The organism is Bacillus sp. UNC437CL72CviS29, assembly GCF_000482345.1.
GTDB lineage: Bacteria > Bacillota > Bacilli > Bacillales > Bacillaceae_G > Bacillus_A > Bacillus_A arachidis.
The window spans coordinates 346,029-403,699 of the sequence record NZ_AXVB01000004.1 but is presented as its reverse complement, the minus strand read 5'-3'; the positions used below and the strand labels follow the sequence as shown (position 1 = coordinate 403,699).

Here is a 57,671-nt window from a genome sequence, read left to right as displayed (position 1 = left end):
TAGCAAGAATTGATGCACTGTTTCAGCCAACTGTGAAGATGTTAGTTGGTCTTAGCTATTTAATTGGTCTTGTATATGGAGCGTTTTTAGTTTTCCAATCAAAGGTGACGCTTGGGGAACTTGTTTCCTTTAACGTTTACCTTGGGATGATGATTTGGCCAATGTTTGCGATTGGTGAATTAATTAATGTCATGCAGCGGGGGAATGCTTCGCTAGATCGTGTTAATGAAACGTTAGCGTATGAGCCTGACGTGAAGAACGTGAAAAAGCCGATGCGTGTACACGAACCAGAGTATATCGATTTTGATAAAGTTTCCTTTTCGTATCCGGCCTCACCTGAACTTAATTTGAAAAATGTTTCTTTTTCATTAAAACAAGGAGAAACGCTTGGCGTTGTTGGGAAAACAGGGAGTGGTAAAACGACTCTTGTTCGACAACTTCTTCGCCAGTATCCACTTGGAGAAGGGGATATTACAGTGTCAGACATTACGCTTGGTCAAATTTCAACCGAAAGCGTGCGAGGCTGGGTTGGGTATGTACCGCAGGAGCATATTCTATTTTCAAAAACAGCACGCGAAAATATTTTGTTTGGAAACAGGGAAGCAAGTCAGGAGGAACTTGAAAAGGCTATTGAAATCGCGGCATTCAAAAAAGATTTGGAGTTTCTTCCTGAAGGATTAGAGACGCTTGTTGGAGAGAAAGGTGTTTCTTTATCTGGCGGGCAAAAACAACGGATTTCAATAGCGAGAGCTGTTATTCAAAATCCAGAAATTTTAATTTTAGATGATTCATTATCGGCTGTGGATGCCAGAACGGAAGCGGCGATTATTGAAAATATAAGAAGAGAAAGAAGCGGAAAAACAACAATTATAACAACGCACCGCCTGTCAGCTGTGCAGCATGCGGATTGGATTCTTGTTATGGATAATGGTGAAATCATAGAAGAGGGAACGCATGATAGACTCGTTTCTAATGACGGCTGGTATGCGGAGCAGTTTGAAAGACAACAGGGTGAGAATATAGAGGGTGAGGTGAAAATATGAGTGTTTCAAAGCGGTTATTTAAGTACGCCATGAAAGTAAAAGGAACGATTTTTGTGGCACTTGCAATGTTATTTATTTTCGTTATTGCAGAGCTCGCAGGGCCATTTGTGGCAAAGGTAATGATTGATGATCATATTGTCGGCATTGAGAAGCCTTGGTATGAAACGGGGCAAGGTGAGGACGCAGTATTATATAACGGCACTTGGTATAAGCGAAGCGACCGTTTTGAACAAGGGGAACAAAAAGGAAAAGAAGTTCGTATTATACAGGTCGGTTTCACTTATTACTTTGTACCTAACAAAATTGCAGCAGAGGGAACGCGTTCTGTAAAGGGAGATATCGTTACAGTTCAAAGTGGGAAAGCAACGCAAGTGTATAAAGCAAAAATGTTAACAGCTAAAGAGGTATATTCGTTTTATAAACCTGAGATGAAACGATTGCTTTTACTTGGCGGAGGATATTTTGCACTATTATTAGTTGTATCTTTATTTGCATATGGTAAGCAATTTTTCTTACAGAAAGCATCGAATAAAATCATTCAAATTATGCGCGAAGATGTTTTTTCTCATATTCAAACCCTGCCGATCCGTTATTTCGACCATTTACCAGCAGGGAAAATTGTATCGCGTGTAACGAATGATACAGAGGCGATTCGTGAGTTATATGTAACAGTTTTAGCGACATTTGCTTCTAGTTTTATTTATATTATTGGAATCTTTATTGCTTTATTTTTACTTGATATGAAATTAGCGCTTCTATGTTTAATCATCATACCAATTTTAATTGTTTGGGCTGTTGTATATCGAAAATATGCCTCGGTGTACAATCATAAGATGCGCTCTCGGTTATCAGATATTAATGGAACAGTGAATGAATCAATCCAAGGGATGCCTATCATCCAGGCATTTCGTCAAGAACGTACAACAAAGAAAGAATTTGAAGAATTAAATGAAGATTACTTTAAGTATCAAAATAAAATTTTAAATTTAAATGCAGCGACATCCCATAACTTAGTAGGAGTCTTGCGTAATATTGCTTTTACGGCCGTTATTTGGTATTTTGGCGGCGCCTCTTTGAGTGCTGCTGGGGTTGTCTCTTTAGGAGTGCTGTATGCATTTGTCGATTATTTAACAAGGCTCTTCTCACCAATTACAAATATGGTAAATCAGCTCGCGAATTTAGAGCAAGCGCGGGTTGCATCGGAACGTGTATTTGAACTGTTGGATGAAAAGGGAGAAGTACTTCAGGAAGAGCGTATCCCGCGTCTGAATGGAAATGTTCGATTTGATAATGTTTCATTTTCTTATAACGGAAAAGATGAGGTGTTAAAAAATATTTCTTTCGAGGCGAAAAAAGGAGAGACGATTGCTCTTGTTGGTCATACTGGGTCTGGGAAAAGTTCCATTATGAATGTACTTTTTCAATTTTATGAGTTTCAAAAAGGAAAACTTACAATTGATGAGTATGATGTGAAAGATATACCAAAGCAGGCACTTCGCGAGCATATGGGGATTGTGCTGCAAGATCCATTTTTATTTAGTGGTACGGTAGCTTCGAATGTAAGTTTAGAGCATCCAAAGATTTCAAATGATCGAGTTATAAAAGCACTGCACGATGTAGGAGCAGAGCGATTTGCTAACAATATAGAAGAAGAAATTACGGAAAAAGGAAGTACGCTTTCAACTGGAGAGCGTCAACTTATATCCTTCGCACGTGCGCTAGCATTTGATCCTGCCATCTTAGTGTTAGATGAAGCGACTTCAAGTATTGATACAGAGACAGAGGCGATGATTCAGGGCGCGCTAGAGGTTGTAAAGAAAGGAAGAACAACCTTTATCATTGCACATCGCCTTTCAACCATTAAGAGCGCGGATCAAATTATTGTACTCGACCGGGGAACGATTCTCGAAAAGGGTTCTCACGATGAATTAATGCAGAAAAAAGGTCGTTATTATGAAATGTACAAAACACAAATGGAAGGAAGTCAAAGTGCGTAACTTTCACGAAATGTTCAGAAAACTTTAAAGCAATGTTTACAAATGCTTCCGTATCTTTCCTTATCCATGTGATATGTTGGAGGAAAGGGGGAGATAGGGATGGAAGAATTATCAGTTACATTTAACATTGCTTTCTTTTTGCTATTGTGCGGAATGATTGGGTATTGTGTATTAGATTCTTAAAAGAGCTTGCTAATGTAGCAAGCTCTTTTAAAGGTGTTGAGAAACAGGGGCACCTGCCCTCTGTGCGCCGATATCGTTTTAAGGTATTGGCGAAATTGACGAGGCGTATTTTTTGTGCTCAGAAGAAGGGAAACGTAAAGTGGATTTAAGTTGGTTTCAAATTCTGGACAACAAACATAGGACTAATGATTGTGCGATGTGCCGTTAAAGGATAGGGTCGTGGAATACGCATCAGGCTAATTATGCAATGGGAGATGGGGATTATTTAAATGATACGTGCTTATAGGGAAGAAGATAAGGTCAGTATATTACATCTAATACAGAGTATGGAGATAGAAGAAGAGGTAGGTTCTTTAGAGGATATTGTCCTAAATTCTACCCAATTTCTCTTATATGAACAAAATGGAATTGAAGGGTTCTCATACTCATCTGTCTATACAAATAGTGCTGGAGAGTCTATTGCTCAAATCAGTGTTTATGTAGAACCAGATTCCTGTTTAAAAGGTATTGGTTCTACATTATATAAAGCGATGGAAGAGGTGATTTCTGAAACAAAACCGGATTTTGTATGTACTTATATGAGAGTCGAATCAGAAAACCCTACTGGTTTTGCTAAGAAAATGGGGTTTGAAAAATGGTGGGGTTCACTTGAATCGGTATACAAGGGAGGGGCCTTTCCTAAAACAGAAATTAAGTTTATTAAATATGAAGATCGATTTTTTGATCAGTTTGTAAAAATGGTGCAGGCATGTTATTACGAGCTGCATGAAAAGAATGATATTAAACCTTACCTCGCTCCGGAAGACAGTGTAAAAACATACAAATTAAACAATAAAAATAATGTATATTTGGTGTTAGAAGGTGAGCAAATTGTTGCATCGGTTACGACTGGGGAAGGGATATTAGATAATTTAATGGTTGCGCCAAGTCACCAAGGAAAGGGATATGGACGTAAGGCTTTACAATTCGGTATGAACGAGATGTTAGAAACAGGGTACAAAGAAATTCGAATATGTTTTTTAGAGGGAAATGAAAGTGCTGAGAGGTTGTACAACTCTTTAGGCTTTAAACCGCTTCACAATACACAGGTTTATCGAAAGTTCTTATAAATGAAACACTCATTATTCCACAGGGACTTTAATGGAGAAAGGGAACTCAAATCATAGGAGTTCCCTTTCTTTATCTCAAAAAGCAACAACATTGATTTTTCGTGCGGCATGAGGCGAAAACAGCCCTGTCCGCATCTATGCATGGTTGGCCGCTCTCTTTCATTTAAAAAGAAAGTTTTTTTGTTTTACCTTTTCCTATATAAATGCTATATTTAAAAACGTTACTTATTTTTTGTATGTATTGATTTTATATCATGTTGTTTGATTATGAAAAAAAAGGATACACTAATCACGAACATTTTCATTGAAAAATTGTTCAAGATTGCATACAATCAATATAGTTTTTAAATTCCTATCTGAATACTTGGAGGACTAATATCATGAAGAAATTATTTTCAGTGCTTGCAGTAGCTACACTAGCGATCGGAATTGTAGCGGGCTGTGGCAAAGAAGAGAAAAAAGATACAGGTAGTCAAGATGCATTACAAAAAATTAAACAAAGTGGTGAACTTGTAATTGGTACAGAAGGTACATATCCACCATTTACATTCCATGATTCAAGCAATAAATTAACTGGATTTGACGTTGAGTTAGCAGAAGAAATTGCAAAACGTCTAGGCGTGAAACCAGTATTTAAAGAAACACAATGGGACAGCTTACTTGCTGGACTAGATGCAAAACGTTTCGATATGGTTGCAAACGAGGTCGGAATTCGTGAAGATCGTCAAAAGAAATATGATTTCTCTAAACCATATATTTCTTCTTCAGCAGCACTTGTCGTTCGAAAAGATAAAGATAAGCCAGCATCATTTACAGATATTAAAGGTTTGAAAGCAGCGCAGTCTTTAACAAGTAACTATGCGGACATTGCAAAGAAAAATGGCGCAGAAATCCAAGGTGTAGAAGGATTTAGCCAAGCAGTAGAATTACTTAACTCAGGACGTGTTGATTTCACAATCAATGACAAATTATCAGTATTAAATTATTTACAAACGAAAAAAGATGCAAACATTAAAATTGCAGATACAGAAAAAGAAGCATCACAAAGTGGGTTTTTATTCCGTAAAGGTAGCGATAAATTAGTACAAGAAGTAGATAAAGCGTTAGAAGATATGAAAAAAGATGGTACGTATGACAAAATAACGAAAAAATGGTTCGGTGAAAATGTATCTAAGTAGTGTAATCGTTACAGATCGATTATCTACATGGATAGATATCATGCAAGCATCCTTCAAGCCTATGCTGGAGGGTGCTCTTTTCACGACAATTCCATTAACGCTTATCACATTTGTGATCGGTATTATATTGGCGACCTTCACGGCTTTAGCTCGCATTTCAAATAGTCGCATTTTACAATGGATTGCTCGTATCTATGTATCTATTATTCGCGGAACACCACTTCTTGTACAATTATTTATTATTTTCTATGGACTTCCAACTTTACAAATTGAGATTGATCCATATCCAGCAGCTGTTATTGGATTTTCATTAAATGTTGGTGCGTATGCATCTGAAATTATTCGTGCATCTATTTTGTCTATTCCGAAAGGACAATGGGAAGCAGCGTATACAATTGGTATGACATATCCACAAGCGCTAAAACGCATTATTTTACCACAAGCAACACGTGTATCGATTCCGCCACTTTCGAATACGTTTATTAGCTTAGTGAAGGATACTTCATTAGCATCGTTAATTTTAGTAACAGAAATGTTCCGAAAAGCACAGGAAATCGCAGCGATGAACTATGAATTTTTAATTGTTTATTTTGAAGCAGGTCTTATTTATTGGGTGATTTGTTTCTTATTATCTATCGTGCAACAAATATTAGAAAAACGTTCAGAACGTTATACTTTAAAATAATCCTTTTACAAAAGGAGTTTTTGTTTTTATGATTTCAATTCAACATTTACAAAAGAGTTTCGGTGAGAACACTGTACTAAGTCATATCGATTTATCCGTGGAAAAAGGTGAGGTTGTTGTAATTATTGGACCATCTGGATCTGGTAAGACAACATTTTTACGTTGCCTGAATGTATTAGAAACACCAAATGCAGGTATTGTTCGTATTGGTGATAAAGAACTGGATTTCTCTAAAAAAATAACGAAGAATGATATTGTAAATCTTCGTATACAAACAGGTATGGTGTTCCAGCACCACAATCTATTTCCTCACTTAACAGCAATCCAAAATGTTATGGAAGGGCTTGTTACAGTGAAAAAGATGGGGAAAGAAGAAGCGAAGACAAAAGCGACGTATTTCCTTGAAAAAGTTGGACTTGGTGACAAGATGAATCTATATCCATTCCAACTATCAGGCGGACAACAGCAGCGTGTCGGAATTGCTCGTGCGCTTGCGATGGAACCACAAGTTTTATTATTTGATGAACCAACGTCAGCATTAGATCCAGAACTTGTACAAGAGGTCCTAAAAGTAATGAAGGAACTTGCAAATGAAGGAATGACGATGGTAATTGTAACACATGAAATGCGCTTTGCTCATCAGATTGCGAACCGTGTCATTTTTATGGATGGCGGCGTTGTTGTGGAGCAAGGTACACCAGAAGAGGTATTTACAAATCCGAAAGAAGAACGCACGAAGCGATTTTTACAAATGCTTCAGTAAAAAGAAAGGTCTCAGGGCGAATACCCTGAGACCTTTTTGCCATATATATTTATCTTTGGAATCCGCCAAGGCTTTGCTCAGCCATTGCTACTAAACGTTTTGTGATTTCGCCACCAACAGAACCGTTTGCACGAGCTGTAGAATCTGCTCCTAATTGTACACCAAATTCTTGAGCGATTTCGTATTTCATTTGATCGATTGCAGCTGTTGCACCTGGTACTACTAATGGGTTATTTTGGTTTGCCATAGGAATATATCCTCCTTAGAGTATAAAAGTTTTTTTGGTTGGATTAGCTGGAGTTGAACCAGATTATCGCCCGTTTGGCGCTAATCCATCGTTTGAGATGAGTGTAATCATAGTATGGGTGTTACGTAGAAAGATATGCGGTTTAATAAATTGTAAATTTTGTAAATGAATAAACCAACTTTGATTTTTCACCATATACGTCACGGCTGTGGATAACGAGAGGTGGCTAGCACTCTTTTTCTTTATTGGTTTTCTGCTAAGGTCTGGCGTAGGAAGAAGATTTGACAGCTTCTATGCATGGCCGGATGCTCTCTCCCACCTAAAAAGAATGATTTTATTTCGTTTTTTTAATTTGTATTTTTCTAAAAGAAGGTCACACTAATCGTAAATATGAAACCTCTATGATTGGAGGAGTTATCAATGGCAATCTGTCCACTTTGTAATGCGCTAGAGGCTCAAACATATAGTTGTCAAATTTGCATGAATGTACTCCAAGATTATGGGAAAGTTGTAGATTATACAGATGCTTATAGCGCATATATGGATCAAGATTTATTAAGTGCAGTAGACGGGTTAACAGGGGAGAGTTCGGAGCAATATTGTGTTCATGTTTTCTATTGCGGGACATGTGGCACACAAACTGAACTAATGGTAAAACTGATGTAATGAAAAAACTTCCACCTATTATAGGATGGAAGTTTTATCTTCTGGTAATAGCTTTTTTGAATGAGAAGAATGCTGTTCTGTTAAATGTATGGCATACTCATAAAATAACTGTCTCGTCAGTTCATTATATTCTTGTAATTTTTCGGACTGAAATACGGTTCTTCCAGGTTTGGAATTGGCTTCAAATAGCCAAATCTTCTCATCTTTATCCAAACCTAAATCAAAACCAATTTCTCCGATATTTCCTTCTATATGCTGATCCAAAATAGAACTTAATTGTAAGGCTGCATCTGTTAATTTATTCGTAATTCGAATACGCTCCGTTGCATCAGGAAAGATATCTTGGAGTAGCTTTACTTCACCGCCACTATTTATATGAGTTGTTATACTGCCTTTTCCAGCAACTTTGACAACGATAGCACTAACTCTCCAATTACCAAAACGATTTTTATTTGTATGAATTCGAAAATCTATTGGCTGCCCATCTATACGTAATAATACAATTCCTTGTTGAACGATAAACTTTTTTAAATCCTGACCTTGCATAACATGATTGATAAGTGTTTCCAAAGAGTGATATTTTCGTAATTTATTCTGGTTCTTCTCACGATAACGACAATAATAACGGTTTTCTGAAGCAGAATAAAGAATTTGATAAATATCGCGCCCAAAACTACCATGTGCAGGTTTCATATAAATGTGTTTGTATGATGATAAGAAACGCTCTACTTGTTCGAAGTGCTGAAATGTTTCTGTTTGAGGTAAAAAGGAAGCGACTGTTTTTTCATTTATAAGAAGCTGATGTATATTCCATTTATTGAAAAATTCTGAGTTAAACCATGGAATGGCGTATTTTGTTTGTAATTGTTTTTTTGCCCGAACAATAGGTTTGTAAAGCTCTGCTTGCCGATTAGGTAATCGATCATAAATAACGTTTGGAAAAGGAACCTTACACTGTGCCCAGTTCCCCTCTCTGAAAAAGTATCCATCAATTGTTTCTTCATCCCAGTTTATATGTTGTGCACCAAATAAGAAAACAAATGGGTGTAAAGAATGAGGTGTGGTCAGTAACTCTTTGAAACCGATGGAACGGTCGCCAATGGGATGAGAAGCTGATTCCGAAAAACCTGTTGTGAAAATACCGATTAATGGCCCTAATATAAGTGTTTGATTTTGAATGAAAGCATGAACGGTAGTTGAAAACGGGAGATAAAGTTCCTTCGCAATTTGTTCGCCAATTATAATTTCGTGAGCATAAGTATAATGAATTTCAATATTTTCACATGCCGTATGTCGTGTGCCGAAGGAAATAAATGTAAAGAGAGAAGGACTAGAAAATATATAGGGCAATGTTAACGACCTTGGATGATCAGTAGAAATTTGTAATGTGTAAATATGATCTTTCAATATAGTAGTCACTCCTTTTTCAGTTACGGTGTAAATGGATGCAACCGTAATGGGCCGTGGGAAGCTCTTTCGGCCAGTGAATAATCATGTTGTTTTCGAATTAGCATGTATAATTGGAAGTGCTCTATTGAATCCATTATGTAAAAAGAGAAGAGAAAGCGGCTCAATTTTTTTGGTTTCTCTTGTGAAGTTGCGCGGTAATGGCTTCAAAACGGTTTCATCATACATGGTAAACATGTTTCCATACCATTATACTGTTGCCCGTATAACGATATTCTATTTTTGGATGATCAATGTGTTAGTACAAGAGTTGAAAAACGGACAGAAAAACTTTTCTTTTAGGTGGGAGGTAGGATTCCGGCTATGGATATGGATAGAATCGGTCAGAATTTTTTTCGCCAAGCGAAAGCAAGTATATCGCAAAATGAAGTGATGGTTGCGTATTGTTCTTATAACAAGTTGTAGTAAGATATAGATATATATTTGGAGAAATGGAAGGCTGATATTGTCATGAATATGTGGTTAAATATGTTAACAACAACAGGGTTAGGAGCGATAATTGGTGGGTATACGAATCATTTAGCGATTAAAATGTTATTTCGCCCGCATCGCCCTATTTATATTGGAAAGTTTCGAGTACCGTTTACACCAGGATTGATTCCGAAACGTCGTGATGAACTTGCGGTGCAACTAGGAAAAATGGTTGTGGATCATTTGTTAACGCCAGAAGGAATCGGAAAGAAGTTAACAGATGAAAAGTTTCAACAAGAGCTTATTCAGTGGGTACAACTAGAGGTAGATAAAATTTTGGTGAACGAGCAATCATTACGAGAGGTTTTAGAAAAATGGGGCTTAGAGGATGTAGAAGGAAAGGCAGTCCAACAAATTGAAAATATGATTGTGGAAAAAATTGAGGCGTTTTTATCACAATATTATACATATACGTGGGAACAAGCTTTACCTAGTTCTGTTCATGAAAAAGTGGAGCAAATGATTCCGAATGTAGCATCATTTGTTTTAGATAGAGGTAAAAGCTTTTTTGAGAGTGCAGAGGGAAAAGAGCGCCTTGCTAAAATGATTGATGACTTCTTTGCTTCACGAGGTACATTATTAAATTTAGTAGGTATGTTTTTAGGGAATGTAAGTTTAGTGGATCGTCTGCAACCAGAAGTGATTAAGTTTTTAGAACAAGAAGGAACGAAGCAGCTTTTAAGTGATGTACTGCAAAAAGAGTGGGAGAAATTAAAGGGAAGAGAAGTGAAGGAACTGGAATCCTTTATAGAGAAAGAAAGGCTTGTAAAGTCAATTCTATCAACAGTTAAAATAGAAGAAACAGTAAGAGGATTTTTCGATCAATCTGTTCAAAAAGTGTGTGAACCAGTTAGGGAAAAGGTTGTACAAACAATGATTCCAAGTTTAGTGAAAAAAGGTTTAGTGTTTGGAATAAACAATACCGAACAGATTTTGAAAAATTTACGTCTTGCTGAAATCGTACAACAAGAAGTATCTACATTCTCAACAGAGAGATTAGAAGATCTTGTGCTATCGATTACGAAAAGTGAACTGAAGATGATTACATATTTAGGAGCGTTATTAGGAGGGACGATTGGACTGATTCAAGGATTGTTATTGCTGCTTTTCAGCTAATCGGATGCCTCTAATTATAAATAAAGTGAAATTTCTTCACATCTCGTGTATAGTTTGTTATTGTAAAAAGGTGCGTATCACAAGGTACTCAAAGAGCGAGGGAAAATAGACCGAGCTCTCTAAAGGAGGAAAAATACAATGACAAAAAATATTCATGATGTTGCATATGAATTACAAAAAGCAATCGCAGAAAATACAGATTTTCAAGCACTAAAAGAAAGTTATGCAGAAGTACAAGGAGATGCAGCGTCAAAACAACTATTTGATCAATTCCGTACAATGCAAATGGGCTTACAACAAAAAATGATGCAAGGCCAAGAAATCACAGAAGAAGATAACCAAAAAGCACAAGAAGTTGTAGCGCTTATTCAACAAGATCCAAAAATCGTAAAATTAATGGAAGCAGAGCAACGTTTAAATATTGTAATCGGCGACATTAACAAAATTATCATGAAGCCGCTTGAAGAAGTATATACTTCATATCAAGCTTAATTAGAAAGGCGTTTCCTGGGAGGGAAACGTCTTTTTATTTAGATACAAATGGATGACCATTAAAATAAAACCGCCAAGGATAATGAACGGCTTCTTCTGCATAGTCAATATTGATGCGGGGACCAGTCATTATTTCATATTGAGAGGAGAGATGTTGTTCTTCAGGGACTAATTCAATATATAGTTCATCCCCTTGCAGTGATAGCCCTCGTTCCTCTAAAGTAATTCCAAGTGCGCGGCATAGCTTTCCAGGTCCGTTCGTTACATTTTTGTATTGTGCTTTCGTAAGTTCCGTTTTACCATAGCGTGCTATTTTCATTTCTTCTATTCCATCAATAGGCTCTAGTGCCCGGATGAGAACGCCTTGAGGGGTACCAACTGGAGCAGTGATGACATTAAAACAATGGTACATACCATAAATAAGATATACATAGGCATGTCCTGGTGCACCAAACATGACTTCCGTTCGTTCGGTTCGTCTTCCGCCATAGCTATGTGCAGCTTTATCATCTGGCCCTTTATACGCTTCTACTTCTACAATGAACCCGCTTCGTTTGATTCCATCTACTATATGTACAAGTTTCTGACCAAGTAAATTTTTAGCAACTTCTAATGTATCGCCCTCATAAAAAGAAGGAGGTGCTTTCATATGGATATCCCCTTTACTGATGATATACGTATATCATAAACCAAATTTATGACAAGGATTCTAACTCGTTCTAATTAATAAATTTCTTTCATAAATTATGGATAGAGTAAAAGCAGCTAAGAGGAGGAATGCGTCATGATTTATCGCTTGTTGGCTCTTAATATAGATGGAACACTCATGCAGAAAAACGGGAAGATACCAAAAGGAACACGAGAAGCGATTGATTTTGTAAAGCGAAAAGGTGTATATGTTACGCTATTTACAAGTCGGCACTTTCAATCAGCTCATAAAATAGCGAAGTCATTAAAACTAGATTCCATATTAGTTACGCATAGCGGTGCTTTTATTTCTGCTTCATTAGATAAACCGCTCATTCAAAAAAGATTATCAGAGGAAAAAACGTTTAATATCGTGCAAGTACTGGAACATTTTGAATGTAATATCCGTATTTCACATGAACGTTTTTCTATTGGTAACCGTGAACGAAATACACCAAACTTAATTGCGCGCACTGTATTATCGAGTTCGGACCCGTTATTTTATCCTGTTCAATTTGTAGATTCATTAGGGGACGCACTTCGTGATCAACCTGTTGCAGCTCCGAAAATTGATGTTGTCTTTGCCAGTAGAGGAGAAAGAGAACGTGCGCTTAAAACGTTGAAAAAAGCGTTTGAAAATGTCGAGTATGTAGAATCCGATGGGGGAAGGATAGAAATTCTTCCGCTGCATGTATCGAAATTAAGAGGATTGCAATTATTGGGAGAACACCTTGGAATCGAACTGAGTGAAATGGTAGCAATTGGAGATAGTTTGGAAGATTTAGATGTTATCGAGAATGTTGGATTAGGAGTTGCGATGGGAGATGCACCTGTTCCAGTGAAACAAGCAGCAGACTGGATTACGCGTTCTAATAGTGAAAACGGAGTCGAGTATATGATTAAAGAACATTTTCGAAAGCAATTTCCACTTCCATTTCTAAAAAATCACTCGCAGGTTCATAAATGGTGATAAGATGACGAAAGAACGCAGCCTGAAAGCTGCGTTTCTTAGTGTTTGTCTTTCCGGGAAAATGAGGTAAAAGCTTCTGTATTGACCTGAAAACGCCCTTCAAGTAAACTAAAGAGAGTTTACAAATGAAAAGGTGATAAGTGTTGTTAATTTCAATAAAAACGTTACAAGATGATCGTTTTTTACGTCCGCTGCAAAATATTAGCGGCTTATTTTTTGAAGAAAGTACGATAGGATTTGAGAAAGAAGATGCGAATCTTATTGTTGAAATACAGATAGAAGGAAACGTGACAGCTTCAGCACGTTTAACAGACGCTCAAACTGGGGATGTATATGAAGAAACGTTCTCAAAAGATTTATCTTCTTTTACAGAAGAAAAAGAAAGAATGAAGCAGGTAAAGCATGTGGTTTCTTATGTGTATCTTTCTGTTCTGCAGCAGTTAACAGGATTGGAACAGAGTTGGGGCATTTTAACAGGAGTGCGTCCAACAAAGCTTCTTCACAAAATGCTTCAAAACGGTATGTCAAAAGAAGAAGCACATAAGGAACTTCGTGAAAGCTATTTAATCCACGAAGAAAAAATTGAACTTCTGCAGCGCATTGTTGATTGCCAATTAGCAGTTGTTCCAGATTTATATCGTTTGAAAGAAGAAGTAAGTATTTATATCGGTATTCCGTTTTGTCCGACAAAATGTGCATATTGTACATTCCCTGCTTATGCGATTAATGGGCGTCAAGGATCGGTGGATTCTTTCTTAGGCGGTCTGCATTATGAAGTTCGTGAAATCGGTAAGTTTTTAAAAGAAAAAGGTGTTAAGGTTACAACGATTTATTACGGAGGCGGTACACCGACAAGTATTACAGCAGAAGAGATGGATATGCTGTATGAGGAAATGTACCAATCGTTCCCGGATGTGAAAGAAGTACGCGAAGTAACAGTTGAGGCAGGTCGTCCAGATACGATTACGCCAGAAAAACTAGAAGTATTAAATAAATGGAACATTGACCGTATTAGTATTAACCCGCAGTCGTACCATCAAGAAACGTTAAAAGCAATTGGACGTCATCATACGGTAGAAGAAACGATTGAGAAGTATCATCTGGCACGTCAAATGGGAATGAACAATATTAATATGGACTTAATCATTGGTCTTCCTGGTGAAGGGTTAGAAATCTTCAAACATACGTTAGATGAAACAGAAAAGTTGATGCCAGAATCATTAACAGTTCACACATTATCATTTAAACGTGCTTCTGAAATGACGCAAAATAAGCGTAAATATAAAGTGGCAGGTCGCGAAGAAATTACAGCGATGATGCATGAAGCAGAAGAGTGGACAAAGAATCATAACTACGTACCGTATTATTTATACCGCCAAAAGAACATTTTAGGTAACTTAGAAAATGTTGGTTACGCAATGCCGACGCAAGAAAGTATTTATAATATCGTAATTATGGAAGAAGTACAATCCATTATCGGTCTTGGTTGCGGTGCATCAAGTAAATTTGTTCATCCAAAAACGGGGGCGATTACGCATTTCGCAAACCCGAAAGATCCGAAATCATATAATGATGGTTACATTAAATATACAGAAGATAAGCTTGAAATTTTAAAAGAGCTATTCTCATAAAGTGAAACTTTAATCCGTGGGGGCTCATCCTCCACGGATTATTAGTTAAAGCGGGGGAAGCAACTAATTAATAATCGCCTCCTTGTAATGAACAAATTGTGTTATGATTACAAAAAATAGGAGGTTTCAAAATGAGCGAGGACAAAGAAACTCCTGAAAGAGCAAGAGAAAGACTAAGGCAAGAAGAGTTAAAAAGAAATCCAACTGGAAATATGAATGATGCATTTAATAGGGCTGGAACTGGAAACCTTGCTGATTTAGTAGGTAGTTTAGGTTGGAAAGGTATCGGCATCCTAATCCTTGTAATTGTACTAGGTTTTGTCTTAGCATCACTATTCTTTAAATAAGAAGACCTCTTTTTGAGGTCTTTTATTATGCATTTTTCAAGAATTCAGCCGTAGAATTGGATTTTGGACACGCTGAAATAAACATTTGTTCCACTTGTATTTGAAGCTTTCTGAATCAATATAGAGTTATCATGGTATTTGGTTGCCACACCTTGAAATTTTCTCATCTAGGTCTTTAAACGCCAGTGCCTTTTTTCGCCCTATGCCATGTTAAAACAAAAGGAGAAAATGAGTGGATATCACTTTTTGCCTTCATAGCCACGGCTTGGATGCCTGCAAATCAAAATGGGATATGTTTGTAAAACAATGTCGAGAATGATCAGAAAAAGAAGGTAAAAATGTAGAGGAAATGTCTACTTATAGACGAAATGATAGATTTATGAAAGTTAAAAGGGGGCATATTTTGACATGTATATGACGATTGGGAGGATTTTTGAGTTATCTGTAGGGAAATATGCAAATAAAGAAGCGTTAGTGGAACCTGAAAAGAATATCCGCTGGACATATAAAGAGTGGGATGAACAGGTCAATAAAACAGCGCATGCTCTGCTTGCAGAAGGTGTGAAAAAAGGGGATACTGTATCAGTTTATTTATATAACTGCCATGAATTTGTAAACGTTTACCTTGCTTGCGCTAAAATTGGAGCGATTTTCAATCCAATTAATTTCCGTTTAAAAGCAAAAGAAGTAACTTATATTCTCCAAGATGCGTCCTCCAAAGTTGTCGTATTTGAAAAAGCTGTTGAAAAGACAGTTGCTGCCATTGAACGAGATTTCCCAAACAGTTCTTTTTTGTATATAGAAGATGATGTGCCTTCATACGCTGCTTCGTATCATGAAAAGGTAGATGCTGCTTCATCTGAGCCGACGGATATTGTCGTTGAGGAAACAGATTATTGCTCTATGCTCTATACAAGTGGTACAACAGGTCATCCAAAAGGGGTGTTACATCGACATCGTGACATGGCTGAACATAGCATGATTTGCACGTATTTCTTAAAATATAACCGTGATAGTATTGGGCTTGTAGTAGCACCGTTATATCATTGCGGTGAATTAAATGCTGGTATTATACCAAGAATTCAAGTTGGTGGGAAAAATATTATTTTACATCAATTTGATACAAAGACGGTACTACATACAATTGAAAAAGAAAAAATCACGACATTCTTTGCTGCACCAACGATGTGGAATATGATGTTACAAGAGGATTTATCACAATATGAATTGCGTTCGATGAAAATTGGAATATATGGGGGAGCTGCGATGGCGCCAGCGCTCGTAAAAGAATGTAAAGAGCGTCTACATATTGATCTTGTCCAAATTTATGGAATGACAGAGATGGGGCCGGTTATTGCATTCTTAGTAGAAGAAGATCAAATTACGAAAGCCGGTTCAGCTGGAACTCCTTGCTTTAGTCACGAAATTCGAATTGTAAAACCAAGCGAAGAGGGCCCGGCAGAACCGGATGACGTGTTACCACCGTATGAAGTGGGAGAAATTATTTCACGTGGACCAACCATGATGGCAGGATATCATAATCGTGAAGAAGCGAACGCAAAGTCTATGTATAAAGGTTGGTACCATTCGGGCGATCTTGGTTATTTTGATAAAGATGGTTATTTATATGTAGCAGATCGTGTTGACGATATGGTGATAAGTGGTGGGGTAAATATTTATCCGCGTGAAATTGAAGATTTTCTGCATAGTCATCCTAGCGTACTAGATGTTGCTGTACTTGGTGAACCAGATGAACTATGGGGCGAACGTGTTGTTGCGGTAGTGGTGAAAAAAGATGAACATATTACGGAAGCGGATTTAGAAAGTTATTGTAAAGAAAGTGATGAATTAGCTGACTATAAACGTCCGCGTCACTACATATTTGCAGATGAACTGCCTCGTAATGCGAGCGGAAAACTGCAGAAATTTGTACTTAGAGAATCGTTAAAAGGTGCTAAAAAATAATAAAAATGCCTTTCCAATTTGGAAAGGCATTTTTATTATTTACGCGAGAAACCTTCTTCATCAAGGTATTCTGCAGCTTCTGGATAAGAGTTAAATGTACCGTCTAAGTTACTGCCGGCGTACACATTCCACATATCGTCTTCTTGGATAAGAGTAAGAATATGGCCGTCTTCATTGCGCCACTCTTCTTCTTTAGCAGGTGCAGCTTGTGCTACTACTTCTTCTTGTTCTTGAGATAGAAGGTCAATGGATTTTTGGATTAATGAGCGTAGTTCTTCTGCTGAGAACTCACGGATGTTAACCATGCCTTTATCATCTGTTTTATAACCGCTAATGCCGCCTGCGTATACGAATCCGTTACCGTTTGGGTGTAAATGATATACAACGTTCTTTTTGTCTAAGCGACTTTCTTCAAAATGAAAGTTCACACGTTTTAATGATACGTTCTTTCTTTCCAACTCTGGGAAAGATTCGATAATCGATAATTTTTCTTCAAAAGTTAGCATAGTGCCTCCAAATATATAGTAAAAGATTTAATCCGTTCATTATAGCATAGGGGAATTGTTTTCTAAAGCGTTAGCGAGAAGGGGATTTGAAAAATGAAGGCGATTACTTCACGATACTGTCAAGAGTTTATTCTAAAAGGCGCTGACGAATGTGCTTTGTCCACGCTACAATGGAACGTGGACATTATATCGAGGTGATTTTTTTATGATTCAAAGAATAGCGAAAGAGTGTTTAGCAGGTTTTACTGTTGCAATTGTTGCACTGCCGCTTGCGATTGCATTTGGGATTGCTGCAACAGGAACGTCTGAAGGTGCGTTAGTCGGATTATACAGCGCCATTTTTGCTGGGTTATTTGCTGCATTGTTTGGCGGAACAGCCGGGCAAGTAACAGGTCCTACAGGCCCGATTACAGTGATTGCGACAGGAGTGATTGCGACTCACGGATTAGAAGCGAGCTTTATCGCATTTATGATGGCAGGGATATTTCAAATTTTATTTGGTATATGCAAGCTTGGTTCGTATATCCGTTATATTCCATATTCTGTAGTTTCGGGATTTATGAATGGAATTGCACTTCTGATTATTTTAGGAGAAATGAAGCATGTAAAGAATAGCTTTTTACTTGTTTTGCTAACAATTCTCGTTATGCTTGTTGCAGGGAAGTGGATAAAAGCAATTCCATCGAGCTTAATTGCACTAGTTGGGGTTACGGCAACACTGCCGTTATTTTCTCATGTATTACAGGGGCTTACGATTCAATTACCTTTTGTGGGAGCGATACCATTAAACGAGATGATTGAAAAGATTGGAGCCATTCCAGAAGCAATGCCGTCACTTCATTTGACATCTTTTAGTGGAGCGGTTGTACTAGAAATGATTTTACCGGCACTGAGTATTGCGTTATTAGGATCAATTGACTCATTATTAACATCCGTTGTGATGGATAATGTAACAGGCACGCGGCATAAAAGTAATAAAGAGTTGATTGGACAGGGAATAGGTAATATCGTTAGTGGAATGTTTGGCGGATTGGCAGGGGCAGGAGCAACTGTAAGGTCCATTGTGAATATACGAAGTGGTGGGAAAACAGCATTGTCTGCTTGTGTGCATAGCGTAGTTTTATTTATTTTCATTATGGGACTCGGTGCAGTTGTGCAATATATTCCACTTGCAGTATTATCAGGTATTTTAATTTTAACAGGCATCGGCATGTTTGATTGGGATAGTATGAAAAAGATGCATGTAGCGCCAAAAGGTGATGTTATTGTGATGCTGTTCACGATGGTAGTTACAGTGAAGTTTGATTTAATGATTGCTGTTGCGTTTGGTATACTACTTTCCTTCATTTTATATATGGTGCAATGCAAGAAACGAAAAGCTTCTATTATAAAAGGAGAAGGGGAAATGTATATGATTCAGGGGCCGCTTTCCTTCTTATCTGTTGATCGTATTTTCTCTTCGTTACAAGAAGTGAAATCTCATTTGATATTACGTTTAAATGATGTGCACTATATGGATGCTTCAGGAGCGATGGCACTATTGAACTTTGTTGATCACACGGAGAAAATGGGGGCAAGTGTAACGCTTGAGCACCTGCAACCACACGTTGAAAAGACGCTACTCAATTTGGCAAATGATGAACAAAGAGAAAAGCTGAAGATGGTGAAAGTACAGTAGCATTGTAATGATGAAAAATAGCATCCATATGATTGGATGCTATTTTTTGATTTCTTAACCTGCTTTCAAATCAACAATATATCGCTAAAATTGTTGGAACTCAGTAGTATATTTTAGAAAAAGAGATTGTTTTCTTTCATTAATAATAGGGAATTCGTAAATTTTCGAGAATATTAGACAGAAAATTACGAAAAAAGAAGGGTTTTACACCCCTTTTCTTTAATTATATAAATATAATCTTTTAAGTAGGAAAGAGGGATATATAATGGAAGTAAAAAGTAAAGCAGAGTCTGTAGTTGTGAAATATGAAGGACGAGTAGCAACGATTATGATGAATCGTCCAGAGGTATTAAATGCGTTAGATGAACCTACGCTCAAAGAATTATTAGCAAAATTGAAAGAAGTAGCTGAAAGTAACGTTCATATTGTCGTACTATGCGGCAATGGACGTGGTTTTTCTGCGGGTGGAGATATTAAATCTATGCTTTCTAGTAATGATGAAAGTCATTTTGAAAGTATTATGAACACTATTTCAGAAATTGTCGTAACGTTATATACAATGCCAAAACTTGTGATCAGCGCAATTCATGGCCCAACTGCAGGGCTTGGATTGAGTATTGCTTTAACAGCAGATTATGTAGTAGCAGACATTTCATCTATCATTGCGATGAATTTTATTGGAATCGCTTTAATACCAGATGGCGGGGGGCATTTCTTCTTACAAAAACGCCTCGGTGAAAACATGGCAAAACAAATCATTTGGGAGGGTAAAAAGTTATCAGCAACAGAAGCGTTAGAGTGTGGATTAATTGACGAAGTTATCGGAGAAAACTTCCAAGATGCTGTAAAACAAAAGATCAATGAGTGGCTTCAAAAACCAATTAAATCCATGATTCAAACGAAACAAATTCTATGCGAAGTGAATCGTTCAAGCTTAGAACAAACGCTTCAGCTTGAAAAACGTGGACAATATGCAATGAGAAAAACGGCTGATCATAGAGAGGGAATTGCTGCATTTTTAGAAAAGCGTCTGCCTGCGTTTAAAGGGGAATAAAAAAGAGAAAGTGTTAACACAATCCTAAGTGTTAGCACTTTTTTAAATAACGAGGGAAAAAATGAAAAGAAAAGTTATATATATTATCGGTTTATTTATACTAATCTATTTTGCTCTACATAGCACACCAACGCTTGCTGTTCGTACGGCGTTATTTTTTGAAGGGCATCCAAAGGTTGCTATAGGAGGAGAAATTACGAAGGAAAGAAATATAGAAAAAGAGGCACTTCCTACAGCTTATCAAACATTGTATGGGACAGAAAATAACGAACCGGATCATTACTTCTTTCCGCATGTACAAGCTCATGGAACAGGGATTGATATGATTAGTGCGTGTGTGAAAAAGAAATGGTTTTTCTACCAAGCAGAGTTAGGATGCTACTAAATATGGAAAGAAGATATGCTATAGTATAAGTATGATATTTTGGTGGGGGTAGAACTATGTCAACTTATAATAAATTAGTTAGAGATTTCGTTCCAGAAAAGATTTTAATGTCTGGAAAAACATATACTTCAAAAAAATTAACAGGGCAAGCATACATAGAAGCATTAGCGAAAATTGGAACGGAAGAAATTCGTGAATTTGCTTCAATGAAAGAGCGTGAACATGCATTAGATTCACTTGCGGACGCATTAGAAGTCATCCTCTCACTCGCGCGTGCAGAAGGAGCGACATTTGAAGATATTGAACGTATTCGTAAGCAGAAAGAAGAAGAACTCGGTGGATTTGAGAGAGGAATTTATTTGCTGGATGTTTTGGAGGAGTAGTTTGGTAGAGAGTTATACAACATACTAAAATTGACCTTCACATGATTTCTTCAGCAAGCTAGTAGAAAATAAGGATAAGTAGTTAAGATAATTAATAGCTATATATAGATGAAAAGCTCATCCTTTTCTAGAAAGGTTGAGCTTTTTGTTATTTTGCTTTTGCTAGTTTTGTTTTCGTTACAAAAAGGCTAATGATAAAAAGTATTCCTGTTAGTCCCCATCCAATTGTAATCGCAGTAGATGTATGCAGAGTATAAGAAACCTGTAAACAAAGCAAAGATGATAAAAACCAGATTAATGCAATTTCTACATGTTTTTTCGTTAATTTCATTCCAATGAATCCCCTTTAATTATATGGTATGAAAGAATATTTTACCATAATTATGTAATTTAGAAAATGGGATATACAGAAATCTCCATCATTATAAGTAGAGATTTGACAATAATTTCGGTATACTGAATATTAGAAAAAAAGCGAGGGGGAACTACATTGGCACATCACGCAAGAGAAACGATGGAATTAATTAAACAACTTGTTTCTATTCCAAGTCCATCTGGAAACACAGGAAAAATCATTAACTTTATTGAAAACTACGTCAAAGAATGGAATGTAGAAACGAAGCGTAATAATAAAGGTGCACTTATTTTGACGGTAAAAGGAAATAACGATGAGCAACACCGCTTACTAACTGCTCACGTTGATACATTAGGTGCAATGGTAAAAGAAATTAAATCTGATGGTCGTCTTAGCTTATCGATGATCGGAGGATTTCGCTGGAACTCTGTTGAAGGAGAATATTGTGAAATTGAAACAGCGAGCGGAAAAACATATACTGGTACAATTTTGATGCACCAAACATCTGTGCATGTCTATAAAGATGCAGGTGAAGCAAAACGCGATGAAAAAAATATTGAAGTCCGCATTGATGAGCGCGTATCTTCAGAGGAGGAAGTTCGTGAACTAGGAATCGAGGTTGGGGACTTCGTCTCGTTTGACCCACGCGTTCAAATTACAGAGAGCGGCTACATAAAATCACGTCATCTAGACGATAAAGTAAGTGTTGCAATCCTACTAAAATTAATGAAAAGATTACAAGATGAAAATATTACATTGCCATATACAACACATTTCTTAATCTCTAATAATGAAGAAATTGGTTATGGTGGTAACTCTAACATTCCAGAAGAAACAGTTGAATATTTAGCGGTCGATATGGGAGCGCTTGGAGACGGGCAGGCATCAGATGAATATACAGTATCCATCTGTGCAAAAGATTCTAGTGGTCCATACCATTACGGTTTACGTAAACATTTAGTGGAACTTGCAAAAGCAAACAACATCGAATATAAAGTAGATATTTATCCGTATTACGGATCAGATGCATCTGCGGCAATCCGTGCAGGTTTTGATGTGAAACACGCGCTAATTGGAGCAGGAATTGATTCTTCTCATGCATTTGAGCGTACGCATGAGAGTTCAATCGCACATACGGAGGCGCTTGTGTTTGCTTATGTCATGTCGGAGTTGATTGGGGAATAATAAAAAGAGGTTACCCTGGTACCAGGGTAACCTCTTTTTATATGGTGAATGTTGTTGGAATAAGCGTTAAATATTTCTTATCTACAATTTGTAAATAACCTATGAGGCAATCTCCTTACATACTACATGTGGAGTTGCACAGCTATTAAAGAAATTTACCTTCTTAAAATTGAAGCGGCTTGTAATTTTGGGATGAATCTCAGGTGAACTCATGTTACTTAATCGTTCCCATCCCACCAATTTCTACATTTACCTTGACGTTTACATCGGCCTTTGCTAATTCATTATTCCATTTGTTTTGGACTTTTTTCCATTCTGGATATGTGTAAGTTCTTGCATATACCCCAAGCCCAATCGGATCGATTTTGGCAGCTTGTACCTTCTTTATTAATTGTTTGAAATCAGCTTCCAGCTTAGTTTCAATCGCCTTTTTTAATTTTGCTGCGTCCTTTCTTGTATTGAACGAAAAAAGTCGTTCTGTAATACCGATTCTCATTTTTACATCTATATTAAATATAAAATGATTATCATACCTTACCTTTGTCTTTACTTTAATATTTTGGGCACTAAAGCTTATCCAATCTTTATCCTGGTTATCCGACTTTAGTTTAATTGGAATTGTAAATGGAAACTCACCTTTCGTTTCTTGTTGCAAAATGCGTAATATTTTGTTTTCATCGGATTTTAGCGTTAATTTATACCTTCCTTTTTCATCCAACAAAGCTGTACCTGTCACCCATATTCTATTCTTTTTTTTCATCTCAGTAATACTTGCTGTTATCCCTTTGTCTGCTATTTGTTCATGTAATTTTTGAAGCGTTGTTTTTACTGTGATATTTCTTAAATAGGCAGTATCAACTAGTTGTGTTAAATATAAAGGAAGACGCGGCTTATCTTTTGGGTGATAAAAGATGAGGTCCGAAACGGGTCCATCTACAGCAACAACCCTTGTAGTAACTGAATTTTTAGGGTCTCGGTAAAATGGGTCGAGATAATTTTCCCAGTTTTTTCGTTTCATTAGCCGCTTTCCAACTAAAATAACCTGTGTTTTACTTCCCGAGGTTAGCGCCATAACCGTGGCGTCAAATTGCGCTCTAGCATTTCGAATTGTAACAGATTTCACACCAGTAGTTTCTTCTTTTACCTTTGCTTCTTTATGAAAAACAGGACTTGACATGTACACCAATAAATTATTATTACGATCTAAATCGATACCAAGGAGAAGGGTAAGGGAAACATCTTCAACATTTGTTTGATCAAAGCATCCAGTCATCATGAACACCGATAACAAAATACAACATAGTACTTTTCTTTTCAATGTATCCCCCCTAGCGAGACTTCTCATATACCCAGCTATACATCCATAAAATGATAGGTGATATATACGTCAATCCAAATCCAGTATTCGATACTACCTGTTGCCAAGTTTCGGCTTGATTCCAACTAGGATGAGTCCAAAATACGAAGCCGATAATGAGCGATAATAGAACAACGACATGAGAGCTGTGCTCTTGTTTCCCAAGTAATTGGCTCGAACAAAATACAGCGCAGTATATGCAAGGAATCCAGGCTGTGGAAACAACGGTTAAGTAAACAGCTAATAAAATCATGTCAAAACGTTCTAAAAAACGAAATTCAATTACTTTAAGTAAATTTAGTACCGGCTGGTTAAATTGTGTAATGCTATCAGGGCTAAAATAGGCAAAGCAAACAATAGTAACAAATAAATAAAATAACATCGTTAAAGTGTTTGCGATAACGATTCCATGGACTGCATACTGTTTTTTTTGTAAAAAGGGATATAAAAAGAAAGCAATATCAAACCCTAAATAAGCAAAAATAGTGGTCGGTACAGCCGTTAATACAGGTTTCCACCCTTCTTTTAAGAGTGGAAAGAAGGGCAGCCAGCTCCCGTTCTCTTTTAGCGGTATCAAAAAAAACAGCGGAATCCAAAGCATCATATAAAAAATAAGTTCGGAGTACCGTCCTATAATACGAGGGCCGTTGCGTACAACAAGAAAGGTAGGAATCGAAAACAAAAAGATAGTGATATAGTCAGGCGTTTTCGGAAGAAGCCATCCCTTAAGATAAAGCATAGCGTTCACAAGAATGATACCGGAATAAAAGGCAAAATATATCATGTAAATAACAACGAGCGCTTTCCCTACTATTTTTCCAAATAATCGTATAAGAATGTCGTAAAGCGTGTCCTCGGGATACCTTGCAGCTGTTTTCACTATAAAAATACCTGATATTGTGGAGAATACCCAACCGATTAGTATAGCTATCCATCCATCTGTTCCAGCTTTTTCTGCAAGCACTCGTGGGAGAGATAACACTCCAGTGGCCACCTGCATTCCATTGATTAAAAAAATATACTGCATAAGGGTAATGTCATTATAGGTATACTTTTTCATAGTTTCACCTTTTATTATGGTTTTTTCCTTGTCGAATAGATTGAGTGGCTCCCGTACCCTTAGGACGATTTCTCATTGCCCATAGAGGAAAGCGTACAAAAGCATCCTTCATATCTGCAAAGCGAAACGGTGCCAACGGAGTTCCATAAGGAGTTCCTAGCGATTCAAGACTGATAAGATGCGCAATTAATGTCATCCACCCAATGACAAGTCCTACAATTCCAAATAAGGCAGCTGATAGCATCATCGGAAAGCGTAAAAGTCTGACTGCCGCTCCCATGTCGTAATTAGGGATAATAAAAGAAGCGATGGCTGTAACAGCAACAACAATAATCATAATGTTGCTTACAATCCCCGCCTGAACAGCCGCTTGTCCAATAATAATTCCACCTACAATTCCAACCGTCTGGCCGATCGGAGTAGGCAGGCGCAAAGCCCCTTCCCTCATCATTTCCAATGTCATTTCCATAAGCAGCGCTTCCATAACCGGAGAAAATGGTACGCGCGTTCTTGATTCTGCAATAGACAAAAAAAGTTCTACAGGAATGACTTCAAAATTAAAGGAAATAAACGCAACATAACTCGCAGGTAAAAATAGAGCAATCATAAAAGCTAAGAAACGAAGTATACGAATAGACGAGGCAACTAACCAACGTGTCCCGTAATCATCAATTCCTTGAAAAAAAGATATAAAATTTGTCGGAGCAATTAATACACTTGGGGAATGATCCACAACAACCACAAGTCTACCTTGAAGAATATGAGATACAGCCACATCGGGTCTTTCAGTTAATATAAATTGCGGAAACGGTGAGTACGGGTTATCTTCAATAAATTCGATAAGTTCACCAGTATTCTCAACAGCGTCGACCGTAATATCTTGAATCCGTGTTTCTAATTCCTTTAGCACATCGTCAGAAGCTACATCTTTCAAATATAAAATAGAAATCCTCGTTTTGCTTCGTATACCAATTATTATTTCTTTTATCATTAATTCGCGATCAGGAATATATCTTCGAATCATTGCGATATTTTGGCTTCCAGTTTCTACAAATGCTTGATGCGCACCTTTTAGGGCTATTTCGTTATGAGCATCTTCAATATTTCTTTGTGGCCATCCTTTCGTATCCAATTGATGCGCTGTTGTTCGGCCATGGATTAATAAAACACTATCTCCTCCAAAAATAGCATTTTCAATCTGACTCCACGTATTAATAATTTTGATATGCCCTAATGGAATCGGAAGTTCCGTATTCGTATCAAAAACACTATTCATCAAAGGATTTAGAACGTGATTTTGAATCAATTGTTTATCTGTTAATCCAGACAAATGCACTAAAGCTGCTTCTAATCCATCTGCTTTCATTTGAAATCGACGAATCACTAAATCAGGTGCTTGACGAAATACATTTTGAATATCAGCTATGTTTTTCGATAAATCAGCGTCTAAGAGGGAGTCCTCAATATCTTTTTCCCGAAAATGAGTATTGTCTCGTATGGAAAATGACTTAGGATTGCCTCTATATTTTAACCGCTTCAGAAATTTAGCCATGACTCCCTCACTTTCTATGTGCCTTCTATAGTATGTTTAGTATGTATATATTAAGAAAAAATATCCTAATAACTAGAGAGGGGACGCCAGAATTATTACTGCCCGTTAATGCGGGATAAACAAATATACCGATCCTATGCTTATCATCCTTTTTTATAATAATCTTCTATAATTTTTTAGGAATCATACCGCCACCTGTTCCTCACATGACGTGTGTAGCATTTTTGAGTTTAAATATGCCTGTTCGTCTTTTTCTTCAATAACACAAATAGAAAAGCTACTCTCTATCAGCTTCATAAAAACCGATAGAAAGTAGCTTTCATTGTTTCATACATCATGAAAATGCTATAGTCACTTTTCTCGTTCTGGGTATTTGCTTTTCTTAGCTTGATGGCGATGGCGTGCCACCCACATTTTAACGGAAATATCCCTAACTATTTTCTAATGGGTTTGGTTTTGGAGTACAAAACACCAAAAAACAGTGAAAATAGCACAATAAAAAGGAGCTTGTATAATCAAGCTCCTTTTCTTATGAATTTAAATGACATCTTCTTCATAAAGCACCCGTTAGTTTAACAACTCTTTGGACCCCATCTTTTTTATTCAATTTTTAGACGGTCCGTAAGTACAAAGTAAAACAAAGTTTACATCTTTTTATAATTTGTAAAACACACCGTTAAATATCCAAATATAAACCCAGTGATATCATGCACACGTACTGATATCACTGGGTTTTATTATTTTAACATTTTGTATCATTTTTAAAACTCACTAATTATAACTTTGCTCATAAATAATATAAGGACTAAATATCTGAACATTTACAATATTTAGTACAAATAATATCAATTTACTATAATATGCAATTTATGTAAAATCATAATTAAGCTAAACTCTTCTTTAAATTCTTGCCCCTAACAAGGATTTATAGACCATGCTATTTTTAGCTACAAATGCATAAAAAGAAAAAAGCTAAATTCTAGATAGATTTGGCTTTTTTCTTTGGAGTTCATGTAAATAACAACTTGAACCCACTGCTCTTTTTCAAATGTAATTGTATTTTATCATATTTTAAACGTTTTGTTGTTATATTTTTAAAGTTATCAGAAATTTCTAAGTGAGTATTTGGAACAATCTTTAGCCTATGATATCGCCCGTAACAACTTGTATATAATAGAAAGTAAAACTAAGTTCATGACTTTTTATAGTTTGTAAAATTGATCATTAAATTCTTATAGCTAATGTGTACCTAAAGGTGTGTTTTGATTTCGGTATAAACCTAAAATTATTTTCATACATTTTGGCACCATGTTTTCTACTCAAAAACCACCCTACCAAAAGATGTACCTTTTGATACTGTACAAACAAATTAGTAATAAATTTCTCAATATGGGTATTATCACTATTTTTATCTATAATATTCAAAATTAACAGTCAATGTAATATGATAAAAAAGTAATGGTTATCACCCTGTTTTTTCTCCTTATGCCAAAGATAAGACCGAGTTTCTGGTCTTATCTTTTTTATTTATATGTTTTCTTTGGGGATGAATGGGTGAGTGGAATATGTGTAAAATTTGATATACTAAAAGAAAAATTAGGATGATAAGCTTATGCCAACAAAAGAATTTCAAGATACGGTACAACATTTTTCTTCTTTCTTATTAAATAAAGGCCGCAAGCCTTCTACAATAAAACGATATGTTTATGATATTGAAGATTTTGGTCATTGGTTGCAAAACTCTAAAAAACTCCCTACACGTAATATATGGACGACGCTTGGTACAAAGGATTATGAAGCGTATTTCTCTGATTTAAAACAGCAACGACAGTACTCTGATAAAACAATGCATCGTGTCTATGTTGTCTTAAATAGACTATATCAGTATTTACAACTGCCAAGTCCTTTAGAAGAGATGCAATTGAATATTCAACCAAATCGTGCGTTACGTGATGAGGACTTTATCTCAAAAGAGGAAGAAAAAACGTTACAGTATATTTTAACCTCATTGGACGGATTAACGGAGAGACAAAGTGCCGTTCGTCCTATACTTCAGGATCGAAACATTTCTATTGTACATTTCCTTCTGAACTATGGACTATCACTACAAGAGCTTGTGGGATTACAAATGAAGCACGTTCATTTTGAGAATAATACTCTCACAGTTCCAGGAATAACAGGGATAGAAAGAACGATTGTATTAAGTGAAGATGATAAAAGGCGATTATTTAGCTATTATAAAATCATTCCTGAACCTGTTCGTCCCAAATATCATAGTACTGATCCACTATTTGTGGCATTCGATTATACTCGAAATACATTTCGTTGGGTATATGAAAATGATGCACCAAAAGCTTTAACTGAAATTGCTGTTCAAAAGATGATTCGACTTGAAGTTGCTCGAGCAAATTTACGTAAAGGTATTTCAGCGCAACACTTACGGAACACTTTCATCTTAAGACTTATTGAGCATCAAACTTCAGAATACGAAATAATAAAACAGGTAGGTTTTAAGTCTAAACTTTCGTTAAAAAGATATTATGATTACATCAATCAAAAATAACGGGGGAAGACCGTGTGGAAAGAAATAAGAAACAGAAGCTACAGTACATGAGAGTGTACACATTAAGGGATAGAAGTACAAAATCCATTCACGTTGAATCCTAGAGAACGTTTAAAGATGAAATGCGGGTTCTAGGTATAAAGGAATCGGATATTTTTCAAATTCAGTTAATTGAAAAACGAACGTGAATAAATTGAAACGAGTCAATTTTTCTTAGTTAAGAAAGTTGGCTCGTTTTTTGTGCAATTTTTACATAGCAATCGTGCCGAGAATGCAAAATAATTCAAAGAAAATGAAACACTAACTATAGTGCGCCCTTACATTTGCATCAAGTTCAAAAGAAGGGGGACCGCCACATGCCCATCAACTTAAGAACGGAAACAAAATGAACTTTCGTTCAAATAAACTAATAAACTCTTAAAACACTTTTTTTCCTTAAAAATGAGCATGCTAAATAAACCTAGATAGGTATCATTTTTAAAGATTATGCAGCTTTCTTTTGTTTTCTAAGTTCACTATACTCATAGACAACACCCATAATATCAAAGACAGTTTTCTTCTCATATCGATGAGATTTCCGTCCATTCTTCTGTAGGAGGTGGAACAGGCGGATTAAAATCTTTGTTATTTCTTGGGTGTTTTGTTGTATAGCTTGATACAACAGATACAAATGATCTTGAATCATTCCAATCGCTTTATATTCACTTAATTCTCTTTTCTTCTTTTTCAAAAGAAGTTGACGCATTTTAAACATAGTAGAGGAGCATAGGAAAATAGCAATTAGCTTTCCATATAATTGGCACTCTAATCGCTCCTGTTTTACATTACGATAATGGTCTATTTTGAAGAATGATTTCCACGTTTTAAAGATAATCTCTATTTGCCAACGCAAAGTATATAATTCATGTACTTGTTCCATCGGAACCCATTCCCAAGGTGTATTCGTCACGTACACATTTAATCCAGCTACCAATTTACTTTTCTCTGAGTACGTTCTATTTTTAGATTTTTCTTTTTCCGCAATCTTTGCTCGTCGTTTTTGAAGTTGCTCTTCTGTTAATCGATTAAAAATAACACGTGCAAATAGTTGTTGTTTATCACCAATATAAGCATCTTTTAATTCAAATGTTTCTCCAGAATCTAGTTGATTTAAAAGATGTTTCACATCGATTTGTATGTATTCTGATTGTTTTTTAATGGCTCCATTTTTAAAGTATTCTGGGGTTGGATTTTTCACATATACATTCGTATTTAATTTTAAACGAGAAATATAGTATGTACCTCGTTGATCCATTTGATTTAAGTCTTCCAATGAAAAATAACCTAAATCACGAATACATAAATCTCCTGGTCGTAAGGTATCTAAGCACTCTGTACCAAAGGTTTTGTCATTGTTTTTCCCTGGTCCAACTTGAAAGTTAAGAAATTTCCCACTATGTAAATCATATTCTAATTGAATTTTGATTCCGGCTGTTTGGGCACATCCTCCAGAGCCTGGATATATATTCTCTAAGGAATTTGGCACTTGAAATACGGTGGCATCTAGAATACGGATTCGTTGGAAATAAGAAAAGAGATGGTTAGAGATTTGCGTTTGTTCGCATACTTTTTGCTGTAAAAGTAAAGAAAAAATATGTTGGAAAAACAAAACTGCTTTAGCGTTTAAACGTTTATTTAAGCCCTCAGGGCTGAGTAAAGTACCAGTGGCTGCATGAAGCCTACTACATAATCGTACTAATGGATCACTTGCTACTCGTTGACTGATCCAAATACAAATCGTAGCTAAGTCTGAGCCAGAAAACTTACGTTTTCGCTTTATAAATCCGATTTCTCTTGCAAGTTCTTCTAAAAATACAGGTTTAACATATCGTTGTAATTCTTCCGCAAATGGTAGTAGTTCATCTTGAATCGAGAGATTCATAAGAAAACGTCGTCCTTTCTAATTTAGCTTGTTTAAAAAGGATAACGTTTTTTGGTGTTTGAAGGTATGAAAATCTCTTAAGCTGATGGGCATTTATGGTGAGGCCTGATATATGTTTTAATCTTACCGCATCAATGCTTAATGCTTCAGTTATTACAAATAAAAATAATGAAATACTTTTGTAATATTTATGTAAGTCATTTGAAAGGAATATAAAATAATATGAATTTATTGATGCGAATTTTATTTTTACCACTAGAAACTTAAAAATGGAACAGGAGAATGGAAATGACTACAAAAAAGAAAAACATGAAAAAAACCAAAAAAATAGTACAAGCTTTAACACTAGCTACCACTGTTGCTAGTGGATCATTAGTATTTAATTCTTCATCTGCACATGCTGATTCAATTCAAGACATCGGAAAAGGTGCAAAAGTTATAAATAGCATAGACACAACTTATAATGCTAACGAAAACATAAAGAATTCAATAAAAGTTTCATTTATTGATGATCCAAATACTGATAAAAAATATGCTATTATTTCTACAGAAGGAAGTAATATTGGCTCAGGATTTTATCGTACTGGTTCAGATATTTATGGTCGTGTAGAATGGCCATCTGCCTATAAAACAGGATTAGAGATTACAAGTAATGATAGTGCAAAATTTTATAACGTTGCACCTCAAAATGCAATAGAAACAAAAAAAGTATCTTCTACAGTTTCATATAATGTAGGGGGAAGTTTAGATGTTAAAGCAGGGGATCCATCATCAGGTGTAATAAAACCATCAATTGGTGCATCTTGGTCAAATACTGTCACATATGACCAACCAGATTATAAAACATTTTTAGAAAATTCTACGGATAAAAAAGTAGATTGGAAGGTTGAATTTAGTAAGTTTGATAATAGAGGATGGGGATTTTACACTAGAGACTCCTATCATACTATTTATGGTAATGAGCTATTTATGAACTCACGTACTGATCCATTCATTAATGCAAAAGACAATTTTATATCTAATGATGAATTCCCACCTCTGGTAAGATTTGGTTTTCAACCAAGTACATTGGCAGTTGTAACTGCAGACAAAGATGAAACTTCAACTGATTTATCTGTAAAACATGCAAGAGTACAAGATAAATATAATTTATATTCTACCCTTGCAGGTTGGTACGGAACAAATGATAAAGATGTACGCACTAATCAAGCTATAGATAATTACAAAATTGATTGGAAAAATAATAAAATTGTTCATCAGTAAAAGTGAACAATATATTTGTTGATACTGTTGCAAAACCTATAAATATTCAATAATGAGTGTATGAAAAAATTTGCTTTTCTGAAACTAAAAGTTAAACCTAAATCAAAAGTTTATTAGATAAATCAGCAATATAAATGAACTATAGTTTATTTATATTGCTGATTTTTATTTGATGTGTTGTGAAATTTAAGATTGGATGTACTCAAATTTGGAATGTATCACGTGTATTATCTTTTTCTTTTTTGGTAATTCCAATATATCTAAGAGTCATTTATAGCGTACTATGATTGCACATTTCTTACAACATGGCTACGTCTTTTGTTTTCTTATAGAACCAATATCCGAAGGTTTTGCGCATGGTTTGAGTACCAATGGATTCTACACCGGCAAAATCTCCAGCTTTTTGTAATTGGCCATACGCATGGATTTTACTAATGGATTGACCTCCTTTTCGAGAAAGAAATAACCACCTTGTTTAGAAAGAATAACGTTTTTTAGTACTTAAGAGTATTAAAATCTCTTAAGTTGAGGGGCATGTAAGGTGATCCCCGCCTAGATAAATGTATGTCCCGCATTTTCCAATGCTGATTTTGCTTTTTCTACGGAATGCAGTTTAACTAACAAATAATCAGTGTTAAAAGTAGAAATAGCAAAAATGCTTATATTATTATCCGCTAGTGGATTGGCTAAAGAAGATAATATTCCTGTTAATCCAAAATCCAACATACCTTCTACTTTAATGCACTTCCAATCATGCTCAACGTCTTTTAGAACGTTATCAGGAACATTAGATGAAGCACAAACAATCGAAAGTTCTTCATTTGTACGTGTGATAGAAAATAACTCACCTTTGCTCGCCCAAGAAGGTACTTCTTCTGTTTTAGGTAATTTTATAACAGAAAATGTAGTGTCCAATATGGTCAAATTCATAATTCTTCCTCCTCTTAATTAAAGTTTTAAGCTTCATTCATTAATCAATATAAAACAGCAATCACCTTCTGTCCCCATCCAAATGGATTGATTTGAAACCATCCAAATTCTATAATGTGGGCGGTATCCCATCGCTATCAAGCTAAGAAATACAAATACCCTAAAACGAGAAAATTGACATCTTCATGTGAAAATGTACATTTTTTGTTTTGAGGCGTTATAAAATTCTTAAGTTGATGGGCATGGGGGACCGCCAGCATTTCGGAAAAAAACCACGCTAAGAGCATGCAAGATTTTATACAGTTTTTCGGCTAATCCAGTAACAAACGAGAACCTTAAAACCCACGCCAGGATAGGAATGTATAAAAAAATGCATAAATCCATAGAACAAAAAAGGAGGATCCCTTGTAAGATTATCAAGACCTAATTTTAAAAAATATTATTAAATCAATCCCATAACATATTAGACATATATAATATGTTATGGGATGATTAAATTTAATTAATCAAAAAAATCGATTTAATTGTTGCATTAAACTAGAAATTTCACATATAGGGGTCCCGCCACATGGCCATCAAGCTAAAATTTTGAAGTACCCCCCAAATGAAAATTTTCTTTCTCTATAGTTAGTTATTTTGAGAGGTCGGCTGTTTTTTCGTTTTGGGGGGTGTTTACTTTTCTTAAGTTGATGGGTATGGGGTAGTACGCACAAATCTCATCAAATGAGGCATGGACAGGGTTTGGAACAAACGAAGCATCCTGGAAAATGGCAATATTGCTTTTGCTGACAAACAAGGAAAAATTCATTTTGTAAGACGATTTCATGAAAATGGTGAAAAAGCAGTTTCTGTGGTGATGCAATAAAGTGAAACTGTAATCAGTGGGGATTTTCTTCATCCCCCACTGATTATTAGCCCTCATCAATCGGGCTTTTACGGGCAGTTTATCTCCCACCTAACTTCTTAAAGAAAAGTGGAAGTGGCTCGTCCAGAATGTGAGGGGGGAAGAAGCGAAGCCACCGAACATTTTAACCACTGGAACTGGACAATGCCTTAGCCGAATTTTGAGGTTGGGAGGCTTACTGCCCGCAAATAACGTGATAAAATAATGAAATAACTATACCACTTGATTTATCTATTGTTTCTTAAACATCATTTATTGATGTAATAACTAACTAAAGCCATTCCGTTAATTCAAGATGGATTATAGTTCCTCCTCTTTAACACTTATCATTTCGTAATTCCCGAAGAATTTGAAAAATTTGACCTCTATGATGCGATTCGTGTTCAATCAAATGGTAAACAACCCACTCAGGTGTGACGTCATAATGTTCAAGTACTCTCGGTTTACGCCAATCGGTTAAGTCCATTGAACGAAAGTGGGAAAGAAATACTTCACGTACCTTATTAAGGCGGTAAAAATGTTCCTCTATACTTTCTCCCTCAAAGTGAGTTAAATTGCCGTCAGTTCGATGTTCTAAAGGAAATAATGCGCTAATTTCAGGATCCCAATCGGTTCCAAGTACTTCTACATATAACCAATCTGCCTCAATCAATGCAATGTGATACAAAAGTGTCCCAATTGATTGTCTTTCGCCTAATTTTTGATCAATTAAGCTTTGGCTGATTCCAGTTAATTCAGTTATAAGAGTACGTCGAACATCCTCTAGACACCATAGCCATCTGCCAATCTCTTCTTCATACTGTGGTAATGAAGATACCAGTAAAGCTCGTCTCTCCAACAACATCAACCTCCTCTTAATTAAAATGTTTACATTCTATTAAAAGGGGATGTTTCCTTCTTTTAAATAAAAATATTCTTCCCGTATTCCGTAATCTGGCCCTTTCATGGAGTAACTCTATTGCTATTCCGAGTATATTATCGAAAGCTCAAGATAAAGGTATCGAGATGAACTAAAGTACATTTCACCTAGAGATGCCAATTTTCTCGTTTTGGGGGCACTTCAAAATGTGAGATTGATAGCGATGTGGTACTATACAAACACATGCCTTAATGAGAAATGTGAGATTTCGTTGATCTTACTCAGATATGCAATATTGCATATGAAAATATATTGCTATAAATGTAAGCGCTTACTATAATAAAATCATAAAGAATAAGTCACATCTTAGCAACAACAAAAGAGGAGGCAATAACATGACAATCGTAATGCCAATTTTAAAATTTGTAGGTGGAGTACTTCCATTCGTTCAAGAGCTTTTAAAAGCATTTATGTAAGTTTACTATTTAGCAATTATTTATAAATAATGATCATACCTTAATACGAGAAAAAAAGGAAGAAGTTGATTTTTTTGAAAATTACAAAAAGAAATAAAGGAATAAAATTTCTAGCATGTTTAGCAGTTAGTTTATGCACTATTAATTATTCATCTATCTCCTTCGCGGAAACAAAAACAGGTACAGCTGATGTAACAAAAAATGCTAGTGGCATTGATACTGGTATAGCAAATCTAAAGTATAATAATCAAGAGGTTTTAGCAGTAAATGGTGATAAAGTAGAGAGTTTTGTTCCGAAAGAAAGTACAAATTCAAATGGTAAATTTGTAGTAGTTGAACGTGAGAAAAAATCACTTACAACTTCACCAGTGGATATTTCAATTATTGATTCTGTGGCTAATCGTACGTATCCGGGAGCAGTACAACTTGCAAATAAAGCATTTGCAGATAATCAACCTAGTTTGTTAGTAGCTAAGAGAAAACCTTTGAATATTAGTATAGACTTACCTGGCATGAGAAAAGACAATACAATTACTGTCCAAAATCCTACATATGGTAATGTGTCTGGTGCAGTAGATGAATTAGTATCTACTTGGAATGAAAAGTATTCAAAAACACATACGTTACCTGCAAGAATGCAGTATACAGAATCTATGGTGTATAGTAAATCTCAAATAGCAAGTGCTCTTAATGTTAACGCTAAATATCTTGACAATGCACTGAACATTGACTTTAATGCTGTTGCAAATGGAGAGAAAAAAGTGATGGTTGCGGCATATAAGCAAATCTTTTATACCGTAAGTGCAGAACTACCTAACAATCCATCAGATCTTTTTGATAATAGTGTTACTTTTCCAGAGTTAACTCGTAAAGGGGTAAGTAAGGCGGCTCCGCCTGTTATGGTATCAAATGTAGCTTATGGTAGAACAGTTTATGTGAAATTAGAAACATCATCTAAGAGCAAAGATGTACAAACTGCTTTTAAAGCCTTAATTAAGAATCAAAGCGTTGAAGCGAGTGGACAGTACAAAGATATTTTTGAAGACAGTACCTTTACCGCTGTAGTATTAGGTGGAGATGCAAAAGAGCATAACAAAGTTGTTACAAAAGATTTTAATGAAATACGAAATATCATTAAAGATAATGCAGAATTAAGTTCTAAAAATCCAGCATACCCAATTTCATATACAAGCACTTTCTTAAAAGATAACGCAACTGCTGCTGTTCATAACAATACAGATTATATTGAGACTACAACTACAGAATATTCTCGTGCTAAAATGACGCTTGATCATACTGGTGGATATGTTGCTCAATTTGATGTATCTTGGGATGAATTCTCATATGATAAAAATGGTAAAGAAGTACTAATCCATAAAACTTGGGAAGGAAACGGCAGAGACAGAACTGCTCATTTCAATACAGTCATACCACTTCCGCCGAATTCAAAAAATGTAAAAGTCGTAGCAAGAGAATGTACAGGTCTTGCATGGGAATGGTGGAGAACAATTATTAATGAACAAAATGTTCCATTAACAAATGAAATAAAAGTTTCAATTGGAGGAACAACATTATACCCATCGGCTAATATTAGTCATTAGGTAAAAGTGAAGCGCCCTGTTTATAGGGCGCTTTTTTAATTGGTTGCAAGAATCCCACTGGTTTTTCCAGCTTGCTCCTTTAGGGGGGAAGTGTCAATAACATAAAGTATTGTAAAACCTTTAATATCCCCCTTCACAAGTACTGAAGGGAATTTCCCTTCGCATAATCAGTAGTATTATGGGAACGGGAAGTGAGTGCTATGAACTATTGAGCCCGAAAGAAAAATTGGTTCTTTTAGCTTATGAAAGAAAGTACTTAGCATCAAGAAGTATGTATCCTATGAAAGTTAAGAGAAGAACAAGAGTAAAAAAGATTGTTTTTTGCTTTTTACTTCTATTTTTAAACCATCCCCATCTTTTGCTATCCATATCTAAGCAATAGTAATCAACCACAAGAAATAACAGGATGAGTAAGAAATAGAAAAAGATTTTCAGTATAATCATCTCCTTTTTATTCCATTTTAATAGAAATAACGAAATGTTCCATTAAGAATATTCTAATCATGTCAGGATTACATAACAAAACATTATATGAAGTAAACATAGGGACTAATTCTATATTCAACAAGGATTAGACCTTATATTCTTATTAAAAGCTTTATGAAAGAATATATGTTTCACTGGTTTTTTCCGAAGATACTAACTGCTCTTAAATAAGATAAAAGTAAATAGAAAAAAATCGCTATCTGAAGCGATTTTTTTATTATTTGTATTGATTGTTGTTAAGGAATAGTAATTACATACGGTACTGTAAATACCTTACCTTTATGCTGGAATTGTCCCCATATTTTATAAGTGCCGCTAGTTGGAAATTCTGTATGGAACATAGCTTCAGGTTCCATATTCTTAGTACCGGCTGGATGTACATGAAGGTATTTTTAATTGCATCTAGATATGTTTCAAGGTCAGTAATTGGTTTCTTCGTAGCTGCATCTTTTATGTTGAAAAGGAAGAAAAAATCTCACATGAAATTATACTTATATAATCTTAGTTTGATGGGTATGCGGTGCTACCTTATATATTCGAAAGAACAGTCGATATCGTTTTATCAATGAATCATAATAGATTACTTACCTTTGAGTTCTTCTTGTTTTGCAGCTAATAAATTGCGTAAAACATGGGCACGATAGCTTTCTAATTTTCTTCCTTCATAATAACGAACGCCTATTTTTTTAAGTTCGGCTACGTACCATCCTTTTGTTCCGTAATACATGGAAATCACTTCCTTTTTTTCTTTTAAATAGTATATGTTTTAGAATTTATAAATTTCGTTTTTTTATAGCAAATGACTGAATTTGAAATAAATGTTGAATATTCAGTCTATTTGTATTATTATTAGCTTATTATCGGATGACAGTGATTAGCCTCTCTGCATGCCCGGATATGATTTCGTTCAATTTAATCGAGGATGATTGGCTTCTTTCCACTTGAACTTCCTTAGCAGGAAGACGAGCCATAAGGATAGAGACAGTAAAATCCAATGTAATTCTTTACATTGTTTTTCTGGCTCTTTTTATTGTTTCTATTTATCCCGTCTTAACGGGCAGTAAGACCCCACGCCTCAAGATTCAGAAGGTGGAGGATAATTGCCCATAAAGGTCCGATTCGTTCAATTAATAATCAGTGGGGATGAAGAATCCGCCCGCTGATTAAAGTTTTACCTTATAGGAGGATTTTGAGAAAGCGTTATCAATCATGGGCGATGTTTCGATATTATGTATGTTCACTTTAAGAAAAGGATTTATGAAAATAAATACTTATAGGTTGGTGATCTTTTTGGTGCAAGAAAAAAAGGAATTACAAAAAGACTTAAAAACCAGGCATATAACAATGATTTCGATTGGCGGGGTTATCGGGGGAGGCTTATTTGTAGGAAGTGGGACAATTATTCAATCAACAGGTCCAGCTGCCATTTTGTCCTATATCATTGGCGCTTTAATGGTTGTACTTGTGATGCGGATGCTCGGGGAGATGGCTGCGGTAAACCCTGATAGTGGTTCATTCTCAACATATGCACATAAGGCAATTGGACCTTGGGCAGGGTACACAATCGGTTGGTTATATTGGTTCAATTGGCTCATCATTATTGCAATTGAAGCGGTATTGTTAGGCGTGATGATCAATAATTGGTTTCCTTCCATACCAACATGGATAGCGAGTTTGTTCGTGATTATCCTTATGACAATGACAAATGTTTATTCAGTGAAGTTATATGGAGAGTTTGAATATTGGTTAGCATTTATTAAAGTTGTAGCGATTCTTGCATTTTTAGTGTTAGGAATTGCAATGATTTTTGGACTTGTTCCTAACGTAGATAGACCAGACCTTTCGATGATCTCTGAAAACGGAGGCTTTTTTCCAAAAGGGATTATGCCTGTATTGCTCAGTGTTGTATTTATTTCTTTCTCCTTATCGGGGAGTGAAGTAGCAGCGATTGCGGCCGGAGAGTCTGACAATCCAGAGAAAAACGTAATAAGAGCGATTAACAGTGTTGTATGGCGTCTTATGATTTTCTTTGTAGGGTCTGTAACGATTTTGGTCATTTTTATGCCGTGGAACAATGCAGAATTATTGAAACTACCATATGCAAGTTTATTTCAGATGGCAGGAATCCCTGCTGCTGCACAAATTATGAATGGGGTTGTGTTTCTGTCGCTCCTTTCGGTTATGAATTCCGGAATATACACGAGTTCTCGTATGTTATTTTCACTTGCGAAAAAGGGAGACGCCCCTTTTATTTTTTCAAAGTTAAACAGTAGAGGGACACCCGTTTGGGCAATCTATGCAAGTATTGTATTTGCATTCATTTGCGCTATGCTCAAGTTCATATCACCTGATAAATTATTTGCTTTTTTAGCGAATAGCTCAGGCGGCGTTACAATGCTGATGTATATGTTCGTTGCCGTTTCACATATTCGGTTAAGAAGAAAAGCTGAAAGAGAAGACTCGGGGCAACTAAAGGTAAAAATGTGGTTATTCCCTTACCTCACATATGCAACACTTGCGATGATTATTACGATATTTGTTGCACAAGCGTTTATAGAGGATATGAGAATGCAATTTTATATGACGATGTTAGCGACTGCTATCGTTATCGCAATTTATTTCTTAAGAGATAGAAATAAACGAGTACCGATAAACGAAGAGTTTACGATTATACAAGATTCGAAAGTTAGTTTAGAGAAGGAGTAAGAAAGGGGTATGTTCCATGTTAAAAGAAAAGCAAAATATTGTAACGACAAAATCTAATAGTCTACATGAGAGAAGAAACAATGCGGTGCCTGGTGGCCCTTATAATATTACGCAGTTATATGTAGGGTCGGCAAAAGGAGCAATCATTACGGATGTAGATGGCAATGAATTAATAGATTTTGCAGGCGGGATTGGTATGCAAAATGTTGGGCATTGTCATCCGAAGGTCGTACAAGCCATTCAGAGCCAAGTGGAATCTTCTATTCATAGTTGTTTTCATGTAGCACCGTATGAAAGCTATATTGAACTAGCTGAGAGATTGAATGAATTAACGCCAGGAGATTTTAAGAAAAAAACAATGTTTGCTAATAGCGGGGCGGAAGCGGTAGAAAATGCTGTGAAAATCGCTAGGAAAGCGACTGGGCGCAGTGCCATCGTTTCGTTTGAACGTGCATATCACGGACGTACACTTCTGACGATGTCGCTTACGAGTAAAGTAAAACCTTATAAGCATGGATTTGGCCCGTTTGCATCAGATGTATACAAGCTGCCTTATCCGTATTATTACCGCGCAGAAGACGGCATGACGAAAGAAGAAGTAGATGAGCGAATTTTAGCGTATTTCGAACGTTTTATGTTAGAGGAAGTAGCGAGTGATAATATTGCTGCCATCATTTTGGAACCGCTTCAAGGTGAAGGTGGATTTATCGTTCCAAGTGCTACGTTTATACAAGGCGTTAGAAACCTTTGTGATAAATATGGAATTATCATGATTGCTGATGAAATTCAAACGGGCTTTGCTCGTACAGGAAGTTTGTTTGCGATGGATCATTTTGGCGTAGCTCCTGATTTAATGACATTTTCCAAATCCATTGCTGCAGGGATGCCGCTTAGCGCAGTAACAGGAAGAGCGGAATTGATGGATGCTCCTGGGCCGGGACAACTTGGTGGTACTTTTTCAGGAAGTCCGGTTGCTTGCGCAGCTGCACTCGCTGTTTTAGATGTAATTGAAGAAGAGCAATTAGTAAAACGTGCTGAAGTCATCGGTAGCCGTATGATGGAAGTGTTCCATAGCTGGAAGGAAAAATATGAATGTATTGGAGATGTAAGAGGCCTTGGGGCTATGACGGCGATCGAACTTGTCAAAGATCGCAATACGAAAGAGCCAGCAACAGAAGAAGTAAAAGCGATTATGCAAGAAACGCATAACAAAGGTGTAATCACAATAAGCGCTGGAATTTATGGAAATGTCCTTCGTTTCTTACCGCCACTTGTTATTACAGATGAACAACTTGAGGAAGGGCTTGCGATTCTTGAAAGTGCGATTGCGAATCTATCAAAATAAGAAACAATGATGGAGGTAGAAGAATGCAGTTTTTCAATTATATAAATGGCCAGTGGAGAGAGCCATCTACAAATCAATATTCGAAAAACTATAACCCGCATAATGGAGAAGTATTAGGAGAATTTCCATTAAGCTCGGCAGATGATACTAGGGCGGCTATTGCATCAGCGAAAGAAGCTTTTCAACATTGGCAAGGGCTATCATTCCAAGAGCGGGCAAGTTATTTATGGAAAGCAGCAGCGATATTAAAGGAGAGAGTTACTGAAATCGGTCAAGATTTAACAAGCGAAGAAGGAAAGACGCTTGCGGAAGGAATAGGAGAGACGAAGCGAGCAATCAGTATTCTTGAATACTATGCAGGAGAAGCGAATCAGCCAGTAGGAGAAATGATGCCTTCGGCAAATCCGAAAACAATGCTCTACAGCAAACGTGTAGCAGTTGGACCAGTCGGACTTATTACGCCGTGGAACTTTCCAATTGCGATTCCCGCATGGAAAATGGCGCCGGCACTTATTTACGGGAATACGGTTGTCATAAAGCCTGCTGAAATTACGCCAAAATCAGTCTATCACCTTGTGAATGCTTTTCACGAGACAGGAATTCCTGCTGGAGTGATTAATTGTGTATTCGGAAAAGGTTCAGTCGTTGGAACGGAATTAACAGAAAACCCGGATATAAAAGCGATATCCTTTACTGGTTCGAATAGCGTCGGAAAAATCATTCAGCAAACCGCGATTGCAAGCGGAAAGAAAGTGCAGTTAGAAATGGGAGGGAAAAACCCATTAGTCGTATTAAAGGATGCTGATGTTCAGAAGGCAGTCGATATTGCGATAAGAGGTGCATTTATGTCAACGGGGCAAAAATGCACAGCGACAAGCAGAGTGATTATTGAAGAGGACATTTATGAAGAATTTCGAAGTGAGCTCCTATTGCGTACAGAAGTGCTTAAGGCTGGAAACCCATTCGAACAAAATACGTTTATGGGGCCGTGCGTATCCGAGAGTCAACAGCACGCTGTTTTATCGATGATTGAAGTTGGAAAGAAAGAAGCTTCATTACTTTGCGGAGGCGACGTACCAGAAGAAGATGAGTTAAAACAAGGATATTATGTCCTGCCGACTATTTTTGAAGACGTACCGCAAGACGCGCGAATTGCGAAAGAAGAAATTTTCGGCCCTGTTATTTGTTTATTTAAGGTGAACAATTATCAAGAAGCGATTTATTTGGCGAACGATACAGAATATGGGCTGAGCGCATCTGTTTGTACAAATAATCTCAGTCTAGCCCAGCAGTTTATCGATGATATGGAAGTTGGAATGGTCCATGTCAACTCAGAAACTGCAGGAGCAGAGCCGCAAGTTCCGTTTGGGGGAATGAAAAATTCGAGCGCGGGACCACGTGAACAAGGAAAAACAGCTGCAGAATTTTATACAAGGGTGAAGACAGTATATATCGATCAAGTATAAGTTATAAAATGGGGGATGAACATGCGTAAAGGTACTTTTTTCATGGCAGGACACTCAAGACTTCCGAAAGGGATGGCTGTACGCAGTGTCTATGAAACATTAACAATTACAATAGAAGCAGATCACAAATATCACGTTATAATTGAAGCGTCATGTACCCTTGCTACTGAACATGGGAGAGACTTTATTGCTCAAATGTTAAGAGGACATAGTTTACGAGATGGTATTGAAGATATCATTCAAGAAATCACGTATCACTATCAAGGAAAAGCGCAAAATGCAATTATTAGCGCGGTAAAAGATTTATATCGTCAATATACAAACTATTTAAATGGCAACAAACCGCTAGAAGAGTGCGAGGAAACAAATCTATAACAAACTGCCTAGTTTATTGCACTTTATTCTGTAAAGAGCGTTCATAGACGAGAGCCAGTTATATTTCAGCTTATTTAGTGAGCGGAATATAACTGGCTTTTTTATGTTTATCTAATGAGAAGGCTGATAAAATGTCAAAATTAAATCAAGGTGTAAAGCAAAAAAGAGGGTGCGCGAAAAATGGTGTGGTGAAAACGTGTAACATATGTAAAGCGTGTGGCCAGGAAAAAGAAAATGAAAAGTACATGTCAAAAGAAAGTTCTCTTAAATATAAAAATTATAATAGATGAATATGGTGTGAATTATTGCTGCTTCATATACAATAAAAGTAGGATTGCTCTTCTACCAAAAGCAACTGCTCCTAACCCCCCCATTCCTTTCGATGATTTTGACTTTTTTCTTGGTTCCTGAAGTTTTTAATATGATTTTTATAATAATGATACAAAGCAAAACTATACAAACCAAATGAAAAAATAAAATAAATTGGCGTTTGTAATTCTAACATTTCATATGCGAATTTTTGAGCTATAACCAATAATCCTACTGAACATACGATACCAAATACTCCTCGAAATAGAGTGTATTGTAATTGCCGTTTCCGAGGATTGATAATAATCCATATCGCCCATAGGTTCAAAAAGATAATCGGAGGAGCCACTATATATACATACAATAATCGAAAAGGATTCGCAAAAGCAGGCGCAAGAACAAATATGTCTGCTATCCCGATAACAAGAGTAATAATAGTCGATCTTATATCCTGTACAGCATAAACAGCCATATAGTATTCAAAAGCTTTCTTATTAAAATCTATATTTTTTTGCATGTTAATTAAACCACCCCGCTACTGTTGACCAAGCTTTTTTCGCACCCGTTTTCACCATATCCTTAACACTATCATCTTCACCATCACCATCTAAATCAACATCCCATTTCACACCTTCTGTGAAATACGTTAGCCCTACTGATATACCAAACTCCGCGGCAGCAACTACCAGAGTCGCTGCTCCCACAGTTGTTGCTCCTCCTACAACAACATTACCAATGTACAATTATTTTGAAATTTATTCATCTTTACAAATTAATGTGATTCATCAGTAAATGCTATTTAAATTCACTCTAATTTTATTACAAAACAAGTCTTTTTTTATAATTTTCAGAATCAAAACTGAAAGATTTCTCAAAATAAACTTTCGGATATCTCCTCACTTCAATAACCTCTTAAACAATTTCTCCCTTAAAAAAATCAGAATGTTCAGTTAAATGAAAGTGATCTCGTTCTAAATCCGATAAAAATTCATGTTGTCTACTCGTTTTTATTCCTTTTAAACGAGTTGAACGACCTTCAGAAGATACATCTTGAATCTTTAGCCACGATTTATAATCTACGCCTATCCCTGAACCTCGACCTTGTTTAATTCACGTTTCAATTTCAGATATTCTTTTTCTTTTGGACATAAAAACACCCCTTTAGACAAAAATATCTAAAGGGGTAAAACGGTGCAACTTTTTTATAAACAGTTAATCTTTTTTCAAAACGGTTAAACTTTATTTCAAATCAACACATAGTTTCTCTCTTCCTAAAAAAGATATAGTATTATTATAAAAGAATTCGGGGAGGGAAAATATGGGTGATCCAAAAAAGAAAAACATTATAATTTTAATCATTGTAGCAATTATAGCTTTAACTATAGGATCTACAGCCAAATTTATTCATGACAGAAATACTGCAAAAGAAAAAGCTGCTAAAGTTGCAATACAACACATGAAAAAAGAAGAAAATATAGACTTTGTGGTAACTGATGTCAAAATCGAACATTTAGCACTTGCGGGTTTTATCACAGTTAGAGGATATGATAAGAACAATAAACAAAAAAGACTTTACGTTGATATAAATAAAATCCAAAATTATATAGTCGCTTCTTGGGGAGAAGAATAATCATTTTCCAAAATAAAACTCTCACTTTCAAATACTATGTTAATAGGGCACCTTAATGGTGTCTTTTCTTTATGGGGGTGCCCATCAAGCTAAGATTTTGAGACACCTCCATAACGGAAATTTTAAATTTTTAAAGTTATTCATGAAAATTTGGCTCATTTCTTTCGTTTTGGAGAACAATTAATTTCTTAAGTTGATGGTGATGTGGTGCTACCCCATCTAGTAAGTTTACCTGTAAATACTGCATAAATACATTTGACCATACCTGTGATTCTTTGTGAAATTATATATATAGGAAAATTATGAATATACAGTTAATATATGGATAGTTGTTTCCGAGAAATTATTCGAGGAAAACTTATTAGTTAAGTATATTAACTTTTTCGCACTAAATTTCACAAATAAAGGGGTATGAGGGGATTATGAAAGCAAAGAAATTAGTAAGCTTAGCGTTACCAGTTATGTTATTGAGTGGTTGTATTACAAATGAATCTGATAATAAGAATGCTGAACCAAAGAAAGAAGAAACGCAAAAGGTCGAGAAAGAGAGTAAGTCTTCTGAGAAAGAGAGTAAGTCTTCTGAGAAAGAGAGTAAGTCAACGGATAGCAAGAAAGAAGATAGCCTATCTGTGGCGAAAGGTGAAGACACAAAGAGCAATTCTAGTAGTTCTTCAAGTAGTAATTCTAGTAGCAAATCGAGTTCTGATAACCCTTTACTTAGAGGGGATAATGGTGAAGACTTGAGAATAAACTCTAAGTATGCTCCTGACTTTTTAACTAGTAAGTCAAACAGTGCAGAAGTAACTAAATATATGGCAGACATCGTATCTTACTCTACTGAAGTCGCTCTTACGTTAGACCTTGTAGATAAGATTTCAAATTCGGATTCGAAGTCATTCTCACAAAAGAAAAATGAATTGGGTATAAGTTTAGGAGGTGCAAAGGCACAGTTAGATAAACTAAAAAACCAAAAGGCACCTAGTGGATTTGAAGAAGACCAAAAGAACATTGTTAAAGCAATGGATTTATACGATGAAGGTTTTCAGTTAATGATAGATGCGATAGATACTATGGATGAGACTAAGGTAGACCAAGCCATAACTAAAGTACAAGACGGGGAAAGATACTGGATGGAAGCAATAAACAGTATTGATAGTAAAACACGATAACAATTCAAACATCTAAATGATGGGAATATACGAATGAAGCAAATAAGAGAGATTTTAGAAAGGGGTCCCACTACATAGCCATCAAGCTAAGAAGATACAACTACCCCCAGAACGAAATTTTGTGCTAACTTGTAACAAAAAAAGCTCATTTTTTCGTAGTACACTAGCATTTAAATTAATGAAAGAAACATATTGACAGTGTGAATATTTTGAATTATCATATAATTATAAAGTGATAAGATCCATACGAGAAATTAGCCTTCTCTATATCCGATCTTCATTTTCTGTTTTGCACATATTTTCATAAAAAAACTGTCTATTATTACTGTACTTTAAGAGATTAAAGAACACTCGTAATTTAAAGCCAGTTGTACGTTTTCTACAATTTTTATTGTAGATGCGTATGACTGGCTTTTTCGTTTTATTTAAACTAAAGGAGGAAATAACATGTCAGTGATTACAAAGCAAGAAGTGAAGATGAAGTTTGCGAAGAAATATGAGGGGTATGAAATTGTGCCTCATCCAGAACATAAAAGGTTGTATCATATTGTGTTAGACGGGCAATTGCTTGGGCAGTTTTTCGAAGGGGTAAAAGAACATTCGGAGCAATCCTTACAATATATTCCGTATTCGCGTTTTATTATTGCGGATCAAATGAAAAAGCTTTTTGGTGAATCCTTTATGGAAAATGTTCGAGGTATTATTCATGACCGTGAAACGGGCGGGTTTACAATTGGTGTACAAGGCGAAACGACTGATGCAGGAGACTATGTGAAATTTGCAACTGCATTAACACATTTAATTGGTACGTCTAACTTTGACGCGATGACAGGAACGTATTACGCAAGATTTAACGTGAAAGATACAGATAGCAGTGATTCGTATCTTCGCCAAGCATATCGATTATTTACGCTTCATACAGACGGGACATTTGTTGACGAACCGACAGATTGGCTCCTTATGATGAAAATAGAGGAAAAGAATGCAGTAGGCGGCGAATCACGCCTGCTTCATTTAGATGATTGGGAAGAACTTGATAAGTTTCGCAATCATCCACTCGCATCAGTTAAGGTTACGTACAAAGCACCTCCAAGTAAAAATGCGCAAGAAATCGTATACCGTGAAACATTTTTTGATGTAAACAATGCACCGTGCATTTGCTTTATTGATCAATTTGCTTATCCGGATAATATTGAACAGGCAACATATTTGAAGGAATTATCATACTCTGTTGAAAACTCTCCAGCAACACACGCATTAAAACTACCAGTTGGGAATCTTGTTTTATTAAACAATTTATTTTGGATGCATGGGCGCGCTCCTTTTGAGAAAAACAAAGATCTATATCGAGAACTCATGCGCCAGCGCGGCTGTTTTTCTAAATAATACATGTGGCGGGTCTTACAATAAGGCCTGCCTTTCCTAATATAGGGGATACAGACATAAGGGGGAAGTTAAATGTATGATTTTCTAATTATCGGCGGAGGAATTGTGGGGCTTTCAACTGGAATGGCCTTAACGAAAAAATTTCCTCATGCCAAAATCGCAGTAATTGAAAAAGAGAACGAACTTGCGCATCACCAAACAGGACATAATAGCGGTGTCATTCATTCTGGCATTTACTACAAACCAGGTAGCTATAAAGCGAGATTTGCAAAAGAAGGAAACGCAGCGATGGTTCAGTTCTGCAAAGAAAATGGCATTGCCTATGACATGTGCGGAAAGGTGATCGTTGCAACAGAAAAAGAAGAAATTCCTCTTTTGCATAACCTGTATGAAAGAGGTCTACAAAATGGGCTGAACATTTCAAAAATCGACCAAGGAGAACTAGCGGAAATCGAACCCCACGTAAAAGGAGTAGGAGCTATTCGCGTTCCTTCTTGCGGCATTGCCGATTATAAAGGAGTCAGTCATACATTTGCACGTTTCATAGAGAAAAGCGGAGGAGAAGTACACTTAGGTACAAAAGCAGAACGAATTTTTGAACACAAAGATTTCGTTACAATCGAAACAAACAAAGGCGTCTTTGAAACAAGATTTCTCATTAATTGCGCTGGACTACATAGCGACCGAATCGCAAAAAAAGCAGGAATACTAACAGATATGAAAATCGTCCCGTTCCGAGGTGAATATTATGAACTCATTCCAGAAAAACGTCATCTTGTAAAACATTTAATTTACCCTGTTCCCAACCCAGACTTTCCATTCTTAGGCGTTCACTTTACAAGAATGATAAATGGGGACGTACATGCTGGGCCTAATGCAGTGTTAAGTTTTAAACGTGAAGGATATACAAAAAAGGATTTTGATATAAAAGACTTTATGGAAACAATGACATACGCAGGCTTTTGGAAGATGGCGATGCCGAATATGAAAGAGGGCATGAAGGAAATGATTCGTTCTTTTAGTAAACAATCTTTTCTTAAAAGCTTGCAGCACCTCATACCAGAACTTACAGAGAAAGACATCGTTCCAACTCATGCTGGTGTAAGGGCGCAGGCGATTCTATCGAATGGAAATATGGTAGATGACTTCTGTATTATCCCGGGCATCAACTCTATGCATATTTGTAATGCACCCTCTCCAGCAGCAACGGCTAGTTTGAAGATTGGGGAGGAGATTGCGGGGAAAGTGCCGGATGTGGTTGTGGACCGAAATTTCTTGTCAAAAGCTACTTTTTGAAGTAGCTTTTTAATTTTTTTTGGTGAATACCGAAATTTATTGAATTACGGATATATGTTGAGAAACAAGCGATATATTTGGAAAATAAATGGTATAGGAGAAGAATACTCAATATTTCTGTATAAAATATGGGGTATACGGATGTTTCCGAAATATTTATAGGGTGTATCCCTTTTTATGAAAGCGCTTTATTGTATGGTCTATACCCCATATCGTTAGACAAGGAATTGATTTTATGAAACAATAGTAACAGGTAAAGAGAGGGTGCTTTTCCTTAAGTGCTTCGTATTGAATTTATTCTATAAGAGAAAGTGTGCTTAATGATTTAAATGAAATAAGGAGCTGTTTTTATTATATGCAACAAAAAAATAATTTAGATTTTGGACCTCAAGATGTAATTGTAGTGAACCCAAAACAAGCCAGGAAAGCCGTTATTGCTACTGGTATTGGGAATGCAATGGAGTGGTTTGACTTTGGCCTATATGCGTATTTAGCGGTTATTTTAAGTCAATTATTCTTCTCTGGTGTTCACGATAGTGGCTTACAGCTTGTATTAACATTTGGTACATTTGCTGCTGCCTTCTTAGTTAGGCCGATTGGTGGTATTTTCTTTGGTAGAATTGGTGATAAGTATGGCCGAAAGATTGTGTTAAGTACAACTATTATCTTAATGGCACTTTCGACATTATTCATTGCACTACTACCAACCTACGAACAAATTGGAATTTGGGCACCGATTTTATTATTAGTTGCTCGTATGGTTCAAGGGTTTTCCACAGGTGGGGAATATTCAGGAGCGATGGTGTATATCGCTGAATCATCTCCCGATAAGAAGCGTGGTATACTTGGTAGTGGTCTTGAAATTGGGACGCTTTCTGGTTACATCGCGGCTTCAGTAATCGTTACTGTTTTGACGGTAGTGTTAACAGATGAACAAATGCTTAGCTGGGGATGGCGTATCCCGTTCTTAATTGCTGCCCCAATTGGTTTGGTCGGTTTATATTTACGCCGCCATTTAGATGAATCTCCTATATTCCAAGAGATGGAAAAAGCGCAGGGAGATTCTGAAGAAGATGAACAAATTCCGTTTATTGATATTTTGAAATATCATAAAAAAGACTTTCTTTTAAGCACAGTAATTGTTGCCTTCTTTAATATTACAAACTATATGATCCTTTCTTATATTCCTTCTTATCTAACACAAGTATTAAAAATTAAAGAAACGACTGGTTTAATCATTATTTCAATTACGATGGCACTCATGATTCCACTGGCGCTTTATTTCGGGAAATTAAGCGATAAAGTTGGTAATAAACGTGTAGTACAATTCGGATTACTTGGTTTGACAGTATGTTCAATTCCTGCCTTTTTATTAATCAGCAATGGACATATTGCAGCTATTTTTATAGGTATCTTTGTTTTAGGTTTCTTCCTTAGTGTTTATGAAGGAACACTGCCTTCTTTATTACCATCTCTCTTTTTCACAGATGTACGTTATCGTGCACTCTCGATATCATTTAATATCTCCGTATCCATATTTGGTGGAACAACACCGCTCGTATGTTCATATTTAGTTCATGCTACTGGAAATGCACTTGCACCCGCATTTTATTTAACCGGTGTCAGCTTAATTGGCATCATTGTATTTAGCCTACTATTTGTGACAACGTCAGGTCGTGCCTTGAAAGGTTCGTACCCGACTGTAGAAACGAAAAAAGAAGCACACGCAATAGCGAAGCAAGACCCTGAAGAAGCACTTTGGTGGCACGAAGAATCTTTAGAAATTGAAGCAGTGAAAAATTCATAATGTGTATGAAAAGTAACTTGTATTTTTGCAATTTTTAAAACTCTTTGGTTGAATAAGTAACGCATCGCACTTTTCTCTAATTCAAACAAGCACAAAAATGAGTAGGATTATGCATTCAAAAAAATCCCCCTTATTACAAATTCAATTTGTAATAAGGGGGATTTCTCATAGTAAGAAATTGGATTTTCTTTCTTTTCCTATACGGCTTGTTTTTCTTCCTTTGAATTCTCTTTTTCCCAACACTCTGTATTCTGTAAGCCAGGAATAGAATCAGCTTGGAAAATTGGTGTTTTTCCAGCTTTCTTTTGTTTTATATAGTCTGCTAAAGCGGCATATGCAAACTTACCAAGAAGGGTAATGGCAATTAAATTTGTAAATACCATAAGACCCATAAAGAAATCAGCCATATTCCAAACAGTTTGAAGTGTCGCAACGGATCCGAATAAAATCATCGCAACTACTGCAACGCGATAAATCATTAACCATGATTTACTTTCTTTAATGAATGCAATATTGGTTTCACCATAATAGTAGTTTCCTAGTAATGAACTAAACGCAAATAAGAAAATAATAATCGCTAAGAAACTGCTTGCCCATGAGCCGATTTGTGAACTTAATGCAATTTGTGTTAACTCAATTCCTTCTAAATTCGCTTGCTTATATGCCCCGGAGCATAAGACGATAAATGCTGTTGAAGTACATACTAAAAACGTATCAACGAAAACGCCAAGCGCTTGAACAAGTCCTTGCTTTACAGGATGAGTGACATCTGATGTAGCGGCGGCGTTTGGTGAACTACCCATACCCGCTTCTGTTGCGAATAAACCACGCTGAATACCATACTTCATTGCTGCCCCGATGCCGCCAGCAATTGCTTGATCTAAACCAAATGCACCTCTAAATATTTCTAGAAAAATATCAGGTAAAATATAGAAGTTTTTAATTACAACAAAAACAGCTACGGCGATATAAATAATCGCCATTGGCGGAACAATCGTTTCTGTAATACGTGCGATACTTTTAATACCACCAAAAATAATAATCGCAACTAATGCAGCCATTACAATTCCTACGATGTACCGTTCCAAACCAAATGCGTTTTCAAATGCTAATGTTACTGTATTTGCTTGTACAGAGTTGAAAATTAATCCATAAGTAACAGTAATCAGGAGTGAGAACCAAACGCCCATCCAGCGTTTATTTAGTCCCTTCTCCATATAATAAGCGGGACCCCCGCGGAATCCACGTCCGTCTTTTATCTTATAAATTTGTGCAAGTGTACACTCTACAAAGCTTGTAGCAGCTCCAATAATCGCAATGAACCACATCCAAAATACTGCACCAGGTCCGCCCATTGAAATAGCTAGCGCCACACCAGCTAAGTTTCCGATTCCAATGCGGGCTGCTGCACTCAAACAAAATGCTTGAAACGGGGATATGCTATCCTTTTTCTTTGTCTTTTTGTTAAAGCCATTACTGATTAATCGTACCATGTCACCAAAATGGCTAATTTGTACAAATTTCAATTTAAAAGAAAAATAAAGCCCGAGGCCGATTAACATTGCAATAAGAATATATGACCATAAAATGTTATTCGTTATCTCAAGGAATCTACTAAAAATATCAATCATATCATGCACTTCCTTTTTTTATTTATAAGAAAAGTATATTTAAAAAATATCGTAGAAGCAAATGTAGTATAAAATAATGGTTCTTAATATCGTTTTAAACAACATTATACTTATTTTTCCGACTATTTTGTTTTTCTTAAATAATTTCAATGGGAGAAAGAAGAATCTTTATTCAAAGTAAGTTGTGAAATTTTAAAAACTGGAGAGAAGTTTAGTCTAGTTTTTATGAAAAGGAAACTTGAATGATCCTGAATGATGGTCTCTTTAATAAAGCTCATCATTTGAGGTTTGGATGTATTACATATGTAATCTCATACTTTTTGATTTTCTTATACAAATTAGCGCGCGACATTCCTAATTTTTTCGCCGCAATGCTTTTGTTCCGATATGTGTCTTGCAAGGTTTGAAGAATGCGTGTGCGTGATCATGGTCACTATGTATTAATTGATATTAGAATTAGTGTTCCGGCATATTTAACTATCCAACAAGGACATGATATTTGTAGAGAGATAAAAAATACTATAATAAATCAGAACCCAGAAGTATATGAAGTACTAATTCATTTAAACCCATGGTATGAGGAGAAATAGTTTTATTGAATTTTAGATTTATAAAAGGAAGTAGTCAGAGGATGTTTTTGTTAGTATTATTATCAGTTTTCCATTTTAAAATATGATCTCATATTAAATCAGATTGTAGCAGAGGCAATGGGAGGATTAATGCATGATACCTCAAACCAAATTGTATCCCATTGTAATACTATTAATGATATTATTTACAGTTACTTGGATTACCATGAATCGACGAATTCTTAGTCAGCCTGTAGATTAGGGGCTGATCCCGTATTTTGGGGTGTGAGGCAAAGGGTGGAGAAAGCTAAGCAAGGGGTTCCCCCCTAAATATACGTAAATTTATAAAATGTTTTTATTAAAGCATTGTTCTAAAAGAAAAACGAAAGATGACATTTAATAGGTCGTCTTTTTTCTTCAAAACATGTGTAAAATCTTCCTTAAGTTAACCTTTAATAATTAACATTCTTTATCATCCATGAAAGTACCTTTTTTATTATTCGTTTACTTTCAAATTCCTGAAACTATTGCCTACCGTCAATTTTCCTGAAATCCTCAATTTATCAAAAGAAATTATACATTAAAAATCCCTTTGGTAATATTTAATAAAATAATGTATGAGTCCATCATAAAGAAAGAAGTTAACAATAAACTGTTAACTTCTAAGCTTAAGGAAAAATAGTATCTTTTCTTATTTTTCACTATCTAGGTTGTGATTTAATATTGGTAAGATGAGCATCAAACATATCAATTATTTCAAGAAATCTATCAGCTTCACGAAATACATGGTCTGCTAATAATGGATGAATGATACTCTTTATTTTACATTGCTCAATTAAATCACGTGCCGTTTTCTTGAAATCACGAAGAGATGTAACTGACACACGATTTTGATCTAAAAATTGATCTAAAAGAGGTACTGTTTGAGATTGTGGTTTCATAGATTCTAAGTCGATTGCTTGATACATCAATTCATCAAAATCATTGCTAAAATTCCGGGCTGTATCTACAAGCTTTCTTTCCGATGGATCAAGAAGGTGACCAATAAATTTAGCATGGTCTGCCATAATCCTTAAAAAGAAAACATTTTCTTTAATAATAGCATCAGGAAGGGCATCTAATTTACCTTCATTTAATTCCATTAAACGGTTTCTAAAATAATTAGCTTCTCTACTTGTATGGTCCACTAACAGCGGAAAATTATTTTGTCCTGGCAATTTACATGTGAGAATTAATCCTAGAATTTTTCGTTTAAATCCCCAAATATTAGTTGCAGCTTGTTGTACTTCTGAATTAAATCTTTTTATTTGCCCAGGATCTGTTTCATTTGTATAGGAATATGCTATTTGTTCGATATGTTCAAACAATCGATAAAATTGATTAGCTTCTTCGATTAGTTGGGTATCCTCACATCTAAATCCCAATCGAAGAAAAAAAGAATGCTCCTTCATGATTCTAGACCAAAAACGAATTTCATTTAATGATCGTTCAACAAACATTACAGACGTAACACCCGTATCAGGGTGTAATGAGGTTCCATCCCTATTCATTCTTAATCCCCCCCAGTAAATACTAAGCTAGTTCTATTCTTATGAGTAAATATATATATATATACCATCAACAAAAGTTCATGATGATAATGATAAATCTCGTATACATGTAAAATTAACCTATCTTATCATTATCAGTAAGAAAAGCAAGCCCACTCCTTATAAACAAATAGATAAGGAGTGGGCTTGCTTTTCTTCTGAAGTTTTCCTTAATGTATCCCTAGTTGATAGTGATGTGGTGGGTCCCCATATAACGAAGAACGAATGTAAATAATATAAATTCCCCAACATATATAATATATTGGGGGGATTTATATTAAACCATTTTATAAAATTAAGTCTTGATAAATATTTTTTCAAAACACGCTCTTTCTTTTTGGTTAAGTGTTTTTTATCAATAACCAGAGTCTTCTGAAGTAAGATTATCTAGCATTTTATAGTCATACTTTTGTAATGGCTTTTCAGCAGGCCCTTCAAGTACTTCTCCTGTATACGAGAATCGCGAACCATGGCATGGGCAATCCCAAGAACGTTCACCATTGTTCCATTCAACTTCGCATCCGATATGGGTACAAGTTGTATCTACAATATGAAGTTTACCTTCTGCGTCTCTATAAGCTCCTTTTCTATGTCCATCAATGTCAATGACAGCTCCTTCATCGTTAGATAAATCATGGATGCACTTTTGAGGAATTTCTAACTTTCCTTTAATTAAATGGCCAACAACATTTGCATTTTCTACTAAGAAGTTTTTTAAACTTGGATTCATGTGAAAACGAGAAGGGGTATACAATTCTCGGTATTTGTTCTTTTCTCTACATATAATATCTCGAAATAAAAGCGCCGCTGCGGTTCCGTTTGTCATACCCCATTTTCTGTATCCAGTAGCAATTAATATATTTTTCTGATCGGATGTAATTTCACCGATATAAGGAATTTTGTCTAGTGTAATTAAATCTTGAGCTGACCAACGGTATGCAATATTTTCAAGCCCAAAAACTTGTTGCCCGAATATTTCCAAGGCTTCATAATGTTTTAGTGTTTCTCCGCCTTGTCCCGTTTTATGACTTTCTCCAGAGATAAGAATAAATTTTTCTCCATTAATTGTTGTAGAACGGAGAGAGCGTGTCGGTTCATCTACACTAATATACATACCACCTGGATAATCTGTTTTTGTCTTAGCAGCAATTATATAGGATCGGTCTGCATGCATTCTTGTAGAGTAAAGTCCTGCGCCTTCATAAAAAGGGAAATGAGAACAAGAGAGAATATACTTTCCTGTAATTTTAGCTCCTCCACGGGTAAGAACTACAGGTTGTTCGCCTGTTTTTATATTTACTGCTGTGGTATTTTCAAAGATGTATCCACCTTTTTCTGTAATTATATTTGAAAGATGAGCTAAATACTTAAGGGGATGGAATTGTGCTTGATTTCTCATAACAAGTGCATTATGTATTTTTAAGTCAATTGGAAGTTTGTTTACAAGTTCGCCTTCAATACGAAGCTCTTTATAAGCTGCTGCTTCTTTTTCTAATTTAAATGCATATTCTTCTGTTGTGGCATACAGATAAGCATCTTGTTGAGTGAAATCGCAATCAATGTGATGTTTATTAATTGTGGCTTGAATGAATTTTAAAGCATCTATGTTTGCTTCATAATACAATCTTGCGGTAGTTTTTCCAGTATATTTGATAAGCTCGTCATAAATCATGTTATGTTGGGCCGTAATTTTAGCTGTCGTATGTCCAGTCGTTCCATTTAATAACTTGTCTGCCTCTATAACAGCGACTTTTAGACCTTCATTTACTAAAAGATAGGCAGAAGTAATGCCAGTAATTCCTCCTCCTACAATAATAACATCGACCTGCATGTCATTTTCTAAGGAAGGGTATTCTGGTAAATGAATACTGCTCGTCCAATAAGATTCGGTATTATGGGGTAATATTCCACTGTAATTCTCATTATTCGTCACTATAAATCCTCCATTCGATGTTTTATAGTTCTATTATTTCCACTTATTGGAGAGGTAAACTTTGAGCTTAGAAAACAGCAAATTGTGGCTGTATGGTATGTTCAATTTAGACATACTTTTATTTGAACATTGTTTTTGCTTTTAAATAAAGTTTATTCAAATTGATACTAATAACTTTGATAAATAATCATAGAAAAGAGCGTGTTTTGAAAAAAAGGTTAATCAAAACACGCTCTTAATATTTTCAGTTGGTTGATTCTTTTATAAAAAATTTTAATCATTTCCTATCTACATTGTTATACTATTGGACTCTTTTCTTTAATAAGTCTAATAGTCAACGTGGAGAATCCAAGTGCTCATAAAGAATACTTAGCTAACTGTTCACCCCAAGGTGATAATTCAGTTTCAATAAATCCTGCTTTTTTATATACAAATTTAGCTGTAAGGTTTTCAGGAGCATATCCAATCATTATTAAAGAAATGTTTGCGTAATTATTTCGTCTTATTTCATCAATAACCAGATATATAGCTTGTTTACCTATACCTTTCCCTTGAAATTTTTTATCAATCATAAGTCTATAAATCCAATAATTATTATCATCAGAATCTATCCCAAACATAGTAAATCCTATCATTTTTTCATCAAGATAAATACCTTTTGCATAGAAATTATCTAGAAATTGAATTTCTGCGATAGAATAGAGGTTGGATGTAATAAATGTTTGTTGTTCTTCTTTAACAGACAGTTTAATTGCTTCTTCCCAATTACTTTTGTCAATAGGTTTTAAATAAATTTTCTTCAATCTGATACTCTCCTTCTAATATTGAAGAGGAACCACGTAGTTTATGGGCTAGTGAAACGTTATCCTCTTGTTTTTTTGCCCAATCAAATAGAAATATTTTCTCATCGACAACGCCCCCTTAA

The 57,671-nt window shown here is 35.8% G+C and carries 47 protein-coding genes and 5 pseudogenes (1 of these 52 only partly in view); 32 read left to right on the top strand and 20 right to left on the bottom strand.

Translation table 11 applies throughout. From position 1 onward, the window contains the following. From M014_RS0104990 to M014_RS0104960, 6 genes are all read left to right on the top strand, one after another. Positions 1 to 1,043 carry the 3' portion of an ABC transporter ATP-binding protein gene (locus M014_RS0104990; RefSeq protein ID WP_026590734.1) on the top strand. It extends 712 nt beyond the left edge of the window, so the window shows 1,043 of its 1,755 coding nt (coding positions 713–1,755); its start codon lies beyond the left edge, outside the window; its stop codon occupies positions 1,041 to 1,043. Then, positions 1,040 to 3,040 carry an ABC transporter ATP-binding protein gene (locus tag M014_RS0104985; protein ID WP_026590733.1) on the top strand — a complete coding sequence of 667 codons (2,001 nt, stop codon included), beginning with the start codon at positions 1,040 to 1,042 and terminating at the stop codon, positions 3,038 to 3,040. Before M014_RS0104990 ends, M014_RS0104985 begins: the two co-directional genes overlap by 4 nt. Before the next feature lie 452 nt (positions 3,041 to 3,492). Next, the gene (locus M014_RS0104975) at positions 3,493 to 4,332 is read left to right on the top strand and encodes a GNAT family N-acetyltransferase (RefSeq protein ID WP_026590732.1); all 840 of its coding nucleotides are present in this window, start codon (positions 3,493 to 3,495) and stop codon (positions 4,330 to 4,332) included. Positions 4,333 to 4,712: 380 nt separating this feature from the next. Next, positions 4,713 to 5,510: an amino acid ABC transporter substrate-binding protein gene (locus tag M014_RS0104970; RefSeq protein ID WP_026590731.1), complete on the top strand. Its 798-nt coding sequence runs from the start codon at positions 4,713 to 4,715 to the stop codon at positions 5,508 to 5,510. Then, positions 5,497 to 6,195, top strand: a complete 699-nt coding sequence (locus M014_RS0104965) for an amino acid ABC transporter permease (protein ID WP_026590730.1) — start codon at positions 5,497 to 5,499, stop codon at positions 6,193 to 6,195. Before M014_RS0104970 ends, M014_RS0104965 begins: the two co-directional genes overlap by 14 nt. A gap of 28 nt (positions 6,196 to 6,223) precedes the next feature. Further along, complete coding sequence (locus M014_RS0104960; RefSeq protein WP_026590729.1) at positions 6,224 to 6,958, top strand: amino acid ABC transporter ATP-binding protein; 735 nt, start codon at positions 6,224 to 6,226, stop codon at positions 6,956 to 6,958. A 49-nt stretch (positions 6,959 to 7,007) separates the two neighbouring features. On the opposite strand, the gene M014_RS0104955 is transcribed toward M014_RS0104960, so the two are convergent. Further along, positions 7,008 to 7,205, bottom strand: coding sequence for an alpha/beta-type small acid-soluble spore protein (locus M014_RS0104955; protein ID WP_026590728.1), 198 nt, complete (start codon positions 7,203 to 7,205; stop codon positions 7,008 to 7,010). A 420-nt stretch (positions 7,206 to 7,625) separates the two neighbouring features. Here M014_RS0104955 and M014_RS0104950 point away from each other — a divergent pair, with 420 nt between their 5' ends. Continuing rightward, positions 7,626 to 7,871 carry a hypothetical protein gene (locus tag M014_RS0104950; protein ID WP_026590727.1) on the top strand — a complete coding sequence of 82 codons (246 nt, stop codon included), beginning with the start codon at positions 7,626 to 7,628 and terminating at the stop codon, positions 7,869 to 7,871. A gap of 18 nt (positions 7,872 to 7,889) precedes the next feature. On the opposite strand, the gene M014_RS0104945 is transcribed toward M014_RS0104950, so the two are convergent. Further along, on the bottom strand, positions 7,890 to 9,278 hold the full coding sequence (locus tag M014_RS0104945) for a YheC/YheD family endospore coat-associated protein (RefSeq protein WP_026590726.1): 1,389 nt from the start codon (positions 9,276 to 9,278) through the stop codon (positions 7,890 to 7,892). A gap of 510 nt (positions 9,279 to 9,788) precedes the next feature. Between M014_RS0104945 and M014_RS0104935 the strand changes: the two genes are divergently transcribed. Further along, complete coding sequence (locus M014_RS0104935) at positions 9,789 to 10,925, top strand: DUF445 domain-containing protein (RefSeq protein ID WP_026590724.1); 1,137 nt, start codon at positions 9,789 to 9,791, stop codon at positions 10,923 to 10,925. Between the two features lie 138 nt (positions 10,926 to 11,063). Next, the gene (locus M014_RS0104930; protein WP_026590723.1) at positions 11,064 to 11,417 is read left to right on the top strand and encodes a YlbF/YmcA family competence regulator; all 354 of its coding nucleotides are present in this window, start codon (positions 11,064 to 11,066) and stop codon (positions 11,415 to 11,417) included. Positions 11,418 to 11,451: 34 nt separating this feature from the next. On the opposite strand, the gene M014_RS0104925 is transcribed toward M014_RS0104930, so the two are convergent. Next, positions 11,452 to 12,066, bottom strand: a complete 615-nt coding sequence (locus M014_RS0104925; protein WP_026590722.1) for a DNA-3-methyladenine glycosylase — start codon at positions 12,064 to 12,066, stop codon at positions 11,452 to 11,454. 135 nt (positions 12,067 to 12,201) lie between these two features. Between M014_RS0104925 and M014_RS0104920 the strand changes: the two genes are divergently transcribed. From M014_RS0104920 to M014_RS0104905, 4 genes are all read left to right on the top strand, one after another. Then, positions 12,202 to 13,074 (top strand): Cof-type HAD-IIB family hydrolase, encoded by an 873-nt coding sequence (locus M014_RS0104920; RefSeq protein WP_026590721.1) that lies wholly within the window; start codon positions 12,202 to 12,204, stop codon positions 13,072 to 13,074. Between the two features lie 140 nt (positions 13,075 to 13,214). Further along, positions 13,215 to 14,705 carry a coproporphyrinogen III oxidase gene (locus M014_RS0104915; RefSeq protein WP_026590720.1) on the top strand — a complete coding sequence of 497 codons (1,491 nt, stop codon included), beginning with the start codon at positions 13,215 to 13,217 and terminating at the stop codon, positions 14,703 to 14,705. A gap of 131 nt (positions 14,706 to 14,836) precedes the next feature. Beyond that, positions 14,837 to 15,052 carry a DUF6366 family protein gene (locus M014_RS0104910; protein WP_026590719.1) on the top strand — a complete coding sequence of 72 codons (216 nt, stop codon included), beginning with the start codon at positions 14,837 to 14,839 and terminating at the stop codon, positions 15,050 to 15,052. 408 nt (positions 15,053 to 15,460) lie between these two features. After that, positions 15,461 to 17,017 (top strand): fatty acid--CoA ligase, encoded by a 1,557-nt coding sequence (locus M014_RS0104905; RefSeq protein ID WP_026590718.1) that lies wholly within the window; start codon positions 15,461 to 15,463, stop codon positions 17,015 to 17,017. 35 nt (positions 17,018 to 17,052) lie between these two features. Here the strand turns inward: M014_RS0104905 and M014_RS0104900 are convergent, their stop codons facing one another. Continuing rightward, positions 17,053 to 17,523 carry a hypothetical protein gene (locus M014_RS0104900; protein WP_026590717.1) on the bottom strand — a complete coding sequence of 157 codons (471 nt, stop codon included), beginning with the start codon at positions 17,521 to 17,523 and terminating at the stop codon, positions 17,053 to 17,055. 205 nt (positions 17,524 to 17,728) lie between these two features. On the opposite strand from M014_RS0104900, the gene M014_RS0104890 reads away from it, so the two are divergent. The 4 genes from M014_RS0104890 to M014_RS0104875 all read left to right on the top strand — a co-directional run bounded on the left by M014_RS0104890 (position 17,729) and on the right by M014_RS0104875 (position 21,023). Next, positions 17,729 to 19,201, top strand: a complete 1,473-nt coding sequence (locus M014_RS0104890) for a SulP family inorganic anion transporter (protein WP_026590716.1) — start codon at positions 17,729 to 17,731, stop codon at positions 19,199 to 19,201. 265 nt (positions 19,202 to 19,466) lie between these two features. Further along, the gene (locus tag M014_RS0104885; protein WP_026590715.1) at positions 19,467 to 20,255 is read left to right on the top strand and encodes an enoyl-CoA hydratase; all 789 of its coding nucleotides are present in this window, start codon (positions 19,467 to 19,469) and stop codon (positions 20,253 to 20,255) included. A 61-nt stretch (positions 20,256 to 20,316) separates the two neighbouring features. Beyond that, the gene (locus M014_RS0104880) at positions 20,317 to 20,640 is read left to right on the top strand and encodes a hypothetical protein (RefSeq protein ID WP_026590714.1); all 324 of its coding nucleotides are present in this window, start codon (positions 20,317 to 20,319) and stop codon (positions 20,638 to 20,640) included. Positions 20,641 to 20,696: 56 nt separating this feature from the next. Further along, the gene (locus tag M014_RS0104875) at positions 20,697 to 21,023 is read left to right on the top strand and encodes a nucleoside triphosphate pyrophosphohydrolase (RefSeq protein ID WP_026590713.1); all 327 of its coding nucleotides are present in this window, start codon (positions 20,697 to 20,699) and stop codon (positions 21,021 to 21,023) included. A 148-nt stretch (positions 21,024 to 21,171) separates the two neighbouring features. On the opposite strand, the gene M014_RS0104870 is transcribed toward M014_RS0104875, so the two are convergent. Continuing rightward, positions 21,172 to 21,354: a hypothetical protein gene (locus M014_RS0104870; protein ID WP_026590712.1), complete on the bottom strand. Its 183-nt coding sequence runs from the start codon at positions 21,352 to 21,354 to the stop codon at positions 21,172 to 21,174. Between the two features lie 159 nt (positions 21,355 to 21,513). Here M014_RS0104870 and M014_RS0104865 point away from each other — a divergent pair, with 159 nt between their 5' ends. Then, positions 21,514 to 22,563 carry a M42 family metallopeptidase gene (locus M014_RS0104865; protein WP_026590711.1) on the top strand — a complete coding sequence of 350 codons (1,050 nt, stop codon included), beginning with the start codon at positions 21,514 to 21,516 and terminating at the stop codon, positions 22,561 to 22,563. Positions 22,564 to 22,777: 214 nt separating this feature from the next. On the opposite strand, the gene M014_RS0104860 is transcribed toward M014_RS0104865, so the two are convergent. From M014_RS0104860 to M014_RS0104850, 3 genes are read right to left on the bottom strand one after another with little or no spacing between them, the layout of a single operon-like run. Further along, on the bottom strand, positions 22,778 to 23,881 hold the full coding sequence (locus M014_RS0104860) for a Ger(x)C family spore germination protein (RefSeq protein WP_026590710.1): 1,104 nt from the start codon (positions 23,879 to 23,881) through the stop codon (positions 22,778 to 22,780). Positions 23,882 to 23,891: 10 nt separating this feature from the next. Beyond that, a complete protein-coding gene (locus tag M014_RS0104855) occupies positions 23,892 to 24,980 on the bottom strand; it encodes a GerAB/ArcD/ProY family transporter (protein ID WP_026590709.1) in 1,089 nt (362 codons plus the stop codon). A 4-nt stretch (positions 24,981 to 24,984) separates the two neighbouring features. Beyond that, the gene (locus M014_RS0104850; protein ID WP_026590708.1) at positions 24,985 to 26,532 is read right to left on the bottom strand and encodes a spore germination protein; all 1,548 of its coding nucleotides are present in this window, start codon (positions 26,530 to 26,532) and stop codon (positions 24,985 to 24,987) included. Between the two features lie 1,612 nt (positions 26,533 to 28,144). Between M014_RS0104850 and M014_RS0104845 the strand changes: the two genes are divergently transcribed. Continuing rightward, entirely contained in the window at positions 28,145 to 29,095 is a 951-nt protein-coding gene (locus M014_RS0104845) for a tyrosine-type recombinase/integrase (protein WP_026590707.1), read from the top strand. 484 nt (positions 29,096 to 29,579) lie between these two features. On the opposite strand, the gene M014_RS0104840 is transcribed toward M014_RS0104845, so the two are convergent. Beyond that, positions 29,580 to 31,016: an IS4 family transposase gene (locus M014_RS0104840; RefSeq protein WP_026590706.1), complete on the bottom strand. Its 1,437-nt coding sequence runs from the start codon at positions 31,014 to 31,016 to the stop codon at positions 29,580 to 29,582. A gap of 288 nt (positions 31,017 to 31,304) precedes the next feature. Between M014_RS0104840 and M014_RS26425 the strand changes: the two genes are divergently transcribed. Further along, on the top strand, positions 31,305 to 32,279 hold the full coding sequence (locus M014_RS26425) for a beta-channel forming cytolysin (protein WP_051588540.1): 975 nt from the start codon (positions 31,305 to 31,307) through the stop codon (positions 32,277 to 32,279). A 202-nt stretch (positions 32,280 to 32,481) separates the two neighbouring features. On the opposite strand, the pseudogene M014_RS29900 reads toward M014_RS26425, so the two are convergent. Beyond that, positions 32,482 to 32,748: pseudogene (locus tag M014_RS29900) on the bottom strand (tyrosine-type recombinase/integrase); the annotation flags it as partial. A gap of 83 nt (positions 32,749 to 32,831) precedes the next feature. Further along, complete coding sequence (locus M014_RS0104830; protein WP_026590705.1) at positions 32,832 to 33,209, bottom strand: ACT domain-containing protein; 378 nt, start codon at positions 33,207 to 33,209, stop codon at positions 32,832 to 32,834. Between the two features lie 730 nt (positions 33,210 to 33,939). On the opposite strand from M014_RS0104830, the gene M014_RS30300 reads away from it, so the two are divergent. Beyond that, positions 33,940 to 34,074 carry a hypothetical protein gene (locus M014_RS30300; protein WP_255260047.1) on the top strand — a complete coding sequence of 45 codons (135 nt, stop codon included), beginning with the start codon at positions 33,940 to 33,942 and terminating at the stop codon, positions 34,072 to 34,074. A gap of 355 nt (positions 34,075 to 34,429) precedes the next feature. On the opposite strand, the gene M014_RS0104820 is transcribed toward M014_RS30300, so the two are convergent. Then, positions 34,430 to 34,957 carry a DinB family protein gene (locus M014_RS0104820; protein ID WP_441296569.1) on the bottom strand — a complete coding sequence of 176 codons (528 nt, stop codon included), beginning with the start codon at positions 34,955 to 34,957 and terminating at the stop codon, positions 34,430 to 34,432. Between the two features lie 556 nt (positions 34,958 to 35,513). Here M014_RS0104820 and M014_RS0104810 point away from each other — a divergent pair. Then, entirely contained in the window at positions 35,514 to 37,049 is a 1,536-nt protein-coding gene (locus tag M014_RS0104810; protein WP_155924317.1) for a thiol-activated cytolysin family protein, read from the top strand. A 1,066-nt stretch (positions 37,050 to 38,115) separates the two neighbouring features. Here the strand turns inward: M014_RS0104810 and M014_RS27865 are convergent. Beyond that, positions 38,116 to 38,312: pseudogene (locus tag M014_RS27865) on the bottom strand (YflJ family protein). Between the two features lie 480 nt (positions 38,313 to 38,792). Between M014_RS27865 and M014_RS0104800 the strand changes: the two are divergent. Genes M014_RS0104800 through M014_RS0104785 form a run of 4 tightly spaced genes read left to right on the top strand, consistent with a single transcriptional unit; the run spans position 38,793 to position 43,427 of the window. Further along, positions 38,793 to 40,241, top strand: a complete 1,449-nt coding sequence (locus tag M014_RS0104800) for an amino acid permease (protein WP_051588546.1) — start codon at positions 38,793 to 38,795, stop codon at positions 40,239 to 40,241. A gap of 16 nt (positions 40,242 to 40,257) precedes the next feature. Further along, the gene (gene gabT / locus M014_RS0104795) at positions 40,258 to 41,586 is read left to right on the top strand and encodes a 4-aminobutyrate--2-oxoglutarate transaminase (RefSeq protein ID WP_026590701.1); all 1,329 of its coding nucleotides are present in this window, start codon (positions 40,258 to 40,260) and stop codon (positions 41,584 to 41,586) included. A 23-nt stretch (positions 41,587 to 41,609) separates the two neighbouring features. Beyond that, on the top strand, positions 41,610 to 43,052 hold the full coding sequence (locus tag M014_RS0104790) for an aldehyde dehydrogenase family protein (RefSeq protein ID WP_026590700.1): 1,443 nt from the start codon (positions 41,610 to 41,612) through the stop codon (positions 43,050 to 43,052). A gap of 21 nt (positions 43,053 to 43,073) precedes the next feature. Beyond that, entirely contained in the window at positions 43,074 to 43,427 is a 354-nt protein-coding gene (locus M014_RS0104785) for a DUF3870 domain-containing protein (RefSeq protein WP_026590699.1), read from the top strand. A 347-nt stretch (positions 43,428 to 43,774) separates the two neighbouring features. On the opposite strand, the pseudogene M014_RS26415 reads toward M014_RS0104785, so the two are convergent. Both M014_RS26415 and M014_RS26410 read right to left on the bottom strand, forming a co-directional pair. Next, positions 43,775 to 44,253, bottom strand: a pseudogene (locus M014_RS26415) (hypothetical protein); the annotation flags it as partial. A 1-nt stretch (position 44,254) separates the two neighbouring features. Then, positions 44,255 to 44,440: a hypothetical protein gene (locus tag M014_RS26410; RefSeq protein ID WP_231503899.1), complete on the bottom strand. Its 186-nt coding sequence runs from the start codon at positions 44,438 to 44,440 to the stop codon at positions 44,255 to 44,257. A gap of 614 nt (positions 44,441 to 45,054) precedes the next feature. Here M014_RS26410 and M014_RS0104765 point away from each other — a divergent pair. The 5 genes from M014_RS0104765 (at position 45,055) to M014_RS0104745 (ending at position 51,024) form a co-directional block, all read left to right on the top strand. Next, positions 45,055 to 45,366, top strand: coding sequence for a hypothetical protein (locus M014_RS0104765; RefSeq protein ID WP_026590698.1), 312 nt, complete (start codon positions 45,055 to 45,057; stop codon positions 45,364 to 45,366). A gap of 422 nt (positions 45,367 to 45,788) precedes the next feature. Next, the gene (locus tag M014_RS0104760) at positions 45,789 to 46,535 is read left to right on the top strand and encodes a DUF7018 domain-containing (lipo)protein (protein WP_026590697.1); all 747 of its coding nucleotides are present in this window, start codon (positions 45,789 to 45,791) and stop codon (positions 46,533 to 46,535) included. 447 nt (positions 46,536 to 46,982) lie between these two features. Then, on the top strand, positions 46,983 to 47,921 hold the full coding sequence (glaH, locus tag M014_RS0104755) for a glutarate dioxygenase GlaH (protein WP_026590696.1): 939 nt from the start codon (positions 46,983 to 46,985) through the stop codon (positions 47,919 to 47,921). 72 nt (positions 47,922 to 47,993) lie between these two features. Next, on the top strand, positions 47,994 to 49,217 hold the full coding sequence (lhgO, locus tag M014_RS0104750) for an L-2-hydroxyglutarate oxidase (RefSeq protein WP_026590695.1): 1,224 nt from the start codon (positions 47,994 to 47,996) through the stop codon (positions 49,215 to 49,217). Positions 49,218 to 49,572: 355 nt separating this feature from the next. Continuing rightward, complete coding sequence (locus M014_RS0104745) at positions 49,573 to 51,024, top strand: MFS transporter (RefSeq protein ID WP_026590694.1); 1,452 nt, start codon at positions 49,573 to 49,575, stop codon at positions 51,022 to 51,024. A gap of 197 nt (positions 51,025 to 51,221) precedes the next feature. Here M014_RS0104745 and M014_RS0104740 read toward each other — a convergent pair whose 3' ends face one another. Together M014_RS0104740 and M014_RS30565 are read right to left on the bottom strand one after the other, a co-directional pair. Further along, positions 51,222 to 52,655: an alanine/glycine:cation symporter family protein gene (locus M014_RS0104740; protein ID WP_026590693.1), complete on the bottom strand. Its 1,434-nt coding sequence runs from the start codon at positions 52,653 to 52,655 to the stop codon at positions 51,222 to 51,224. Positions 52,656 to 52,932: 277 nt separating this feature from the next. Beyond that, positions 52,933 to 53,076 (bottom strand): annotated as a pseudogene (locus tag M014_RS30565) (helix-turn-helix domain-containing protein); the annotation flags it as partial. On the opposite strand from M014_RS30565, the pseudogene M014_RS0104735 reads away from it, so the two are divergent. Beyond that, positions 53,063 to 53,245, top strand: a pseudogene (locus tag M014_RS0104735) (cation transporter dimerization domain-containing protein); the annotation flags it as partial. The pseudogenes M014_RS30565 and M014_RS0104735 sit on opposite strands and share 14 nt — an antisense overlap. Positions 53,246 to 53,925: 680 nt before the next feature. Here M014_RS0104735 and M014_RS0104725 read toward each other — a convergent pair. The 3 genes from M014_RS0104725 to M014_RS0104715 all read right to left on the bottom strand — a co-directional run bounded on the left by M014_RS0104725 (position 53,926) and on the right by M014_RS0104715 (position 57,549). Then, positions 53,926 to 54,774, bottom strand: coding sequence for a DUF2935 domain-containing protein (locus M014_RS0104725; RefSeq protein WP_026590691.1), 849 nt, complete (start codon positions 54,772 to 54,774; stop codon positions 53,926 to 53,928). A 394-nt stretch (positions 54,775 to 55,168) separates the two neighbouring features. After that, the gene (locus M014_RS0104720) at positions 55,169 to 56,746 is read right to left on the bottom strand and encodes an FAD-dependent oxidoreductase (protein ID WP_026590690.1); all 1,578 of its coding nucleotides are present in this window, start codon (positions 56,744 to 56,746) and stop codon (positions 55,169 to 55,171) included. Between the two features lie 356 nt (positions 56,747 to 57,102). Beyond that, complete coding sequence (locus M014_RS0104715) at positions 57,103 to 57,549, bottom strand: GNAT family N-acetyltransferase (RefSeq protein ID WP_026590689.1); 447 nt, start codon at positions 57,547 to 57,549, stop codon at positions 57,103 to 57,105. Between the last annotated feature and the right edge of the window lie 122 nt (positions 57,550 to 57,671).

What these genes read in the sequence shown, in the direction of transcription:
- M014_RS0104985 (WP_026590733.1), top strand. Translation starts at nt 1,040, where the DNA reads ATGAGTGTTTCAAAGCGGTTATTTAAGTACGCCATGAAAGTAAAAGGA.
- M014_RS0104975 (WP_026590732.1), top strand. Translation starts at nt 3,493, where the DNA reads ATGATACGTGCTTATAGGGAAGAAGATAAGGTCAGTATATTACATCTA.
- M014_RS0104970 (WP_026590731.1), top strand. Translation starts at nt 4,713, where the DNA reads ATGAAGAAATTATTTTCAGTGCTTGCAGTAGCTACACTAGCGATCGGA.
- M014_RS0104965 (WP_026590730.1), top strand. Translation starts at nt 5,497, where the DNA reads ATGTATCTAAGTAGTGTAATCGTTACAGATCGATTATCTACATGGATA.
- M014_RS0104960 (WP_026590729.1), top strand. Translation starts at nt 6,224, where the DNA reads ATGATTTCAATTCAACATTTACAAAAGAGTTTCGGTGAGAACACTGTA.
- M014_RS0104955 (WP_026590728.1), bottom strand. Translation starts at nt 7,205, where the DNA reads ATGGCAAACCAAAATAACCCATTAGTAGTACCAGGTGCAACAGCTGCA.
- M014_RS0104950 (WP_026590727.1), top strand. Translation starts at nt 7,626, where the DNA reads ATGGCAATCTGTCCACTTTGTAATGCGCTAGAGGCTCAAACATATAGT.
- M014_RS0104935 (WP_026590724.1), top strand. Translation starts at nt 9,789, where the DNA reads ATGAATATGTGGTTAAATATGTTAACAACAACAGGGTTAGGAGCGATA.
- M014_RS0104930 (WP_026590723.1), top strand. Translation starts at nt 11,064, where the DNA reads ATGACAAAAAATATTCATGATGTTGCATATGAATTACAAAAAGCAATC.
- M014_RS0104925 (WP_026590722.1), bottom strand. Translation starts at nt 12,066, where the DNA reads ATGAAAGCACCTCCTTCTTTTTATGAGGGCGATACATTAGAAGTTGCT.
- M014_RS0104920 (WP_026590721.1), top strand. Translation starts at nt 12,202, where the DNA reads ATGATTTATCGCTTGTTGGCTCTTAATATAGATGGAACACTCATGCAG.
- M014_RS0104910 (WP_026590719.1), top strand. Translation starts at nt 14,837, where the DNA reads ATGAGCGAGGACAAAGAAACTCCTGAAAGAGCAAGAGAAAGACTAAGG.
- M014_RS0104905 (WP_026590718.1), top strand. Translation starts at nt 15,461, where the DNA reads ATGTATATGACGATTGGGAGGATTTTTGAGTTATCTGTAGGGAAATAT.
- M014_RS0104900 (WP_026590717.1), bottom strand. Translation starts at nt 17,523, where the DNA reads ATGCTAACTTTTGAAGAAAAATTATCGATTATCGAATCTTTCCCAGAG.
- M014_RS0104890 (WP_026590716.1), top strand. Translation starts at nt 17,729, where the DNA reads ATGATTCAAAGAATAGCGAAAGAGTGTTTAGCAGGTTTTACTGTTGCA.
- M014_RS0104885 (WP_026590715.1), top strand. Translation starts at nt 19,467, where the DNA reads ATGGAAGTAAAAAGTAAAGCAGAGTCTGTAGTTGTGAAATATGAAGGA.
- M014_RS0104880 (WP_026590714.1), top strand. Translation starts at nt 20,317, where the DNA reads ATGAAAAGAAAAGTTATATATATTATCGGTTTATTTATACTAATCTAT.
- M014_RS0104875 (WP_026590713.1), top strand. Translation starts at nt 20,697, where the DNA reads ATGTCAACTTATAATAAATTAGTTAGAGATTTCGTTCCAGAAAAGATT.
- M014_RS0104870 (WP_026590712.1), bottom strand. Translation starts at nt 21,354, where the DNA reads ATGAAATTAACGAAAAAACATGTAGAAATTGCATTAATCTGGTTTTTA.
- M014_RS0104855 (WP_026590709.1), bottom strand. Translation starts at nt 24,980, where the DNA reads ATGAAAAAGTATACCTATAATGACATTACCCTTATGCAGTATATTTTT.
- M014_RS0104850 (WP_026590708.1), bottom strand. Translation starts at nt 26,532, where the DNA reads ATGGCTAAATTTCTGAAGCGGTTAAAATATAGAGGCAATCCTAAGTCA.
- M014_RS0104845 (WP_026590707.1), top strand. Translation starts at nt 28,145, where the DNA reads ATGCCAACAAAAGAATTTCAAGATACGGTACAACATTTTTCTTCTTTC.
- M014_RS0104840 (WP_026590706.1), bottom strand. Translation starts at nt 31,016, where the DNA reads ATGAATCTCTCGATTCAAGATGAACTACTACCATTTGCGGAAGAATTA.
- M014_RS26425 (WP_051588540.1), top strand. Translation starts at nt 31,305, where the DNA reads ATGACTACAAAAAAGAAAAACATGAAAAAAACCAAAAAAATAGTACAA.
- M014_RS0104830 (WP_026590705.1), bottom strand. Translation starts at nt 33,209, where the DNA reads ATGAATTTGACCATATTGGACACTACATTTTCTGTTATAAAATTACCT.
- M014_RS30300 (WP_255260047.1), top strand. Translation starts at nt 33,940, where the DNA reads ATGGACAGGGTTTGGAACAAACGAAGCATCCTGGAAAATGGCAATATT.
- M014_RS0104820 (WP_441296569.1), bottom strand. Translation starts at nt 34,957, where the DNA reads ATGTTGTTGGAGAGACGAGCTTTACTGGTATCTTCATTACCACAGTAT.
- M014_RS0104800 (WP_051588546.1), top strand. Translation starts at nt 38,793, where the DNA reads ATGAAAATAAATACTTATAGGTTGGTGATCTTTTTGGTGCAAGAAAAA.
- gabT (WP_026590701.1), top strand. Translation starts at nt 40,258, where the DNA reads ATGTTAAAAGAAAAGCAAAATATTGTAACGACAAAATCTAATAGTCTA.
- M014_RS0104790 (WP_026590700.1), top strand. Translation starts at nt 41,610, where the DNA reads ATGCAGTTTTTCAATTATATAAATGGCCAGTGGAGAGAGCCATCTACA.
- M014_RS0104785 (WP_026590699.1), top strand. Translation starts at nt 43,074, where the DNA reads ATGCGTAAAGGTACTTTTTTCATGGCAGGACACTCAAGACTTCCGAAA.
- M014_RS0104765 (WP_026590698.1), top strand. Translation starts at nt 45,055, where the DNA reads ATGGGTGATCCAAAAAAGAAAAACATTATAATTTTAATCATTGTAGCA.
- M014_RS0104760 (WP_026590697.1), top strand. Translation starts at nt 45,789, where the DNA reads ATGAAAGCAAAGAAATTAGTAAGCTTAGCGTTACCAGTTATGTTATTG.
- glaH (WP_026590696.1), top strand. Translation starts at nt 46,983, where the DNA reads ATGTCAGTGATTACAAAGCAAGAAGTGAAGATGAAGTTTGCGAAGAAA.
- lhgO (WP_026590695.1), top strand. Translation starts at nt 47,994, where the DNA reads ATGTATGATTTTCTAATTATCGGCGGAGGAATTGTGGGGCTTTCAACT.
- M014_RS0104745 (WP_026590694.1), top strand. Translation starts at nt 49,573, where the DNA reads ATGCAACAAAAAAATAATTTAGATTTTGGACCTCAAGATGTAATTGTA.
- M014_RS0104740 (WP_026590693.1), bottom strand. Translation starts at nt 52,655, where the DNA reads ATGATTGATATTTTTAGTAGATTCCTTGAGATAACGAATAACATTTTA.
- M014_RS0104725 (WP_026590691.1), bottom strand. Translation starts at nt 54,774, where the DNA reads ATGAATAGGGATGGAACCTCATTACACCCTGATACGGGTGTTACGTCT.